The organism is Pantoea sp. (assembly GCF_028283705.1).
In the GTDB taxonomy this organism is placed as follows: Bacteria; Pseudomonadota; Gammaproteobacteria; order Enterobacterales; family Enterobacteriaceae; genus Pantoea.
In genome coordinates this window covers 1-57,351 of the sequence record NZ_JAPWKD010000017.1, presented here as the reverse complement: position 1 = coordinate 57,351, position 57,351 = coordinate 1, and the positions used below count along the sequence as shown (strand labels likewise).

Annotated in this window: 57 protein-coding genes, 1 pseudogene and 1 riboswitch; of the genes and pseudogenes, 17 read left to right on the top strand and 41 right to left on the bottom strand. The window is 53.4% G+C overall.

Annotation, left to right across the window (positions count from 1 at the left end; all coding sequences use genetic code 11):
• Positions 1–30: 30 nt before the first annotated feature.
• The 13 genes from PW844_RS15280 to sgrR form a co-directional block, all read right to left on the bottom strand.
• Positions 31–516, bottom strand: coding sequence for a cold-shock protein (locus tag PW844_RS15280; protein ID WP_299453375.1), 486 nt, complete (start codon positions 514–516; stop codon positions 31–33).
• Positions 517–860: 344 nt separating this feature from the next.
• Entirely contained in the window at positions 861–1,073 is a 213-nt protein-coding gene (cspA, locus tag PW844_RS15275; RefSeq protein ID WP_016495754.1) for an RNA chaperone/antiterminator CspA, read from the bottom strand.
• A gap of 283 nt (positions 1,074–1,356) precedes the next feature.
• Positions 1,357–2,355 carry a hypothetical protein gene (locus tag PW844_RS15270; RefSeq protein WP_299453372.1) on the bottom strand — a complete coding sequence of 333 codons (999 nt, stop codon included), beginning with the start codon at positions 2,353–2,355 and terminating at the stop codon, positions 1,357–1,359.
• Positions 2,356–2,554: 199 nt separating this feature from the next.
• Positions 2,555–2,800 (bottom strand): YmjA family protein, encoded by a 246-nt coding sequence (locus PW844_RS15265; RefSeq protein WP_299453370.1) that lies wholly within the window; start codon positions 2,798–2,800, stop codon positions 2,555–2,557.
• A 93-nt stretch (positions 2,801–2,893) separates the two neighbouring features.
• On the bottom strand, positions 2,894–3,655 hold the full coding sequence (locus PW844_RS15260; protein ID WP_299453368.1) for an SDR family NAD(P)-dependent oxidoreductase: 762 nt from the start codon (positions 3,653–3,655) through the stop codon (positions 2,894–2,896).
• Positions 3,652–4,617: an alcohol dehydrogenase catalytic domain-containing protein gene (locus tag PW844_RS15255; protein ID WP_299453366.1), complete on the bottom strand. Its 966-nt coding sequence runs from the start codon at positions 4,615–4,617 to the stop codon at positions 3,652–3,654. The genes PW844_RS15260 and PW844_RS15255 overlap by 4 nt, the downstream gene beginning before the upstream one ends.
• Before the next feature lies 1 nt (position 4,618).
• Positions 4,619–5,911 (bottom strand): hypothetical protein, encoded by a 1,293-nt coding sequence (locus PW844_RS15250; RefSeq protein WP_299453363.1) that lies wholly within the window; start codon positions 5,909–5,911, stop codon positions 4,619–4,621.
• The gene (hisD, locus tag PW844_RS15245; RefSeq protein ID WP_299453360.1) at positions 5,904–7,232 is read right to left on the bottom strand and encodes a histidinol dehydrogenase; all 1,329 of its coding nucleotides are present in this window, start codon (positions 7,230–7,232) and stop codon (positions 5,904–5,906) included. The genes PW844_RS15250 and hisD overlap by 8 nt, the downstream gene beginning before the upstream one ends.
• A gap of 14 nt (positions 7,233–7,246) precedes the next feature.
• Entirely contained in the window at positions 7,247–8,008 is a 762-nt protein-coding gene (locus tag PW844_RS15240; RefSeq protein WP_299453357.1) for an ABC transporter ATP-binding protein, read from the bottom strand.
• Complete coding sequence (locus PW844_RS15235; RefSeq protein ID WP_084879522.1) at positions 8,008–8,853, bottom strand: ABC transporter permease; 846 nt, start codon at positions 8,851–8,853, stop codon at positions 8,008–8,010. The genes PW844_RS15240 and PW844_RS15235 overlap by 1 nt, the downstream gene beginning before the upstream one ends.
• Positions 8,854–8,914: 61 nt before the next feature.
• The gene (locus PW844_RS15230; protein ID WP_299453354.1) at positions 8,915–9,901 is read right to left on the bottom strand and encodes an ABC transporter substrate-binding protein; all 987 of its coding nucleotides are present in this window, start codon (positions 9,899–9,901) and stop codon (positions 8,915–8,917) included.
• A gap of 239 nt (positions 9,902–10,140) precedes the next feature.
• Complete coding sequence (locus PW844_RS15225) at positions 10,141–10,449, bottom strand: hypothetical protein (protein ID WP_084879520.1); 309 nt, start codon at positions 10,447–10,449, stop codon at positions 10,141–10,143.
• A gap of 79 nt (positions 10,450–10,528) precedes the next feature.
• Positions 10,529–12,265, bottom strand: a complete 1,737-nt coding sequence (gene sgrR, locus PW844_RS15220) for an HTH-type transcriptional regulator SgrR (RefSeq protein WP_299453352.1) — start codon at positions 12,263–12,265, stop codon at positions 10,529–10,531.
• Between the two features lie 98 nt (positions 12,266–12,363).
• On the opposite strand from sgrR, the gene PW844_RS15215 reads away from it, so the two are divergent.
• The 4 genes from PW844_RS15215 to PW844_RS15200 all read left to right on the top strand — a co-directional run bounded on the left by PW844_RS15215 (position 12,364) and on the right by PW844_RS15200 (position 17,703).
• The gene (locus PW844_RS15215) at positions 12,364–13,185 is read left to right on the top strand and encodes a shikimate 5-dehydrogenase (RefSeq protein WP_299453351.1); all 822 of its coding nucleotides are present in this window, start codon (positions 12,364–12,366) and stop codon (positions 13,183–13,185) included.
• 373 nt (positions 13,186–13,558) lie between these two features.
• Positions 13,559–15,427: a beta-glucoside-specific PTS transporter subunit IIABC gene (locus tag PW844_RS15210; RefSeq protein ID WP_299453349.1), complete on the top strand. Its 1,869-nt coding sequence runs from the start codon at positions 13,559–13,561 to the stop codon at positions 15,425–15,427.
• On the top strand, positions 15,424–16,848 hold the full coding sequence (locus PW844_RS15205) for a glycoside hydrolase family 1 protein (protein ID WP_299453347.1): 1,425 nt from the start codon (positions 15,424–15,426) through the stop codon (positions 16,846–16,848). The genes PW844_RS15210 and PW844_RS15205 overlap by 4 nt, the downstream gene beginning before the upstream one ends.
• Positions 16,849–16,851: 3 nt before the next feature.
• A complete protein-coding gene (locus tag PW844_RS15200) occupies positions 16,852–17,703 on the top strand; it encodes a PRD domain-containing protein (RefSeq protein WP_299453345.1) in 852 nt (283 codons plus the stop codon).
• Between the two features lie 32 nt (positions 17,704–17,735).
• Here the strand turns inward: PW844_RS15200 and PW844_RS15195 are convergent, their stop codons facing one another.
• Positions 17,736–19,040, bottom strand: coding sequence for an MFS transporter (locus tag PW844_RS15195; RefSeq protein WP_299453341.1), 1,305 nt, complete (start codon positions 19,038–19,040; stop codon positions 17,736–17,738).
• 295 nt (positions 19,041–19,335) lie between these two features.
• Between PW844_RS15195 and fic the strand changes: the two genes are divergently transcribed.
• Entirely contained in the window at positions 19,336–20,412 is a 1,077-nt protein-coding gene (gene fic / locus PW844_RS15190) for a protein adenylyltransferase Fic (RefSeq protein ID WP_299453338.1), read from the top strand.
• 20 nt (positions 20,413–20,432) lie between these two features.
• On the opposite strand, the gene PW844_RS15185 is transcribed toward fic, so the two are convergent.
• Positions 20,433–22,877 (bottom strand): glycogen/starch/alpha-glucan phosphorylase, encoded by a 2,445-nt coding sequence (locus PW844_RS15185; protein WP_299453335.1) that lies wholly within the window; start codon positions 22,875–22,877, stop codon positions 20,433–20,435.
• Positions 22,878–23,269: 392 nt separating this feature from the next.
• Between PW844_RS15185 and PW844_RS15180 the strand changes: the two genes are divergently transcribed.
• Positions 23,270–23,482, top strand: coding sequence for a hypothetical protein (locus PW844_RS15180; protein WP_084879504.1), 213 nt, complete (start codon positions 23,270–23,272; stop codon positions 23,480–23,482).
• A gap of 192 nt (positions 23,483–23,674) precedes the next feature.
• Here PW844_RS15180 and PW844_RS15175 read toward each other — a convergent pair whose 3' ends face one another.
• The 11 genes from PW844_RS15175 to PW844_RS15125 form a co-directional block, all read right to left on the bottom strand.
• A complete protein-coding gene (locus PW844_RS15175) occupies positions 23,675–24,436 on the bottom strand; it encodes a hypothetical protein (protein ID WP_299453329.1) in 762 nt (253 codons plus the stop codon).
• A 316-nt stretch (positions 24,437–24,752) separates the two neighbouring features.
• On the bottom strand, positions 24,753–26,060 hold the full coding sequence (locus PW844_RS15170; RefSeq protein WP_299453326.1) for an ATP-binding protein: 1,308 nt from the start codon (positions 26,058–26,060) through the stop codon (positions 24,753–24,755).
• Positions 26,057–26,788: a response regulator gene (locus PW844_RS15165; RefSeq protein WP_299453323.1), complete on the bottom strand. Its 732-nt coding sequence runs from the start codon at positions 26,786–26,788 to the stop codon at positions 26,057–26,059. Before PW844_RS15165 ends, PW844_RS15170 begins: the two co-directional genes overlap by 4 nt.
• Positions 26,789–26,790: 2 nt before the next feature.
• Complete coding sequence (locus PW844_RS15160; RefSeq protein WP_299453320.1) at positions 26,791–29,940, bottom strand: efflux RND transporter permease subunit; 3,150 nt, start codon at positions 29,938–29,940, stop codon at positions 26,791–26,793.
• Entirely contained in the window at positions 29,933–30,988 is a 1,056-nt protein-coding gene (locus tag PW844_RS15155; protein ID WP_299453316.1) for an efflux RND transporter periplasmic adaptor subunit, read from the bottom strand. Before PW844_RS15155 ends, PW844_RS15160 begins: the two co-directional genes overlap by 8 nt.
• Positions 30,989–31,026: 38 nt before the next feature.
• Positions 31,027–31,281: an EF-hand domain-containing protein gene (locus PW844_RS15150; RefSeq protein WP_299453313.1), complete on the bottom strand. Its 255-nt coding sequence runs from the start codon at positions 31,279–31,281 to the stop codon at positions 31,027–31,029.
• Positions 31,282–31,431: 150 nt separating this feature from the next.
• Positions 31,432–32,124, bottom strand: a complete 693-nt coding sequence (locus tag PW844_RS15145; protein ID WP_299453311.1) for a 2,3-bisphosphoglycerate-dependent phosphoglycerate mutase — start codon at positions 32,122–32,124, stop codon at positions 31,432–31,434.
• Between the two features lie 43 nt (positions 32,125–32,167).
• Complete coding sequence (eno, locus tag PW844_RS15140) at positions 32,168–33,457, bottom strand: phosphopyruvate hydratase (protein WP_299453308.1); 1,290 nt, start codon at positions 33,455–33,457, stop codon at positions 32,168–32,170.
• Positions 33,458–33,473: 16 nt separating this feature from the next.
• Positions 33,474–33,899: a universal stress protein gene (locus PW844_RS15135; RefSeq protein WP_299453305.1), complete on the bottom strand. Its 426-nt coding sequence runs from the start codon at positions 33,897–33,899 to the stop codon at positions 33,474–33,476.
• 3 nt (positions 33,900–33,902) lie between these two features.
• Positions 33,903–34,805, bottom strand: a complete 903-nt coding sequence (locus PW844_RS15130) for a DHHA2 domain-containing protein (RefSeq protein WP_299453302.1) — start codon at positions 34,803–34,805, stop codon at positions 33,903–33,905.
• A 77-nt stretch (positions 34,806–34,882) separates the two neighbouring features.
• Positions 34,883–34,952: riboswitch (Fluoride riboswitch) on the bottom strand.
• Between the two features lie 86 nt (positions 34,953–35,038).
• Entirely contained in the window at positions 35,039–35,635 is a 597-nt protein-coding gene (locus PW844_RS15125) for a DUF2913 family protein (RefSeq protein ID WP_299453300.1), read from the bottom strand.
• Between the two features lie 673 nt (positions 35,636–36,308).
• Between PW844_RS15125 and PW844_RS15120 the strand changes: the two genes are divergently transcribed.
• On the top strand, positions 36,309–36,707 hold the full coding sequence (locus PW844_RS15120) for an H-NS family nucleoid-associated regulatory protein (protein WP_299453297.1): 399 nt from the start codon (positions 36,309–36,311) through the stop codon (positions 36,705–36,707).
• A gap of 57 nt (positions 36,708–36,764) precedes the next feature.
• Here the strand turns inward: PW844_RS15120 and trpA are convergent.
• Together trpA and PW844_RS15110 are read right to left on the bottom strand one after the other, a co-directional pair.
• A pseudogene (trpA, locus tag PW844_RS15115) lies at positions 36,765–37,335 on the bottom strand (tryptophan synthase subunit alpha).
• Positions 37,336–37,445: 110 nt separating this feature from the next.
• On the bottom strand, positions 37,446–38,357 hold the full coding sequence (locus tag PW844_RS15110; RefSeq protein ID WP_299453294.1) for a LysR family transcriptional regulator: 912 nt from the start codon (positions 38,355–38,357) through the stop codon (positions 37,446–37,448).
• Positions 38,358–38,472: 115 nt separating this feature from the next.
• Between PW844_RS15110 and PW844_RS15105 the strand changes: the two genes are divergently transcribed.
• Positions 38,473–38,916: an ester cyclase gene (locus tag PW844_RS15105; RefSeq protein WP_299453291.1), complete on the top strand. Its 444-nt coding sequence runs from the start codon at positions 38,473–38,475 to the stop codon at positions 38,914–38,916.
• 39 nt (positions 38,917–38,955) lie between these two features.
• Here PW844_RS15105 and PW844_RS15100 read toward each other — a convergent pair whose 3' ends face one another.
• Positions 38,956–40,107, bottom strand: coding sequence for a glycosyltransferase (locus PW844_RS15100; RefSeq protein ID WP_299453288.1), 1,152 nt, complete (start codon positions 40,105–40,107; stop codon positions 38,956–38,958).
• A 144-nt stretch (positions 40,108–40,251) separates the two neighbouring features.
• Between PW844_RS15100 and PW844_RS15095 the strand changes: the two genes are divergently transcribed.
• Entirely contained in the window at positions 40,252–40,593 is a 342-nt protein-coding gene (locus PW844_RS15095) for a cupin domain-containing protein (protein WP_299453285.1), read from the top strand.
• A gap of 68 nt (positions 40,594–40,661) precedes the next feature.
• On the opposite strand, the gene PW844_RS15090 is transcribed toward PW844_RS15095, so the two are convergent.
• From PW844_RS15090 to PW844_RS15080, 3 genes are all read right to left on the bottom strand, one after another.
• Positions 40,662–41,138, bottom strand: coding sequence for a hypothetical protein (locus PW844_RS15090; RefSeq protein ID WP_299453283.1), 477 nt, complete (start codon positions 41,136–41,138; stop codon positions 40,662–40,664).
• Positions 41,098–41,661: a hypothetical protein gene (locus tag PW844_RS15085; protein ID WP_299453281.1), complete on the bottom strand. Its 564-nt coding sequence runs from the start codon at positions 41,659–41,661 to the stop codon at positions 41,098–41,100. Before PW844_RS15085 ends, PW844_RS15090 begins: the two co-directional genes overlap by 41 nt.
• A gap of 130 nt (positions 41,662–41,791) precedes the next feature.
• On the bottom strand, positions 41,792–41,914 hold the full coding sequence (locus tag PW844_RS15080; RefSeq protein ID WP_299453279.1) for a hypothetical protein: 123 nt from the start codon (positions 41,912–41,914) through the stop codon (positions 41,792–41,794).
• A gap of 292 nt (positions 41,915–42,206) precedes the next feature.
• Here PW844_RS15080 and PW844_RS15075 point away from each other — a divergent pair, with 292 nt between their 5' ends.
• Positions 42,207–42,566, top strand: a complete 360-nt coding sequence (locus PW844_RS15075; protein ID WP_299453277.1) for a DUF6404 family protein — start codon at positions 42,207–42,209, stop codon at positions 42,564–42,566.
• 103 nt (positions 42,567–42,669) lie between these two features.
• Here the strand turns inward: PW844_RS15075 and PW844_RS15070 are convergent, their stop codons facing one another.
• Positions 42,670–43,371, bottom strand: a complete 702-nt coding sequence (locus PW844_RS15070; RefSeq protein ID WP_299453275.1) for an NAD(P)-binding domain-containing protein — start codon at positions 43,369–43,371, stop codon at positions 42,670–42,672.
• Between the two features lie 84 nt (positions 43,372–43,455).
• Positions 43,456–44,343: a LysR family transcriptional regulator gene (locus tag PW844_RS15065; RefSeq protein ID WP_299453273.1), complete on the bottom strand. Its 888-nt coding sequence runs from the start codon at positions 44,341–44,343 to the stop codon at positions 43,456–43,458.
• Between the two features lie 116 nt (positions 44,344–44,459).
• On the opposite strand from PW844_RS15065, the gene PW844_RS15060 reads away from it, so the two are divergent.
• Positions 44,460–45,386 carry an alpha/beta hydrolase gene (locus tag PW844_RS15060; protein WP_299453271.1) on the top strand — a complete coding sequence of 309 codons (927 nt, stop codon included), beginning with the start codon at positions 44,460–44,462 and terminating at the stop codon, positions 45,384–45,386.
• Positions 45,387–45,538: 152 nt separating this feature from the next.
• Here PW844_RS15060 and PW844_RS15055 read toward each other — a convergent pair whose 3' ends face one another.
• The gene (locus tag PW844_RS15055) at positions 45,539–45,799 is read right to left on the bottom strand and encodes a hypothetical protein (protein ID WP_299453268.1); all 261 of its coding nucleotides are present in this window, start codon (positions 45,797–45,799) and stop codon (positions 45,539–45,541) included.
• Positions 45,800–46,090: 291 nt separating this feature from the next.
• Between PW844_RS15055 and PW844_RS15050 the strand changes: the two genes are divergently transcribed.
• The gene (locus PW844_RS15050; RefSeq protein ID WP_299453266.1) at positions 46,091–46,933 is read left to right on the top strand and encodes an ABC transporter substrate-binding protein; all 843 of its coding nucleotides are present in this window, start codon (positions 46,091–46,093) and stop codon (positions 46,931–46,933) included.
• 168 nt (positions 46,934–47,101) lie between these two features.
• Positions 47,102–47,959 carry an alpha/beta hydrolase gene (locus PW844_RS15045; protein ID WP_299453263.1) on the top strand — a complete coding sequence of 286 codons (858 nt, stop codon included), beginning with the start codon at positions 47,102–47,104 and terminating at the stop codon, positions 47,957–47,959.
• 17 nt (positions 47,960–47,976) lie between these two features.
• Here the strand turns inward: PW844_RS15045 and flhA are convergent, their stop codons facing one another.
• From flhA to hypA, 6 genes are all read right to left on the bottom strand, one after another.
• Positions 47,977–50,061 carry a formate hydrogenlyase transcriptional activator FlhA gene (gene flhA / locus PW844_RS15040; RefSeq protein WP_299453261.1) on the bottom strand — a complete coding sequence of 695 codons (2,085 nt, stop codon included), beginning with the start codon at positions 50,059–50,061 and terminating at the stop codon, positions 47,977–47,979.
• Positions 50,062–50,170: 109 nt separating this feature from the next.
• A complete protein-coding gene (hypE, locus tag PW844_RS15035; protein ID WP_299453259.1) occupies positions 50,171–51,181 on the bottom strand; it encodes a hydrogenase expression/formation protein HypE in 1,011 nt (336 codons plus the stop codon).
• Positions 51,178–52,299 carry a hydrogenase formation protein HypD gene (hypD, locus tag PW844_RS15030; protein WP_299453258.1) on the bottom strand — a complete coding sequence of 374 codons (1,122 nt, stop codon included), beginning with the start codon at positions 52,297–52,299 and terminating at the stop codon, positions 51,178–51,180. Before hypD ends, hypE begins: the two co-directional genes overlap by 4 nt.
• Positions 52,299–52,559, bottom strand: a complete 261-nt coding sequence (locus PW844_RS15025) for a HypC/HybG/HupF family hydrogenase formation chaperone (protein ID WP_299453257.1) — start codon at positions 52,557–52,559, stop codon at positions 52,299–52,301. The genes hypD and PW844_RS15025 overlap by 1 nt, the downstream gene beginning before the upstream one ends.
• Complete coding sequence (gene hypB / locus PW844_RS15020; protein ID WP_299453256.1) at positions 52,550–53,413, bottom strand: hydrogenase nickel incorporation protein HypB; 864 nt, start codon at positions 53,411–53,413, stop codon at positions 52,550–52,552. Before hypB ends, PW844_RS15025 begins: the two co-directional genes overlap by 10 nt.
• The gene (gene hypA / locus PW844_RS15015; protein ID WP_299453254.1) at positions 53,406–53,768 is read right to left on the bottom strand and encodes a hydrogenase maturation nickel metallochaperone HypA; all 363 of its coding nucleotides are present in this window, start codon (positions 53,766–53,768) and stop codon (positions 53,406–53,408) included. The genes hypB and hypA overlap by 8 nt, the downstream gene beginning before the upstream one ends.
• A 207-nt stretch (positions 53,769–53,975) precedes the next feature.
• Here hypA and hycA point away from each other — a divergent pair, with 207 nt between their 5' ends.
• The 4 genes from hycA to PW844_RS14995 form a co-directional block, all read left to right on the top strand.
• Complete coding sequence (gene hycA, locus PW844_RS15010) at positions 53,976–54,428, top strand: formate hydrogenlyase regulator HycA (protein ID WP_299453252.1); 453 nt, start codon at positions 53,976–53,978, stop codon at positions 54,426–54,428.
• 88 nt (positions 54,429–54,516) lie between these two features.
• Positions 54,517–55,122 (top strand): 4Fe-4S dicluster domain-containing protein, encoded by a 606-nt coding sequence (locus tag PW844_RS15005; protein ID WP_299453251.1) that lies wholly within the window; start codon positions 54,517–54,519, stop codon positions 55,120–55,122.
• Positions 55,119–56,927 carry a formate hydrogenlyase subunit 3 gene (gene hycC / locus PW844_RS15000; protein ID WP_299453250.1) on the top strand — a complete coding sequence of 603 codons (1,809 nt, stop codon included), beginning with the start codon at positions 55,119–55,121 and terminating at the stop codon, positions 56,925–56,927. Before PW844_RS15005 ends, hycC begins: the two co-directional genes overlap by 4 nt.
• Positions 56,928–56,936: 9 nt before the next feature.
• Positions 56,937–57,351: NADH-quinone oxidoreductase subunit H (locus PW844_RS14995; RefSeq protein WP_299453249.1), on the top strand; the 415-nt coding region annotated here is incomplete at its 3' end.

Here is a 57,351-nt window from a genome sequence, read left to right as displayed (position 1 = left end):
CGCAGGATCCCGGCACAGGGGCGGGAAGAATTATTTCAGCTTGAGCATTTTTACCGTAGCTTCCACGTCAATCTCATCTTCCGAAAAAATTAACGTTGTTCCCTGGAAAGTGGTGATCGCCAGTTTTTTCTGTGAGCGCATTTCAGCGGGTTCAGCAGCTGATTTCGGTCTGATACTTTTCATCAGAATCCCCACAGACAACAACGCATTTTCCTTATCGATGCGGGTATCGGCAGGCACTTCTTCGCTGTAAACCAGGTAAGACTTGATCGACGTGAGCTTAATGCGCTCACCGGCAATAAAAATATATTTGCTTTCCGGTACGACTTTCACCGCATAGGCTGACAAGCCCTTGTTATTGGTGGTGGGTTCAAAAGTCACCGCTGCATTTTTCTTAATCAAATCAGGGTTGGCGACCTTAATCACATGAAAGTAACGGTTGTCACCGTTTTCATCTTTGATAAATCCAAAACCTTTATCCTGAAACCAGGTTGTGATCGTGCCTTTCATCGCCATTACCGCCTACTTAATTGTTTATCTACTCAGTTTTTGCAGCGCGCAGTGTAAAGCACAATGCCTGCACAAACCATGTCTTTGGGGTAAGTCTGGACGATAAATTTCTACTGTGCGAGTAAGAGGCCTACAGCTTCAGACCCGGGGCTGACTCAACAGCACTATCCCTGACCAGAGGGTCAGAGCGCTTCAGCGCCCCGCATCCAGACAGGAAAACCGGGCAGCTGTCTGAAATTTATGTAATAAAAAACCCGCACCAGGCGGGTTCATTTTACTATCAGAAGAGCTTAGCTGCTCAGACTATTGCCTTCATCGCTGTTGTAAGCATCACTGATAATTAGCGCGGCTTACAGCGCGGTGACGTTTCCGGCCGCAGGGCCTTTAGCGCCACTTTCGATGGTGAAGGAAACTTTCTGACCTTCATCAAGTGTTTTGTAGCTGTCACTCTGGATAGCAGAGAAATGTACAAATACATCTTTGCTACCATCGTCAGGAGTGATAAAGCCAAAACCTTTATCTGAGTTAAACCATTTTACTAAACCAGTCATTTTATTAGACATAGATACTTCCTTAATTTTATGAGCCACGAAAAGCGGCAGTAATGGCCTGCAATGAGAGAGTTACTTATTTGGCACTTAGGAGGAGGCTCATGAAGAAGGGTATCTTTGGATAACACTTGAACTGAGGACTGCTTTACTAAAACTGCTTTCATAAGGTCTGTATTCCAAACCGATGGCGTCATTAAGACATAGCAAAATGAATATAGCAATGTTTATTTTTTTATTTTAACCACTTAAACACCCAGATGGCTGTATGTTCGGCAGTTTCAGGCCGGATGCAACATTACACTTTATGCGCTGACACGTTGTGATGAAGAATGTTTGAGGTATTGCCTGGCTGGTCGTTTATTTTCTGATACTGAAGCACAACGTCGCTATTTCTCTGCGTTATCTGGCCGGTGACATTATCCGGCTCGATTGTCAGCAATGGTTGCCCGGTCGTTATCGCATCACCCGCTTTAGCAAAAACGGATTTTACCGTACCGGCAGAGAGTGTATAAACCACCCGCTGTGGCATGTTTTCATTTTGCTCAAGGTTCTCATCCACCTGCGCCAGCTGCCGCCGCAGTACATTAATTTTAACGGAAGTCGTCAGCGGTAACTGGAGCTGTTGATCATTCAATACGTTTAACTGCTGCCGGGTGCCATACTGCTGTTGCAGTAAAGATCGGTACTGACTCTCATAGCCCCATACAATCGACTGTTCCTGGGCAAACTGCAGTGTAGAAACGTATCCCTTTGCCAGCAAAGGTCGCCATTTGTTCACCAGATTCTGCGCCATGCTGATTTGCAATGACTCAATTTTGCTTTGTTCTGAAAGTTGTTCCAGTTGCCCGTTAAGCATTTCTTGCTGGAAGCGGTTGTCGCTGGCCTGCTGAAGGGCAAGCTGTTGGGTATGTTGAATGTCCTGCAACAGGCTACTCTGCTCTAGTTTTAATTGCTCGCTGACCAGTCGAGTCCCTTCCAGTGCCTGTCTGTTTTCGTTTGAGAACAGCACGAGGGGTGTTTTTAATGTGACATGCTCACCCAGGGTGACAGGGATCTGCTCGACAGTGCCGTCTGCTGAAGCGCTGACGGTAATTTGCTGGATCTGAGGCAGCGGTTTTGCCGTTGCTTTAAATAAATCAGGCTGATGGCTGTCGATAAAATAAATGAAGCTTACGGTGCCTATAACCACAGAGAACAGATTTCGTCGAAAAAAAACCACGGCGGGCGACACGGTTGCAGAACACTCATCACCGGAAGATTCGAGAGCATGTTTGCGAAAAAATGGTTTTTCCATTTTTTACCTTAGCTGAGTGCGTATATTTATTTGAGGCAACACGAGTTAAAATCACATTTCCCGGCACAGAGTTAAAACAGAAGTTCATTTCCAGTTGTTATTTTTTGCAAGGCAATTTCTATCTATTGCGTCTGCCCAGGCGCAACGTCCGCTTAGGGTCGTTAGCCAGAAGCGGACATGACAGTTTCAACAGAGGGAATTATTCATTGCCCCATTGATTGAGAAACTCTGCGATGTCATCAATACGCAGCGGATCGATACCCGCTTCGCTGGCCATCTCTCGCTGGGCATCTTCACTGATTTCTTCGTTATTGGTTAAACGGGTGATCAGCAGCTGAAAATAGCGCGCCAGCGCATCATGTTCGGACTCGCTTACCGGCTTGGCTGTTTCCGTCGCATACTCTTCTACGATGTCATAAAATTTCAGCGGTACTTCGTGGTTCATAAGTCATCCCCAGGGATTAAGGTCTGTGTCCGTTGCTACCTGCAACGTCTGGCCTGAATAATAACATCCTTATGCCCTTTGCACGCTCTCCCGTTAAATCGCCGCAAGATACCCGCCATCAACGTACAGAATCTGCCCGGTAATGTAGCGAGCGGCATCGGAACTAAGGAACACCACGCTACCGGCGAGGTCATCCAGTTCCCCGAAGCGTCCGAGGGGGATTTTTTGCTGCATGGCGTTACGCCATTGTTCATCCTGATAAAACACCTGCGTCATATCGGTTTCGAAATAGCCGGGTCCGATGCCGTTCACGCGGATGTTATGCCCTGCCCACTCGGTACTGAGGGTACGGGTCAATCCCACCAGTCCGGATTTGGAGCTGCCATAGGCAGCCGCGCCCGGTACGCCCACACAGCTGGTTAACGAGCAAAGATTGATAATCACCCCACCGCTACCGGATGCAGCCATCCCTTTTGCCGCCGCCTGAGCGCAGAAAAACGCCCCTTTCAGGTTGGTGCCGACAATGGTATCCCACAGCGCTTCATCGGCTTCAAGCGATGGACAAACCTGCTCGGTACCGGCGTTGTTGACCAGGATATCGATATTGCCGATAGAGGCGATCGCCTGCGCAATCGGCGGCGTTTGGGTGACATCCAGCAATAATCCGGTGACGTTGTCACTTTCCTCGTGCAATAAACTCACCGCCTGAGTCAGAGTGCTCTGCTGGCGTCCGGTAATGATCACACTGGCCCCGGCTTGCAGCAGAGCTTTGGCAAGCGCAAAACCGATACCGCGCGTTGCTCCGGTCACCAGCGCGCGTTTTCCCGCAAGAGAAAAGGTGGATAACACATTCATAGCTTGATCACCGTTTTGAGATAGTCAGATTTTCCCGCGAGCAGCGAAAGATAGGTATCAGGGACCTCATCAAGTGAAATCGGCGGGGCGACAAGCTTGCGCAGATCCTCAGCCAGTGCCGCCATAACCTGCAATGCTTCGTGCTGTTCATCGCGAAAAACGCTACAGCCGGTCAGTGAGATTTCGCGTTCAACCAGCGCGTTGAGATCCACGCCATCGGTATGATGAAAGATACCCACCAGCGCAATGCGTCCCCCGGAGCGGATGCCACCAATCAGCGCATTAAGCGCCGCAGGATGACCAGAGGCTTCAACCGCCAGCGCATATGCGCCTGGCGGGTCGAGTGTCACCACGGAGGAAATCAACTGATAGCGCTGCGGATTTGGTTCCAGCAGCTGTACCCGACATTTTCTCAACCGACTGAGCAGCAGTGCCGTCAGTCCCCCGATGGTGCCGCCCCCGGCGACGCATACGCGGTCCCCTTCCGCCGGCTTCAGTTGGTTAACCACCCGCAGGGCGACACCCAAAGGTTCGCACAGCACGGCGATATCGTCTGGCACATCATCCGGCACCGCCAGCAGGCTTTGTAAGGGCAGGATAGCTTCCTCAGCGAAACCACCATCGAACACTTCACCGACAAAACCTAACGACTCACAAAGGTTATTTTCCCCTGCCAGGCAGAATGCGCATTCGCCACACCAGACGCGGGAGTCCGCTACTACGCGCATCCCCACCCGTAAGGGGTCTGCCTCACCGTTGATGTCGCTGATCACGCCAAACAGTTCATGACCCGGTGTCACCGGTAAGCTGGCAAACCATTTACCGGTTTTGAAGTTATGCAAATCAGAGCCGCAAATCCCGGCGGAATGCACCTTAACCCTGGCCCAGCCGGAGGGTAAATCAGGCAATGTCGCCTGCTCTACCGTCACCGCTTCGATACCGTGCAGACGCACTGCTTTCATCTCAGTTCTCCGTCAGAAGGTCATCCAGCCATTGGCTGAAGTCGTCATCGCCACCGCAGCCCAGCATCATGGCAATGGAGAAACCGACGACTGAGCTGGTGGGATTATGATGACTCGCGGAACCGGCGCGCAGGTTCATCACCAGCGTCGGGCAGCAGAACAATGCCAGACGCATAATCTGTTGCCAGTTGGCAGGCAGCCAGCCTTGCTTCTTCAGCTCAGCCAGCAAAGGTTGCCAGTAAAGTTCCCCTTTGCTTTGCAGGAAGGCGGCACGAAGCGGTGACAGCTCCCAGTTATGATTCACCTCCAGCGTATCGCCATCACGTCGCACGCTGACCTGGTAACGCTGTGCCGCATCAGCCGGTTCATACAGCCAGCAGGGATGGGCAAAAATGTTGTGGAACGTCGCTTTGATCTCCGCCAGCAAAGCCGGAATGCTGCTCCCGGCGAAAGCGGGATCGAAACTAACCAGCTTCGGCTGCGGATGATGGGTTTCGTACCAGACATTGGCGTTATGCGCATCACCGTGTGCCACCACCACGCCGTGCCGGGCCAGCGCCGCAGGGGCCAGCACGCGGCCCGCCGCTAAGAACAGATCGCGCAGGCTTTGTTGATACGCCACCCCATTGACTCGCCAGTGCAGCCGACTCAGAGTCGGCCAGTCCAGCTGCATCTCTCCAAGGGTGAAGGTTTGATCGACATAAAAGCTGGCGACGCGCCCCCCCAGACCGACGTCGTGGCCGGGCGAGACCAGCCGATTCCAGAACAGCTGATGGATGGATTCGGCCTCCACCTCTGCACTGGTGCCCATGCGCAGCGTCGGCAGCGTATGGGCGATGATCGCCTGATCGGCACGACGCTGCGCCGCAACAATCGGCTCGATCTGCTGCCACGCTGCGGCGGTCTCAATCTCGCGACAGACATCCGCCAGCCGCTGATCATCACGCAGCGGATACAACAGGATTTGTCGTCCGGGTTCCCCGCAGGCGTAAGCGGGCACATCGACCTCAAAGCCATGATCACGTAACAGCTCGGCGCGGTAGTATTCCTGGATGGTCTGTTCTTCCCCTTCCTCATGGTGATATTTGAAAAACAACGTACGGCCATCCACCAGCGAGACACGGCCGTTCAGCGAGTTCAGGCTGTACTGGTCCCGGTTGATCTCAAGCGCGGCGGTGTTCACCCCGGTCACCTCGGCGATCAACTGACTGAGTTTTTCACGCGCCTGCTCCCACTGGCCTTGCTGCGTCAGGCGGCGGGCTTCCGCCGCTAACGGTGGGCGGGCTTCATCCATTTTTGCTCCCCTTCAGCAACGCCTGACGGATGTCGGAAACGGCCAGCGCATGTCCGGGGAAGCCTTCGTACTCGGCAAAGCGTTTGGCTTTCGGTGCCAGTTCCTGATAACCCCGGCTGGTAACATAGGCGATGGAAACACGCTTCATATAATCAAACACCGAAAGCGGGCCGTTGGTTTTAGCCGCGCTGTTGGTCGGCAGCACGGCATTCGGACCCAGAACAAAGTTACCCAACACAATCGGCGAATGCTCACCCAGTAAGATTTCACCGGCATTACGGATCTTCATCATCACATCCATCGGTTCATGTGCCAGCACCTCAAGGTGCTCCGGGGCATACTGGTTCACAAACTCGATAGCCGTGGCAAAATCTTTGGTCAGCACCACGCCACCGTGGGTGCCGCACAGCACCTGCTGCGAGAAACCGGCCCGTTGCGCGCCAATTTTGTCCCAGTAACCCGGTAACGCGGCAATGGCTTCTTCCGCCACACGACGGCTGGAGGTCACCAGATAGGCCGAGGAATCCGGGCCATGTTCCGACTCAATCAGCAGGTCGAGCGCCGCCAGCGCTCCATTCACCGAGTCATCCGCCAGAATCAGGCTTTCGCTCGGCCCTGCCGGGATGCCCGGATCGATCAAGCCCGATAACTGACGTTTCGCCGCTACCACCCATGGGCTGCCAGGGCCGACGATTTTCAGGCATTTCGGCACCGATGCCGTGCCGTAAGCCACCGCCGCCACCCCCTGCGCGCCGCCACATTTGTAGACATCTTTGATGCCTACCAGGCGTGCGGCAATCAAGGTTGCGTCATCGACTTTGCCGTCCGGTCCTGGTGGGGTGATCACTATCGGCAGCGGGACACCCGCCACCACCGCCGGAACCGTGGTCATGATCAGCACGCTGGGGAATGACCCTTTACCGCGCGGGACGTAGCAGGCCACCGCATCAATCGGCACATGGCGATCGCCAGCAAATGCCCCCGGACGCATCTCCTTCCACCACATTTCTTCCGGCTTTTGCGCTTCATGGAAGGCACGCACGTTTTCCACAGAGAAACGAATCGATTCAATCACATCCGCATCGACCCGGGCGAAAGCCTCTTCAAATTCCTGTTCCTCTGCTTTGATGGAAAAGGTCTCTGGCTGCACCCCGTCAAACTCTCGGGCAAAGCGAATCAGCGCCTGGTCGCCTTCGGTTCTCACCGCCTCAATGATCGGTTTTACTTTCTCGATGAAAAACGACAGGTCAGACTCGGTGCGCTTAAACAGATGATCGGGTAAGACATCAGCATCGGTCAGGTCATGAAATGTAACAGGCATATTGATTCCTTTTTTCAATGCACTAATGCGTGTTGTTGAATGCGATTCAGCACTTCATGCTGGAGTTCAAGAAATTCCGGGGTGCGGTTAACCCCTTCGAGGCGCGGACGTGGCAGCCCCACCGGGAAGGTGGAGTCGATATAGCCCTGGCCCATCACCACGATACGATCGGAGAGCCACACCGCCTCTTCAATGTCGTGGGTGACAAACATCACCGTCAGGCGGTGCTTTTCCCAGATTTCGATCAGCAACTGCTGCATCTGATGACGCGTCATGGCATCCAGCGCGCCAAAGGGTTCATCCATCAGCAGGATTTTGGGACGGTAAGACAAGGCACGGGCAATGGCGACGCGCTGTTTCATCCCACCGGAAAGTTCACCAGGCCAGCGGTCGGCCGCGTTGCCCAGTTTCACCAATTCGAGATGCTGCTGCGCGATGTCGCGACATTCTTTGGCCGGGGTGCCTGCGGCTTTTAACGCAAATTCGATGTTGCCGCGCGCGGTCAGCCACGGCAGCAGCGTGTAGGACTGAAACACCACGCCGCGATCGAGTCCCGGTCCTTCAATGGGTGCGCCATCCACCAGCACATCACCGCTGTCGAACTCTTCCAGACCGGCAGCGATAGAGAGCAAAGTACTTTTGCCGCAGCCCGAAGCTCCGACAATCGATACAAATTCGTTGTCGTTGAGCGTCAGGTCGATGCCATGCAGCACCCGGCGGCGGGTTTTGCCCATCGGAAAACTTTTTTCCAGTTTATTCAGCGTCAGCGTCGCCATCAGGAACCTCTCCGGTTGTAACGGAACAGCACACGCTCAGCCGCGCGCATGATTTGATCGGTGATAAGCCCGAGGAAACCGAGCAGCAGGATGTAGCCGATGATGGTGTCAGTCTGGAAATAACGCTGGGAAACCACAATGCGATAACCCAGACCGGAGGTAGAAGCCACCAGTTCGGCCAGCACCAGCCAGGTCCACGCCCAGCCGAGACTGATACGCAACGCATCCCAGATCGACGGTAACGCGGAAGGGATGACAATGCGCAGCAGGATACGGCGATCGGACAGGCCAAGGGTTCTGCCCAGCCCGACAAAATCCGTCGGCACACGTTTGATGGCATCGATCATCATCAGTACCTGCTGGAAAAAGGTACCTATCCAGATGACGAGGAACTTCTGAATATCGTCGGTACCGGTCCACAAAATGGTCAGCGGCACAAACGCCACCACCGGCATATAGCGGATAAAATCAACCAGCGGTTCGACAATCGCCTTGAACAACCCATAACAACCGGCCAGCACCCCAATCACTATCGCCATCACCGAGGAAATAGCGAAGGCGATAACCATGCGGTACAGGCTGCTGGCGATGTCGCTTTGTAACGTGCCGTTCTGCGCCAGAGTCACCATCTGATGCCAGACGCGCTCGATCCCCGGCAGGAATATAGGTTTTATCGTGCCAGTCGAGGTCGCCAGCCACCATGCCAGCAACAGCACTGCAAACACGGCGACAGAGATAATGAGAAATTGAGCTCGGGTTGGCTCTTTGCCGATGGTTAATAAATTCGAGCGCCGCCGTTTCTTTTTGGCCTGACGATTGACGCGCTGAACGTCGATAGAACTCATAATTCCTCCGTGTGGCAGGTCTTCTCCGCTGGCAGCACCGGCGGAGAAGTTTTAACCGCGCTTATTGCGCGTCGGCAAAGCTGGCATCGATGGTCTGCGCAGGCGTCACCGGCTGCGTAACGATACCTGCCGCAGTGGCGGCCTGAAGAATGTGCGGGAAGGTTTTGCTGGTGAAGTCATGTGACAACAGCGCTTTGTTGTCGCTCAGGGTGAAATACTTCACCCCATCAAACGCGGTGCCGAGGTCTTCCGGTGTCGCGCCGACCGCTTTGGAAATGATGGCTCGCCCTTCGCTCTGATTAGCGTTGTAGTAATCCAGCGCCTGGCCCCAGGTTTTAATCAGCGCTTTGATGGCATCCGGATGATCTTTGATAAAGTCATCGCGTACCACCAGCACATCGCTGATCAGACCGGGATCGGAAGAACCGCTGTAAATCATTTTCAGGCTGGGATCGCCTTTTTTTGCCACCGTGAGGTAGGGTTCATAGGTGACGGCCACCGGTACACGTCCGGCGATAATGGCGCTCCCGGCTGATGCAGCTGGCATCGGCACCGGTTTAATATCGCTGAAGGACAAGCCCGCTGAAGCCACGGCGCTGCGCAACAGAATGTCGCTGGTAGTGCCCTCTTCGTAGGCCACCTGCTTACCTTTGAGGTCTTTAATGCTGGTTATGCCGGAGCTTGCCAGAATCGCATCGGCGGTGTTGCTCTGGTCGAGCAGCAGCACAATTTTCACCGGCAGACCTGCCGAGATCATCCCCATCGCGGTATGAGTCGCGATGTTGGCGACGTCAATCTGCCCACTAGCCAGCGCGGCATTGATGTCTTTATCCTCGGCGAAATTGATGACCTCGACTTTCTTTAACCCTTCTTTCTCAAACAGGTTTTTGGCAGAGGCGATATGCCACTGACCATAACCCAGCCAGGGTTCGATCCCCATTTTCACCTGTTCCGTTTCAGCGGCGTAAACAGAGTGAACCGTAACTGACAGCATCCCTGCGCAAAAAACGGTGCTAAACGATCTTTTCAATGCATAGCGAGAAAGCATAACTATTTCCTTCAGTTGTCGTTATGGTTAGAAACCGGAGGTCATCCGGGCATGTATATACAAGAGAAATGCAAGAGCGATGCCAGGCGTTCAGTACCTGATATTCATTTAGTGCCCGAAGTGCTGCCCCAGTCTGGGGCGTGGTGCTGGTGCGTTGCACCAAAATATCGATAAGGAAAATATAGCTGCGCAATGTATTGCGCGATAAATCGCGCAGCTACAAATTTGTCGACGCCGGTTTATCTGCGGCCTTTGGTTACCGAAGCTGACCAGTTGAAATCACTGACTTCGCTTGCGGCCAGCGATTCAGGCTTTTTCTTGCGCACCGGTTTTTTCTTCGCTTTCTCCGCCAGCGCTTTCTCTTTGGCCTGCTTCACCGACATGATTTGCTGCCTGGCCTCGGCGGTGAATTCTTTTTCTTTCTTCGCGTCCGGCTCTCTTCCGGTGCGCTGGCGATACTTCTGCATCAATGCGTTGAATGCTTCATCAACCGCAAGCCGTTCATCTGCGTTGAATTGATCAATGGATATCATTTTTTTGTCATTCATAACTTCTCGTCCAATGGTGGAGGCACAGCTTCGAGTGTATCGCATTCCCGATGAACGGCCTGCGACAAGATCAGCATTCTCATGGTGGGTTTTCCGGTTCAATCCAGGTGGAGGTAAAGTCGAACCATCCCAGATTATTAAAATGCACGCCTCTGGCCTGTTCTGGCCCTTGCAGGCGCATCCAGTGATGGAATAATGGCTGTAACCAGCCGCGCTGGATAATGGTTTGCGCCAGTTGCTGCGAAGACAGCACGCCACTGCGCCATTGTTGTTGCCAGTTTTCGAACAACGCCTGGTCACCACCGGCAACCGAGCGGGTTAATAACGGCATCCCGGTGAGCCAGGCACCGACATTCCACGCTTCTGGCGCAGTGAAATTCACCGTTCCCAGCCACAAATCGAACGCCCCTTCACCTGCCGCCCAGGCTTCATAGCTTAATTCCGTCACCTCTAAGCTGACGCCGCTGGCCGCCAGGCGATGTTTAAATTCGGCCATCACCATCGGGAATTCCCAGTGCTGATGGTGGTAAGCCAGTCGCAAGCGCCGTGGCAGGGTCGAATCTTCCCACGGACTGACGCTTTCCCCGGCTTCAATATGATGCAACCAGCCCGGCAGGATGCTGGCCGCAGCCATCCATAGCGGACGAATTTCTGCCACGAAATTCTGAATAATTGCCTGCGGGTCGATCTGCTCGCGTATCCAGCGCCGGTGGGCCATGTTTTGCCATAATGGTGAGCGACTGTCGCACAGCAAAAAATACCCGCCGGTTTCCAGTTCAATTTCATCGGCAGAAGGGCGACCAACATGGCTGAGCGGGCTGGATACATAGGCCAGATCGCTCATGCTGGAACTCAGTAACGCCAGCGGCCCCTGGGAGGCATTTGATACCGGGTTATCCAGGCAGGTAATAATTTCTATTTCGTCCAGCAAACTGCGGAAACCAAAATAACCATCGAACGCCCGCAGTGTTAAATGCCACTCATTATTATCGGCAACCTTAAAGGGGCCGGTTCCAACGGGAAGTGCAGCAAAATTCTGCCGCTGCTGATGGTCCGCCGGTAATATCAGGGCCGCGACATCGGTCAGCAATTGCGGCAGCAATTCATCCGGCTGGTTCAGGGTAATGATCACGCTGAGATTCCCCTCAGCCTCAACCTTGCTGAAATGCGAAAACAACGGCAATCGGGCGCTGCGTAGCAGAGAAACCACCACATCTCTGCTGGTTAACGGCGTGCCATCATGGAACTGCACCCCGGGACGCAGGAAGAAGCGCCAGTGCCACGCATCCAGCCTGCGCCAGTGATGGGCTAAATCCTTCGCCACCTGGCCGCTGCTTTCATCAATGCGCGTCAGCCCGCTAAACACCTGTTTGATGATATGCACTTCAGAGCGTCGCAGCGCGGTTCCGGGATAAAGATTCGGCATCGAACGATAATAGGGAATGCGCAAGGTTTGTTGCTCATCGTCAATACGATGGCCGAGCCGACCACGCAGCAACGTCGCGAGGTGATGCTTCTCGTTACCTAATAACTTCAGCACGCCGCGCATATCATTGAGATCTAACAAGCGTTGCGCATTCGCCAGCATCAGTTGCTGCTGTGAATAATGCAGCACCAGTTTTGCCAGATGCCCGCGACCAGGGGTGGCCTCCCACGCCAGCCAGCCCTGGGATTGCATCTGAATGATCAGCGTGCGCATATGCCGCTTACTGCAAAAGAGCGCATCCGCCAGGGTTTGCAGTGTGGTCAGTGCCTCACGCTGCGGAAACAGTTCCAGTAGCTTCTGATAATGCCGTTCCAGCCGTTGTGTGCTCATAAAAGATGAACTCTGTGCAATAAAACACATCAGTTTTTCATTTCACCTTTTTAAAGCAATATTTCCGCGCAGGCAATCACACTGAAGGGAAAAATGTCATGACCAGAATGATCAATAAAGACACGAAAATTTGTATGTCTCTTGCCGCGCGGCCAACTAATTTCGGTACCCGCTTCCATAATTATTTGTACGATGCGCTGGAGCTGGATTATCTCTACAAAGCATTTACCACCCATGATCTTGCAGCGGCGATTGCCGGAGTGAAAGCGCTGGGGATCCGTGGTTGTGCAATTTCGATGCCCTTTAAGCAGGCATGTATTCCACTTATTGACGAACTGGATGAGTCCGCCCGGGTAATCAATGCGGTGAACACCATCGTGAATACCGAGGGTTATTTGAAGGGATATAATACCGATTATATTGCCATCACCACCCTGCTGAAGAAATATCAGGTTTCAAGCGACCTGACATTTGCGCTTAAAGGCAGTGGCGGGATGGCAAAAGCGGTTGCCTGTGCATTAAAAAATCTCGGATTTAAGCAGGGATATATTATTGCCAGAGATGAAGAAAGTGGCAAAGAACTGTCTGAGGCTTACCAGTATGAATATCGTCCCTCCATGGCTGGCCTGGCCCCGGCATTGCTGATCAATGCCACGCCGGTAGGCATGTCCGGCGGCCCTGATGCTGATACCCTGTCCTTTTCCGCCGATGAAGTGGGAACGGCTGAGATCGTTTTTGATGTGGTGGCGTTACCTGAACAAACCCCGCTGATTCGCTATGCACAGGAGAAACAGAAAACGGTGATTAGTGGTGCTGAAGTTTTCGCCATTCAGGCAGTGGAGCAATTTAATCTCTATACCGGGGTGCGTCCCTCAGACGAGCTTTTCAAAAAAGCGGCGGCGTATGCCCGTCAGATTTAACATTGTGTTTTAATCCCAACGATTTTCCTATTACCGACGACGATTGCCCGCGTTGATTTTCGGCGGCAATCGCCTCTGCAACCTGTTGCCCAGCCTTATTCATCATATTTTCCTATGTTATTGCGCGCTTTCAGCCGTTGGCCCGGGTGGTGAACGGTGGGAAATGATTGCGTTGCTTCACAGTTTTTATTATTAGTTATTGCCAATGTTGCGGGGCGTAAAGATACTCCTCCACGCAACAACCACATACGTTTTATTGCGGCGTGCTACTGCTTCGGCAGGCAAGACCAAAATGAAAATGTCAGCTCCGGTTATTTTTCCGGCGTGCATTTTTGTTTTGGTCTTTTTTTTTGCCTTAACGAAAGGGAAAACTATGAGTCATAACGAGTTAGCGGAAGAGATTTTACGGTTGGTGAAAGGGGGCGGGAATATCCGTACTCTGACTCATTGTGCCACCCGGCTGCGTATGGAATTTAACGACCGCGACGCGGTGGATAGCGCGCAGATCGAGAAGTTGCCGGGGGTAATCAGCGTCGTCGAACGCGGCGGTCAGTTCCAGATTGTGGTCGGCAACGATGTGCAGCGGGTGTTCCGCGTACTGGAAAAAGCCACCAGTGGCAACAAAGCGAAGGCGGTGCCGCAGGCCGACAAAGAGCGCAGCGGCATCGTTTCGCAGATTATTAGCGTTATCTCCACCACCTTCACCCCGGTGATCCCGGCGATTACCGGGGCCGGGATGATCAAGGCGCTGCTCGCCATCTGCAAACTGACCGGCGTGATGAACGAGAGCAGCCCGACCTGGCAGTTGCTTAACATCATCTCGGATGCGGCCTTTTTCTTCCTGCCGGTGCTGCTGGCGTATGGCGCGGCGCTGAAATTTGAATGTAACGCGATTCTGGCGATGACCATTGCCGGAGCGATGCTGCACCCGGAGATCGGCAAAATGATCGCCAGCGGCAAACCGGTGGACTTCCTTGGTCTGCCCTTCCAGCTGGCGGATTATGCCGGGTCGGTGCTGCCGATTATCCTTACCGTCTGGCTGATGTCGTGGATTGAGCGTTTTGCCGAACGCTTCTCCCCGTCGATTATCAAATTCTTTGTTAAGCCGATGATTATCCTGCTGGTGACCGCACCGCTGGCGCTGGTGGTGGTCGGTCCGCTCGGTATCTGGCTGAACGATGTGGTGGCTTCCGGCGCGGTGATTATCGATCGCCACGCCAGCTGGCTGATCCCGATGCTGATGGGTGGGCTACAACCGTTCCTGGTGATCACCGGCACCGCCTGGGCGATGACGCCGATTGCCACCGGGCAATTGAGCAAAAATGGTTTTGAGATGATTAACGGCCCGGGCATGCTGGCGTCCAACATCGCCCAAGGTGCGGCGACCCTGTGCGTCGCACTGAAAACCCGCAACAAAAACCTGCGTCAGCTCGCTTCCTCTGCCGGTTTCACTGCGTTATTGGGTATTACCGAGCCCTCGCTGTATGGTGTGACGCTGAAATTAAAACGTCCGCTGATCGCCGCGATGATCGGCGGCGGTTGTGCCGGTATCTACGCCGGGTTAAGTGGCCTGGTACGTTATGCCTTTGTCTCCCCAGGCCTGGCCGCCCTGCCCGCGTTTATCGGTGCCAACCCGATGAACATCGTGCATGCGCTGGTCACCTGTGCCATCGCTATTGTGGTCACCTTCGCCCTGACCTGGATACTGGGCTTTGAAGATATTCCCGAAGCGGATAATCAAACGCCAAAAGTGGTACCCGCGCCGGTTAACCTGAAGCCCGGGACTATCGTCAGCCCACTGCGTGGCGAGATGGTGGCGTTAAGCGAAGTAAATGATGATGTGTTCTCCAATGGCCTGCTCGGCCAGGGCGTGGCGATCCGCCCACAGGAAGGCGTCCTGCGCGCCCCGGTCAGCGGCACAGTGATGACCTTTCTCCCTTCCTGCCATGCCGTTGGCCTGATGAGTCACGATGGTATGGAAGTGCTGGTCCATATTGGTCTGGATACCGTCGCGCTGGGTGGTCAGCATTTCAGTTCATCTTTGCAGGTGGGTGATGAGGTGCAGGCGGGTGATGAGCTGGTTCGCTTCGATATGCAGGCGATTGCCGCCGCCGGTTATGACCTGATCACGCCAGTGGTGGTGATCAACAGCGATGAATTTGCCATCACTATTGCGGCGGATGCACCTGTTGATTTTGGTCAGCCGATTATGGAACTCAATCTCCGGGGGCAGGCCGCATGATTTATCAACAATCCTCCCCCTTTCCGACTGGCTTTCTTTGGGGTGCCTCGACTTCGGCTTATCAGGTCGAAGGGGCCTGGGACAGCGACGGTAAAGGCCCTTCGGTGGTCGATATGCTGAGCCATCCGGTTGGCAAAGCTGATTTCACCGTAGCCAGCGATCATTATCAGCAGATGGAAGCCGACGTGGCGTGGTTCGCGCAACTCGGCCTGAAAGCCTACCGCTTCTCGGTGGCCTGGTCGCGGGTCATCCCCGACGGCGATGGCGCAGTCAATCCAGCCGGGCTGGATTTCTACCGACGGCTGATCGCCACCCTGCGCGATCATGGCATTGAACCTATCGTCACCCTGTACCATTTCGACCTGCCGTGGGCGCTGGAGCAGCAAGGTGGCTGGCTGAATCGCCACACCATTGAAGCTTTTGTGCGTTATGCCGATTTGCTGTTCCGGGAATTAGGCGACCAGGTGCGTTACTGGCTGACCATCAACGAACAGAACACCATGATCCTGCATCCGGGCGCGATTGGCACGCCGCCCGGGCGCGCGCTGCCGGATAAAAAATCGCTCTACCAGCAGAGCCACCATATGCTGGTGGCCCAGGCCCAGGTGATGCAGCGTTGCCATGCACTGCTGCCGGGCGCGAAAATCGGCCCGGCGATCAACACCACCTCGATGTATGCCGCCACCTGCCGCCCGGAAGATGCTATTGCCGCGCATAACTGGGAAACCCTGCGCTGCTGGAGTTTCCTCGATGTCGCGGTGCACGGTCGCTACAACGCCCTTGCCCTGCGTTATTTGCAGGATCGCGGCCTGGCACCGCAGATGTTGCCGCAAGATGGTGAGTTGCTGGCCGCAGCGCGTCCTGATTTTGTCGCCATCAACTACTATTCCACCGCCACCATTGCCGCCAGTCGCGGGGATGCCTCGGACGTGGCACCGCGCGCGGGTGATCAGCAGATCATGCTGGGCGAGCCAGGCGTGTACCGGCCCGAGGAGAATCCGTATACCGCGAAAACGCCTTATGGCTGGGTCATCGACCCCATCGGCTTGCGTTTAACCCTGCGCAAAGTCTGCGAACGCTATAACCTGCCGGTGATGATCACTGAGAATGGCATTGGTGCGCCCGACACCCTGGCAGCGGATGGTACGGTGGATGATGGTTATCGTATTGATTTTCTGCGCCAGCATATTGAGCAGATCCAGCTGGCGCTGGCCGATGGCGTAGAGGTGATCGGTTACTTCCCGTGGTCGGCGATTGATGTGGTTAGCACCCATCAGGGCTATGCGAAACGCTACGGTTTCATTTATGTTAATCGCGACGAGCAGTCGCTGCATGATCTGCGGCGTATCCCTAAACGCAGTTTTGGCTGGTATCAACAGGTTATCGCCAGTAACGGACAACAATTACAGGACACCCGTTAGCAGATGAAGGTCATTAAAGTCCTGAACAACAGCCTGGTGCTGACCGAAGATAGCGATGGCAAGGAAGCCATCGTGATGGGTAAAGGCATTGGTTTCAGCAGCCGCGTCGGCGACATGATCCCACGGGAAAAAGTCGAGAAGCTGTTTATGGTGCAGGAAAACCTGCCGGGCGCGGAATATCTCAATGCTTTTGCCGCCATGCCGGAAGAGGTTTTCCAGATGACGGCGCTGGTGATGCAGATGGCGCAGCAGGGGCTGAGCAACCCGCTGCGTCCACAAATTTTCTTTACTCTGACCGATCACCTGATGTTTGCCGTGGAACGCAGCCGCAAAGGCATCATGCTGCAAAACCGCGTGTTGTTTGAGGTCCAGCGCTTCTGGCCGGCGGAGTTCACGCTGGCGCAGCAGGTGGTGACCCGGCTGAACAGTCAGTTCCGGCTCGAACTGCCACCCGAGGAAGCGGGTAATATCGCTTTTCATCTGGTGAATGGTCAGTCAGAACACAGTGATACCAGCCAGACGCTGCTGGCGATGCGTATGCTCAAAGATATCTTCAATATTATTCAGTACCATGCCTATATCACCATCGACACCGGTTCCCTCAACTACTCCCGCTTTCTGATCCATATGCAGTTTTTTATTCAGCGTATGTTTGCCGGGCAGCTGAACCACAGCCAGGGCAATGTGCTGCTGCCGCAGATCATTTTGCAGCATCCGCGTATGCATCGCTGCGCGCTGGCGATCAATGATTATGTGAAAAAGATGCTGGAAGTTGGGATGACAGATGATGAGCTGCTATGGCTGATCGTCCATCTGGTGCGGATTGCCGAGCCACCTGATGTATCTTCATCGTAAGTTATCAAACAGCGCGATAAATCGCGCCAGATTCACCTGGTGGCCTCGGCTTCAGTTGGTTCCTCTGCGGCATCATCGGTATTCACCATCGTTGCCTGAATAGCTTCCTCTTCCAGCACCGGGTTCAAGGCTGCGCCAATCGGTGACGTGGCGAGACTATCCGGCATCACCACATGCGGCAGTGGCACCTCGGTAGTGGGCACGGGCAGGACCTTAACCGGACGGTTCATCACCGCGATCAACAGCGCGCAGAACGTGAAAGACAGATACAGTACATGGCTGCCAAACGGCTGCATCAAGGCACCGACGGCCAGTGGTCCGATACTGGCCCCAATACCAAACGCCATCAGCAGACATGCGGTCAGTGACACGCGCCGTTCCGACATCACCTGGTCATTCGCCAGCGCCACCTGCAAAGGATAAAGCCCGAACTGCATCATGCTGATAAAAAACGCCATGCCGAGCAGCAGTTGAAACGGCAGATTGAGTGGCAGGCCCAACACCAACGCCGACACGCCGTACAACAGCGCGATAAAGAACAGTAGGCGCTGACGATCAAAACGGTCTGACAGCCAACTGAGCGGAAACTGCGCCACCAGCCCGGCGAAAATACTCAGGCTCATAAACAGACCGGTTTGTTCCGTGCTGAATCCCTGACTGCTGGCATACACTGGTGCCAGCCCGTAAAACGCACCGATCGCCATGCCACTGACCACCGTGGTGGCCAGCAGACGCGGGATGGTACGAAGAAAATAGCCCAGTTCCATCGGTGCAGGCGACATCGCTCTGGCGTTGGTGCGTGTCGTCAGGGCAATCGGCACCAGGCACAACGCAAAGCACAGTGCGACAATCAGCAGCGTGCTGATGCCAAAACCGCTTTGCATCGCCAGGATCACCTGCCCTCCACTCAGCCCCAGATAGGTCGCGACCATATACAGGCCAAAAATCATGCCACGCTGCGAGGATTCCGCCTGATCGTTGAGCCAGCTTTCCAGCACCATGTACTGGCACATCATGCATAAACCGATAATCAGGCGCAGAAAGACCCAAAGCGGAATCAGATCAGTCAGGCCATGCGCGATCACCGAGGCGGTGATGATACCGGCACAGGTGACATAGCTGCGGATGTGGCCGACGCGGGCAATCAGGTTGTGCCCGACTTTGCCCCCAATCACCAACCCGACATAGTTTGCCGCAGTGATCGCCCCGATCAGCGCGCCGTTGACCTGCTCATGCGCCAGGCGCAGGGAAACGTAGGTGGTCAGCAGACCGGAACCGAGCAACATTAACAGGGTGGTGGCATAGAGTGGCAAAAAGGCATTTATCACTTTTCTCATGTAACTCTCTGTAATGCTTGTACCGTCTAAGGGATCATTCTCCATCATCAGCACCGTTTGATGCTGTAGCCGGTAAGGATAGCTGATCAATACAGCCAGGCACGATGATTCGGAATTCTGGAGAATCTGTCGATGAAATCGGCTTTTTTAAACATATCACCGCAACATGTTTATGGCATCGACACGTTTTGGCGATATGTCGATAAAATCGTTTTTTTTAAACATATGGCCGTGACATGTTTATGGCATCGACATATTATGGCGATATGTCGATAAAATCGGTTTTCTTAAACATATGCGCTGGCAACCAGAAACGCCCTACAATGGGCTCCCTTTACTTCCACCCGACCTTGATCGCATTGAAACACGCGCAGTGCTCAAAGCGTGCATCAGTGCACGCGCGGCAATTGCAGAGCTGAAAACCGCCGGAGAATTGATTCCCGATCAGGGTTTACTGATCAATATCCTGCCAATCATGGAAGCGAAGGACTCTTCCCGCATCGAGAACATTGTGACAACCAGCGACCAGCTATTCCAGTTTGCGGACCGCGCCGAACATGCTGATCCCGCCACTAAGGAAGCACTACGCTATCGCAGCGCATTGTTTGAGGGCTATAGCCAGCTGGCAACGCATCCACTCTGTACCAACACCGCGATATCGATCTGTACCCGGTTACGCGCTGTTCAAACCGATATCCGCAGGACACCGGGTACGGTGTTGCGTGACCAGAACCATGATGTGGTTTACACGCCGCCCGTCGGTGAATCCGCCATTCGTGACTTGCTGGCAAACTGGGAACGTTTCATACACGCAGAAGATGACATCGATCCGCTGGTGAAAATGGCGATTTCCCACTACCAGTTCGAATGCATTCACCCCTTTCCCGACGGGAACGGGCGTACAGGCCGAATCCTGAATATCCTGTACCTGATCCAGACTGAATTACTGTCACTGCCGATCCTCTATCTTTCTCGTTTCATCCTTGAGAGACGTGATGATTACTACACCTTGCTACGCAGCGTGACCGCAGAGGGGAACTGGGAAGCATGGATCCTCTTTATGCTGGAAGCAGTGGAAAACACCGCACGATGGACAACAAAAAAAATCGCGATTGTACGCGCGCTATTGGCGGACGCGACTGATTATGTACGGGAAAAACTGCCTAAAATTTATACCCATGAATTACTTCAGGTGCTCTTTGCACAGCCATATTGCCGCATTGAAAACCTGGTTGAACACGGCGTCGCAAAACGTCAGACGGCATCATCCTATCTGAAGCAGTTGGTAGAAATCGGTGTGCTTGAAGAAATGAACGTCGGGCGTGAGAAGTTATATATCAACACCCGGTTGTTACAGGAGTTGAATCAGTAAAACTGCTCTGAAATGCGTCGCTACGTGCTGGGTATTTGCCAAATCTGCTGGCAATATTCGCCAATAGCGCGATCTGACGAAAAGATCCCGGAGTGGGCGCAATTGAGAATCGACATGCGTGTCCACAGGCGTTGGTCGTGCCAGGTTTCACTCACCCGCTGCTGGCACGCCGCGTAATCGGCATAGTCGGCCAGCACAAGGAAGGGATCGTAGTGCAGCAAACTGTCGAGCAACGGACGGAACAAGGCCGTATCCCCGCGGGAGAAACGCCCCTGCGCAATTTGCTCAAATGCATCGCGTAAATCCTCATTGGCCTGCACGTAATCAGCCGGACGATACTCCGCACGGTTCAATGTCTCAGTCTGCTGAGCCGTCATGCCAAACAGGAAAAAATTCTCCTCACCCACCTGCTGGCGTATTTCGACATTGGCCCCATCCAGCGTGCCGATGGTGATTGCGCCATTCATCATAAACTTCATGTTCCCAGTGCCCGAGGCTTCTTTGCCTGCAGTCGAAATCTGCTCCGACAGATCCGCCGCCGGATAGATAAGATGGCCATTCTTCACGTTAAAGTCGGGAAAGAACACCACCTTCAGACGCTCATTCATCGCCGGATCATTATTGACCACTTCGGCGATGCCAGTAATCAACCGGATGATCAGCTTCGCCATGCCATAGCCCGGAGCCGCCTTACCGCCAAAAATAAAACAACGTGGTGCGGTTTTGAGTTCAGGATGACGGCTTAAGCGCTGATACAGGCTAATAATATAGAGGGCATTCAGATGCTGGCGTTTGTACTCGTGGATGCGTTTCACCTGCACATCAAACAGCATATCGGGCGCAACGTCGATGCCGACCAGGTTGCTGATGCGTCCCGCCAGCGCCGATTTGTTGTGATGACGGATGGCGCGCCACGCCTGTTGCAGATCATCGTCATCGGCAAGTGTGGCCAACGCACTGAGTTGAGTCAGATCGTTTCTCCAGCCCGTGCCTATAGTTTCATCCAGCAGATTAGCCAGCCGCGGATTGCTCAGCATCAGAAAACGACGTGGAGTCACGCCGTTGGTGACATTCAGAAAACGCTGCGGATACATCGCGGCGAAGTCATGTAGGACCGTTTGCCTGAGCAGCTCTGAATGCAACGCCGCCACGCCATTGACGGCATGGCTGCCTACCGTAGCAAGATTGGCCATGCGCACCTTCTTCTCGCCATGTTCGTCAATTAATGACATACGCGCCACCCGCGCCACATCATCAGGAAACGCCTGGCGCACTTCTTCCAGGAAACGTCTGTTGATTTCGTAAATAATGTCGAGCAACCGTGGCAGCAAACTTTGCATCAGCGGCAGCCCCCAGGTTTCCAGCGCCTCGGGTAACAGCGTGTGGTTGGTGTAGGCGAAGGTGTGCTGAGTGATTGACCAGGCTTCGTCCCATGACAGCTGGCGTTCGTCGAGCAGCAGACGCATCAGTTCAGCCACGGCGATCGAGGGATGGGTATCGTTCAGCTGCGCGGCAAAGCGTTCGGCAAAATGTTCGACAGGCCGGTGACCAATATCCAGCAGGCGCAGCATGTCCTGAAGCGAACATGAAACAAAAAAGTATTGCTGGGCCAGGCGCAGCCGCTTACCGGCATCGGGTTCGTCATTGGGATAGAGCACTTTAGACAGCGTCTCTGAGACCACTTTTTCTTCCACTGCCTGGTAATAATCGCCCGCGTTAAAATCCTCGAAGTCAAAAGATTCCACCGCCTCGCTTTTCCACAGCCGCAGCAGATTACAGGTGTTGACACGATAACCCTGGATCGGCACATCATAGGCCACCCCTTTCACCTGGCGAGCCGGTATCCATTGCACTTGCAGCCGATTTTGTTCATCGGTCTGCATCCGGGTGTAACCGCCAAAGTTGACATAAAAGCTGATGTCAGGCCGGACAATTTCCCAGGGTGTGCCCATTTTCAACCACTTATCGGTACGCTCCACCTGCCAGCCATCCACGATATCCTGATCGAAGATGCCGAATTCGTAGCGAATACCATAGCCGATGGCCGGGACTTCCAGCGTCGCCAGTGAATCCAGATAGCATGCCGCCAGTCTGCCCAACCCCCCGTTGCCCAGCCCCGGTTCCTCCTCCAGCGCCAGCAATTCGTCAAGATCCTGCCCCAGCGCGTGCAGGGCCTGCCTGGCATCATCCTCAAGATCCAGGCTGAGCAGATTGCAACCCAGTTGTGGGCCAATAAGGAACTCTGCCGACAAATAACAGGCGACCTTAACGTTATGTTCTGCGTAGTTTTTAGTCGATGCCACCCAACTTTCCAGCATACGGTCTCTGACCGTAAACGAGAGCGCCATATACCAGTCCTGCGGCGTGGCAATATCCGGATAGCGTGCCTGGCGGCAAATCAGGTTGCGTACCACATCATGTTGAAATGCAGGACCGATGGCGGGAGCAGAAGATTTATCTTTCATATTGTGTTGCCTCGTGTTGGCGCTCACATCAGAAGCTGATGGTCGCCAGGCCTGAGCAGCAAAGTGATGCACAGGGAAAACGTTGGGTCATTTTCCAGGGTCTTTTAATCAAGTTAGCCAGCAACCCTGAGGGTGGCAAACGCAGCGAGAGGAAATAAAAGCCTGTTCCGGGAGACTCCGGATTTAACTGGCACGGTTTGCCTGGGTATTTGGATAGTTTTCTCTGCGACATTGTACTGTTCACATTCTATCAACACCTCCTTTCGGTAAATTTAGGGCGGATTCATTTTGGTTGAAAACACCTGCGACTGATGGCTCAGCGCATCGCTAAGTGCCGCCGGGCTTTTAATGAGTTCAGGTTAATCAAATGTTTTTACACAAAGGTGCAAACAATGAAAAAAGTTGTGTTTAATGCCCGCCCTAACCCACCGGGAATCGCCAAAGCGATATTTGCGGTGATGTCTGCTGAAGGCTGGGCTTTACAGGATGCCCAGATGGCGACTGAACCTGGCGTGATTGCTCACCTCGATGAGGTTACAGCGGAAAAACTGCGGAAAGCGATCGAGGATGCGGCGGGTGATAAAGTCAGGATTGAGGATGAATAACAGCAAAATCCCGGAAATTTCTTGAGCGTGATAAAAAATGCCCATAACGGATCAGATTATGGGCAAACAGGACTGGAATTCGAAGTTTGTTTTTTTCAATAAAACTTTTAAAATATGGCAGGCAATTTTACACAACAGGAATAATAACTGTCGATGATACTTATAAACCACCTTCGGTAGGAAATTTAATGTCTAACCATTAAGCCCAAACTCATGATGTAGCAGGGGACATAAATCAGCAAACTTTTTGCCTGCATTAATCTTTTCCTGAAGCAGGGTTCTGTCCGGTTGAGACGGAAACATCGTTGTCTCAATACCTTTATTTATTCCTTCTTTAACTTCTTCATAACCGATGCCGCCTGCTCCAAACGCCATGACTTCTCCTCCATATTTGTGTGCCGGATAAAGCATAGCCTGATATTCCTGGTCACCATCAGTCAATTTTGTCTGCCATGATCGTTTAGGATCAGGAACACGCACGATACCCACCTTAAAATCATCCCTATCCTGAAACAAATCCTGGTCGGAGGCTAATGCAGAAACAATACCAATGCATTTGATGTTGTTCTTAAGAAAAGCATCCCCAGCCACGACATCATAAACGCCGCCTATGCCAACGCTGGTTCCTCCGCATACCACAACTATCTGTTTATCCGGATTATCGCGCACGCATCCTTCCAGCTTTGATTTTATTGTTTCCTTTACGCCTGCAAAGTCTTCGTATTTCTGTCCGGAATAACCTATGAAGGTGACGCAATAAAGATCCTGAATGTTTTCATTCTCCCCTAACAATAAATTATCAATTTCATTTGTTGTTTCGCTCGGGGTAGGCAGACTACTTTCTAATAATTTAGCTGCATTTTGAGCGTAATATTTCTGTTTTTGAGATGATAAATCATTTGTGATTTGTGGAGCTAAAATGTTAACAGCAGGATTTAAAGATATGGTAGCCATATAGTATTACTCCTCCCAGGTTCAAATTAAATGAATGGTACATATGTGTTTGTTATCATAACAAGGCAGCTAACAGCTATTTAATAATTCATTTCCAGACGAAATCATAGCTTAAAAAGTGATTTTTTGATCGGGGTGGGATATATCATAAAGGAGAGGTAAATTTCATATTCAGAGGCCTGTTTATCTCTCAGAATAGTATGTCCGGTGGAGCGATGATGGGAGCAAGGAAAAAGGCAACCCGTATCACCCGCTGCCCTGTTAATTAAACACCTTGTGCGATCAATCATGCCACTACGGATCGAGACAAAGAGCGTTACACCAAAGGCAGCGTAACCCTCACCTCCAGCCCGCCGCCTGCCCGGCGGTTGACGCTGAGATCGCCGCCATGCTGCTGCGCAATCTGGCGCGCGATGGCAAGTCCCAGGCCGGAACCGTTATGCCGGGCGGCAGTACCTTTTCCACGATGGAAAGGCTTGGTAATCAACAATAATTCTTCCTCTGTCACGCCGGGACCGCGATCACGCACCGCAATGTTAGCGACATTCTGTTCCCGCCAGCTGGCAACCTCTAATCCTGTCAGTCCATATTTGGCGGCGTTTTGCATCAGGTTGGTCAGCAGGCGCATCACGCTGATCGGGCGGAACAGGAACACCGGCAGAGGGGCAAGGTTCAGGCTAAAGTTTTGTCCCAGTCCGGTAAAATCATGGGCCAGTTCGGTAATCATCTGATTGATGTCACCCGGCTGGGTCAGCTCAGCCGCGCTGCCACGGGCATAATCAATAAATTGCTGCAGAATGTTATCAACATCATCAAAATAACGACCAAAGTCATCCTGGGTAGATTTTCCCTGCCCGCTCATTGCCAGCGCCAGCCGTAGCTTGGTCAGTGGCGTGCGCAGGTCGTGAGAAATTCCGGCCAGCATCTGCGCCCGGGTATTCTCCATCTCGGCCAGACCAGCCAGCATGCGATTAAACGTCAGGCTTACTGTCATGATTTCAGTCGGCCCTTCCGGCGATAAGGGACGCGGCCATCCGCCCTTGCCGACGTCAGCGGCAGCCCGCGCCAGTGATGTCAGTGGGCGGTTGATACGCCGTTGCAGGCCATAAGCCGTCAGCAACGCCATCAGAGATAAAATCACTGACAGCAAAATGGCGCTAATCAGGCTGGTAAGATGATTCGAAGGCTCCACGGCCAGCGCAACCCAGTACGGCTGCCCGGCGATTTTCACCTCCACCCATAATTTTTTTTCCGGTGCCTGCTCCCAGCGCAGCTGAATTCCCGCAGGAAGTTGCTGATGCAGGCTATCAAGAAAAACTTTCAGATAATAACGACGATAGAATCCGGCCAGGCCCAGCGTAGGTATTTCTATCGAGTGTAGCGGTGGCTGAGCAACGCCCTGCACCGCCTGTACATAACGATCACGATCCGTAGCCGGTACCGTTGCCAGCAGCTTATCGAGCATCACGATCTGCGAGGCAATCAGCGAAGCGGCGTCGTTGACCCGGGGCTTCTGGATAAAAACCAGAAACACCGTCAGCGTGGTGAATTGCGTCAATGTTACCAGCAAGATCAACAGGACGCTGTTACGTGCCAGCAGGGAGCGGGGCCAGAATTTTTTCACGTTTCGCTATCTGCGATCAGCATGTAACCCATGCCCCAGACGGTCTTCAGCCAGCGAGGCTCGGAAGGTTGCATTTCAAGTTGCTGGCGCAGGCGTAAAATTTGCACATCGACGCTTCGATCCAGCGCTTCATACTCACGTCCTCTGGCACGGTTCAGCAGATTTTCGCGGCTGATTGGCCGGTTGGGTGTGGTGGCTAACGCAATCAGCAAATTCATTTCAGCAGAATTCAGCGTCATCAGCTGATCTTCGCGGTAAAGCGTTTGACGGGTGATATCCAGACGATAAGGGCCAAAACAGACTTCTCCCGAACCGTTAGGCGTTGCGCCACGTTGCAACTCCTGTCGCCGAAAGATCGCTTTAATACGAGCCACCAGCTCCTGCGGCAGAAAAGGTTTGGCAAGATAGTCATCAGCACCGGTTTCCAGACCAATCACCCGATCTATCGGGTCGCCGCGTGCGGTGAGCATCAGGATAGGCAGCGTATATTTCGCCGCGCGCAGACGGCGGCAAACGGACAGGCCATCTTCCGGTTCCATCATCAGATCCAGCACCAGCAAATCGAAAGGCTCACGTTGCAAATACCGGTCGAGTCGGGCGCTGTTTTCCGCCGTTCTGACCTCAAATCCCTGATCGCTCAAATAGCGTTGCAGCATGCTGCGCAGTTCATTTTCATCGTCCAGAACGAGGATTTTCTTCGCCTTATACTCGGTTTTCGCATCACTCATGGTCATTCACCCGATAAAGAGGGCTGATGAACAGGCTTGCGTCGCGCCTGCCACGCCTCTTGTGCACGTTGCAAAACGACATAAAAACAAGGGACTAACAGGATGGCAAGTAAAGTTGCTGACAACATCCCTGAAAAAACGGTAATCCCCAGTGATTTTCTGGCACTGGCGCTGGCACCGCTGGAAAAGAGCAGCGGCACTACGCCCAGGGAAAATGCCAGCGACGTCATGATAATCGGCCGGAAACGCGTTCTGGCCGCCGTTAGTGCCGCGTCAATGATGCTGCTCCCGGCCAGGCGCTGCTGGCGGGCATATTCGACAATCAGAATCGCATTTTTGGCGGCAAGCCCGGCCAGTAATAACACGCCAATCTGGGTATAAAGATTGTTAGCGATATTCAGCGCTAACAATGTGATCGCCGTACCTGATAAGGCAAGTGGGACACCAAGAATTACGCTGACAGGTAACCAGTAGCTTTCATATTGTGCCGCCAGCACCAGATAAACCAACAGCAGCGACATGGCGAAGGCAATATAAATGCGGTTTCCGGCCACTTTTTCCTGATACGACATATCGGTCCACGACAGGCCGATATCCGGCGGCAGGGTGGCTTTCGCCAGTGTCTCCATCGCCTGCATCGCAGCCCCGGTGCTGTAACCCGGCGCGGGCATTCCGGTGAGCGTGGCAGCCGGGTCGAGATTATATAAGGAAGCGACGGCTGGCCCCTGAGTCGGGGTGAAACTGACCAGTGTTGCCAGCGAAACTGGCTCACCGCTGGCATTTTTTACCGTCAGTGCAGAGATTTGCTGTTGCAGCAGACGCTGATCTGACTGCGCCTGCACATAAACTTTCACGCTATGGTTCTCGCGGGTGATTTGATTAACATAGCTGGCACCAAGATATTGTTGCATCGCATCAAAGGCATCACCGGGAGATACACCCATCGCTGCCGCGCGCGTTCTATCCAACGTGACATTGATCTGCGGCACATCGGCACGCAGCGTGCTGAACATGCGCGACACTTGCGGCAGTGCCATCGCCTGCCGGGCAAAATTATCACTCACCTGTTGCAGATGTCGGTAATCACGTTGCCCGTCATTCTCGCTCAGGATCATCTGCATACCGCCACCGTTACCGACGCCCTGAATCGGCGGCGGCACAATCACCAGCGCGTTGGCATCGGGAATACCCGCCAGCTGTTTATTCAGATTGAGATAGATTGAACGCAGATCCTGGTTTCTGCCACGCTGATTCCAGGGTTTCAGGGTGATGTAAATCAGCGCCGCGTTGGACAGGGACGCATTATTGTCGAGCGGTGACAGCCCGCCGATCACCACGACATGGTCTACCCCGGGCTGCTGATTCAGCAATCGTTCCACTCGCTGGGTAACGTTGGCGGTTTTTCCCAGCGAAACGGCGTCGGGCAGTTGCAGCGACACTAACAGATAACCCTGGTCTTCCAGCGGGATAAATCCGGTTGGAATTCTGAGGAAGGCGACTAACGCCAGCACGATCACCACCATGCCACTGATAAGCGCCGCTTTGCTGTGGCGGATTAAACGGCGAACAGTGTTGAGATAAACGTTCTCCAGCCAGGCGAAAACCTGATTGAACTTCCGGTAAATCCAGGGTTTGGTTCCCTGCTTCACCGGTCGCAGCCACTGTGCGCTCTGCACCGGTTTCAGCGTCAGCGCATTAAGCGCGCTAAGCCAGGTGGTCACGGCAATCACCAGCGCAAACTGACGATACATCTGGCCGCTGAGACCCGGTAAGAAACTGGCCGGGATATACACTGCCACCAGCACCAGCGTGATAGAAATGATGGGGGCCAGCAGCTGGCGCATGGCGCGCTGCGTCGCCTCGCGCGGCGCATATCCCTGCTCCATCTGATGACTCACGCCTTCGACCACCACGATCGCATCATCAACCACGATGCCGATCGCCAACACGATGGCAAACAACGTCAGCAGATTGATGGAAAAACCCATCAGGTAGATAGCCCCGAATGTGCCAATAATAGTGACCGGTACCGTGGTGGCGGGTACCAGCACCGCGCGCCAGTTCTGCAAAAATGCCACGATCACCAGTAACACCAGCAGCCCGGCAATCAACAAGGTGCTGTAGACGTCATCGACTGAACTCTTAATAAAGGTTGTGGTGTCGAACGGCAGTGAATAATGCATACCTGCCGGCAGTTGCGCAGACAATTTTTGCATCTCAGCGGCGACCGCAGCGCCAACGTCCAGCGCGTTGGCATCCGGTAACTGAGAAATGGCAATCCCCGCTGCAGGTTTCCCGTCCATGGTGAAAAACTGCGCATAACTCGATGAACCCAGCTCTGCATGGCCGACATCCTGTAAACGCACCAGCCTGCCGCCATCCTCGGTACTGCTTTTAATCACGATCTGATTGAACTGGCTGGCATCGGCCAGCAGGCCATTAACGTTGAGCGTCAGTTGCATCTGCTGGCCGTTGTTGACGGGCGGAGCGCCCAGCTGTCCGGCACTGACGCTGCGGTTTTGCGCTTTGATGGCGTTGATCACGTCATCCGGTACCAGACCATATTGCTGCATGCGCGCCGCATCCAGCCAGATGCGAATGCTGTAATTACCGGTGCCAAACACCGTGACATCCCCCACGCCAGGTATGCGCGCCAGCGAGTCGCGCAGATGATTGGTGGCGTAGTTGCTCAAAAACAATGTGTTTTGAGCCGGGTCGGTCGATTGCAGGCTATACAACTGCAAAATGGCCGTAGATCTTTTTCGCACCGTCACCCCCTGCTGCTGCACCGCATCCGGCAACTGGGAGAGCGCAGCCTGCACACGGTTTTGCACCAGGATCTGGGCCTGGTCGCTGTCGGTGCCGATGGCAAAGGTGATATTCAGGGTATAGGTACCATCATTGCCGGTGGTCGATTTCATATACAGCATGTGCTCGACACCATTCACCTGCTGTTCGATGGGGAACGCCACCTGATCCTGCAATGTCTGCGCATTGGCGCCGGGATAGTGCGTCACCACCTGCACCGTCGGCGGAGTGATGGGAGGATACTGCGTCACCGGTAATGCCCATAAAGCCACCGCGCCGAGGATCAGGATAATCAGCGACAACACATTGGCGAAAACCGGTCGGTCGAGAAAGAACTTAATCATGCTGGCTTTGCGCCTCGTTGCTGACGTTCACCTTTTTCCCCACTAAATCAGGCCGGGCAAAGGTCAGGACGCGTTGTGTGGCGTCATTTGCGCTGAGTAAAATGACATGCTCACCGCTGCCGGGAGCCGTTTTAACGCTAAGGCGGCTGACCGTGCCATCCGCAGAAACCGGGAAAACACTGTCGCCCTGTACCGCCGTGGCCGGTAGCTGCAGCTGGTTCACCGGCGCTGCCGCATGCAGCGTGACCTGGACAAACATCCCCGGCAGCAGATTAACGGGCGGCTGATGCAGGGTAGCACGCAGGGTGATATTGCCGCTGGCACTGTCGAGCTGGTTATCGACAAAGTCGATGGTGCTATGCAGCGGCTCACTCAGTCCGGGAATGGTGACATCCACCGGCTGCTGCCCGACAGCAGCGCTGCGTGCGGCGATAATGCCGAAACGCGTCGCGTCTGACTGATTCAGGCTGAAAGTGACATACAGCGGGTCGATTTTATTCAACGTGGCTAACAGGGTATTACCGCTGGTCCCCACCAGATTACCAACATCGACAGTGCGCCGCCCGATGCGTCCGGTAAAGGGGGCGGTAATACGCGTATAACCGAGATTAATTTGCGCGATATCCCGCTGCGCCAGCGCCTGATCTCTGGCGGTTTGCGCGTCCTGCAAGGCGGACAGGGAGATAACGTGTGACGGATAAAGAGCCAGGTCGCGGTCGGTTTCACGCTGGGCATTCACCAGCGCGGCCTGATCCGAATTAAGCTGTGCCTGTAAGGCAGCCGGGTCTAGCGTAAATAACACTTGTCCGGCCTGCACCAGGTCACCGTCTTTAAAATTGACCGATTGCAGCGTCGCTGCGACGCGCGCTGTAATCTGTACCTGCGCTGAAGCACTCAGTGTGCCGGTGACGGTGGTTGACGAGTCAAACGTGAGTTTTTGCGGCATGCTCACCGACACCGCAGGAACCGGCTGCGGGAGAGCATTTTGCTGGGGTTTACAACCCGCCAGTACACAGCCTGTCAGCAGCAGCCCAAACCGGCACGTCACACTCAGTGTCCTCATGGATAGCGCGTTCATCGGGTTGATTATTTTTTCGCAGCCATAAATGCACTGAGCTGCGAGAAGGTGATATAGCCTTTTTTCGCTGTATCTATTTCAGCAAAATGCTGAGCGACACGCGGCATACCCGCCTGCGCTTCTGCCAGCGTCAATTTGCCATCATGATTGGTATTTGCAGCATTGAAACGATCCTGTACTCGCTGCATAAATGCACCGGTCGGCGCTGCGCTGGCAGCACTGATAAAGACGAAACCTGCAACCAGCATCAGAAACTTTTTCATTTATTACCTCGATTTACCGTTAATGAGAGCGAAGGGGGAAAAGCACAACCTCACGGGAAAAAGGATATAGAAAAGCCAGGCAGGAAGGGTTTCTGAATTGTTCCAGACTTATGTCATCGCATGTCATGAAGCAACTGACCGGATGCCCGGTCAGGTCAGGACGCGCTGCGTAACCACGTTGGCGGCGCTGTCCATGGAGTAGACGATCGGCACCCCGGTTGGCACATGTAAGCGGGTAATCGCCTCGTCACTGAGTTTTTCGAGGAAGGTCATCAGCGCGCGGAGTGAATTGGCATGCGCCACAATTAACACTGTTTTACCGGCCCGTAACTCAGGCACCACCACCTGTTGCCAGTACGGAAGCACCCGATGCAGGGTCATGTACAAACTCTCTCCCGCAGGCAAGTCATGCAGGGCAATGTGTCGATAGCGGGGATCGGTCTTTAGCCTGGCGGGTGCCTCTTCATCCACCGGTGGAACGCCGTGCAACGTTCTGCGCCAGCGGAAGACATTCTCTTCACCCAATGTATCAACGGTTGCGGCTTTATTCAGTCCCTGCAACGCCCCGTAGTGTCGTTCATTAAGACGCCAGGTTTTGTCCACCGGCAACCATGCGCGATCCAGCTGATCCAGCACACGCCAGGAGGTATGGATGCAGCGGGTCATCACCGAACTGCAAACAAAGTCAGGCATCAGTGATGCTTTCCTGATTAGCGCGCCCGCCCGCTCAGCCTCCAGATACCCCTGTGGCGTCAGCGGCACGTCTGTCCAGCCGGTATAACGATTTTCAAGGTTCCACTGACTTTCGCCATGACGTAATAAAATAAGCGTCGATGTATGCATGCTTTATCCCATAAAGGGCCGGGCCGTGAAGCCCGGCCTGTAATCAGGCACGGCGGATAAACGCCCCCAGCCCGGCGTACTGAGCGTCCTGTCCAAGTTCCTGCTCGATACGCATCAGCTGATTATATTTTTCAACCCGCTCTCCCCGGCAAGGCGCGCCGGTTTTGAGATGTCCGGCCCGCAGCGCGACGGTCATATCCGCAATAAACGTATCGGTGGTTTCGCCACTTCGATGCGATATGAACGCCCCCCAGCCATGACGCTGGCACAGCGCAACGGCATCGAATGTCTCGCTCAACGTGCCTATCTGATTAAGCTTGATAAGTGCTGCGCTGGCGAGGTTTTCCTGAATCCCACGTTGGATGTATTTCACGTTGGTCACAAACAAATCATCGCCAACCAGTTCTGCCCGGCTTCCCAGCTGTTGATGGAGATATTTCCAGCCGCTCCAGTCATCCTCGGCCAGACCATCTTCCAGCAACACAATCGGAAATTGATCCAGCAGCTCGCTATAATACGCCGTCATTTCTCTGGCGCTCAGCGCGGCATTTTCCGTGCGCAGATGATATTGGCCGTCACGGTAAAACTCACTCGATGCCGGATCAATACAAATACTGATATCTTCACCGGGCTGGTAGCCCGCTTTCTCGATGGCCTGAACGATCAATGCCAGCGGCTCACGATTTGACGACACCGCAGGGGCAAAACCTCCCTCGTCACCTACTCCGACGGAAAGGTTTTTTTCCAGCAGCAACTGACGGAGGGCCTGATACACTTCACTGCCCTGACGCACCGCCTCCTTCAGACTCGCAGCCCCATGCGGGGCTATCATAAATTCCTGAAAGTCAGCGCCCTGCCCTCTGGCATGGACACCCCCGTTGATGATGTTCATGCAGGGAACCGGCAACAGATTAGCACGCAGCCCGCCCAGATAACGATACAGCGGCTGACGCGTGGCCAGCGCTGCCAGCCTGGCAACGGCCAGCGATGCGCCGAGAATGGCATTGGCCCCTAACCGGCTTTTGTTTTCTGTTCCGTCCAGTTCGAGCATGACGTTATCAATGACACGCTGTTCACGCACATCAATATCGGCTACTGCTGCACTGATCTCTTCGCAAACAGCCTGAACCGCATCCTGCACGCCTTTTCCACCATAACGCGTGTGCTCGCCGTCCCGTCGTTCGTGGGCTTCGCGAGTTCCGGTACTGGCCCCCGAAGGGACGGAGGCTCTGGCCATCAGCCCATCAGTGGTAAATGCCTCGACCTCAACGGTCGGATTACCGCGTGAATCGAGAATTTCACGCGCAGTCATTCTGTCGATGTTCAAATTCATGTTTCTCTCCTGCGGTTCAGCTACGGGTGTGCTTGATAAGTACATCGACCGTCAAATGGTTGATGTATTCCAGTGAGCGTGAGGCCAGTAACCCCATGAAACGATTGCGGTGTCCGGCAATCACCAGGTCAATACCTCGCTGTTTAATGCATTGATCCACATCCTCGAATCGGTTGATTGTCACCAGCTCGCAGGTATCAACCACCACCGGCGCAGCCTTAACCAGTTCACTCAACCATGATTTCGCCCTGATAATGTCTTGCGAAACCTTGTCATCCATGACGCTGTCGGATACGTAATTCATTTCGCGATAGTCTTCGCTGATATGTGCCAGCGTGATTTTCATTCCCGTCTGCTGTGCCAGCACAGCAGCATGATTCAGCAGCAATGCGCCATCCTGCTGGTCGTGAACCAGCACCAGCGCATGGGTATAAGATTTCATGCTTCACCCCCGGCTTTGTTCAAGGTGATGATGAAGCCAGGGCAACAGCTGTTTTTTCCTGCTGAGCATCCCGGGAAGTGAGCAGGGCCCGACATCTTTCAGTGCCCGACCGGCAAAATAGAGCGTGGAAAAATTGTCGGTGATATCTGTCACCATCAACACACCCAGCCCAGCCCCGGACTGTGTGACCTGATGCTGCAATTCCTCACAAAGCGCGGTAATCAGATGAGAAACCTGAGACTGGTTCATCACTTCGATCTGCGAAATGCGAACATCCGTACCCGCGATCACGAACGCTTTGAGGTCCTTCTCAAGCAGGTGCTGGGGTGACAGTCCGGCAAGGTCGGTTTTCGCGCTCAATAAATGACGACCGAAGGTTTTACGGTTGATGCCGGTTCGAACGCAGAGCTGGGTAACGGTGCAAATATCCTCTTCCGTCGTCGTTGGCGACTTCAGATTCACGGTGTCGCTGAGGATGGCCCCCAGCAGCAGAATGGCGTGTGATGAGGCCAGACTGTTACGATCGGCTTCATCCATCAGTAACCAGAGCACGGTAGCGCTGCTCCCTACCGGCTTTATCCACACTTCTGGCGGCAGCTGGGTGACCAAACCGCCGAGCCGGTGGTGATCGATAATGCCGATAACGTTGCTTTGAGCCAGATCGCCCGGCCCCTGAGCAGGCTCGGTGAAATCGACCAGCCAGACATCCTTACCTGCCAGGGGAAGCGTAAGTCGTTCCGGCAGGGGCAAGCCTGCTTCAGCGAAAATAAAACGCGTTTCCCGATTGGCCTCACCCGCACGCCAGGCGTGAGCGGGACGATGTTGCCGGTTTAACCAGTGAGCGGTAACCACTGCCGTACAGATGGCATCACTGTCAGGATTGATATGGCCTGTAACATGTATCAAAGGAGTATCCCCGCAGCAGGAAGTATGCGGGCTGGGTGAATTCTGATCAGCCTGACATACCTCTCAAGTCATTAAGAGTCATATCAGGCGTCATCAGCCCCGAACGGGGCGGTTGTGGGAAGGTGGAACGCCATCACCTTTGAGGCCAGTCTAGAACAGGTGAATTTATTTGTCAGCTGATTCGTTGGCTGTTGCGACAGAGTTCGCGGCTAACTACTGGATTGATAACATAATTATGAGTGGGTCATCAGCTGGAAGAGAAAAGGCGTTTGCGTTTCCTGGCAAACTTCGCTGCGCCAGCCGCTACGATGCAGTATTTTTTCCAGACCCGCAACATTGCCGGTTAGCCGTGCCATCAGTGGCGCAATCTGTCCACCGTCAGCATCGAAGGAAACGTCCAGTCCGGATCGTGACAGATATATCGCGTCGAGTTCGCCGTTGGTGACCACCGTATTACGCCCTGACCATTCTCTGTCGCTGAGCACCCGATAGACCCATTGCATTTGTTTTGCGGTTTCAATGGCGTAGGTCAGACGGAACAGGTCGTTCTGCTGGGACAATTCTCCCGTACAGGAGCGCCATAGATAATCGAGTTTGTGTCGCAGTTTTGCTGCGGGTCCAAATGCCCGGCCCTGTTTCAACAACCACTGGATATCACTGGCAACTTCACGGGGAAAACGATGTTGCTTCAGCGCAGTGGCCAGCCAGCGCGTCAGGAAAACATTTTCCTGTGATTCCGAGCTGACCAACCCATCATGTCTCGCCAGTTCAAGAGCGATCAGTGCGCACCATGCCAGATGCCCGGTTTTTTCGGTTAAGGATTGCGTCATCACCGCAACATCTCCTTGTAATCCATGATTATTCCGTTGAGAGTTAGTGAAGTACAACTCACCTAAAATGTAAATAGCTTGTATCTAATTTGTTGCTTTTGGGAAGTTCCCCCCCCCTGCAGATAGCAGGTTAAAAAGGGATCTTTGTTGCACCTGTCCATTATTTTCATTCTGGCATCAGGTTATCCTCCAGCATCATAATCGAGCTGCTTTGCATTTTATTTTCGGGCGGACCCGACGGCGCTAATAACCTGCCCCATGAACTTTTGGACACAACAAGTTAAGAAGGCGAGCACAAAACCGACCTGAAATTATCGTCAATATGCTGCCGAACTGAACTATAGTTCAACTCGCCCTAAAGGAAAGATGTATTTGCAATTACGTGATCGGATTTGAAACGTAGTAGAGAAGCGTAAGGATAAATTAAGAATTGTACCGATACCCCTGGCAAGTTTCTGAGTAAAATAAATAATTCATCATGGTGATGACAACATTTATCATAAAAAACCTCGTTGCCTCCCAAAAATAACCCCCGACATCATTATTTTTATAGTCAACGTTAAGTTTCCCCTTTTCCATAGTGACGCGTGAGTATATACTCATTTCACAGACTTATTTTAAATCTTAGATTCGTCATACTTTACTCGTTCAACGACACCGTTTGGAGATTTCCATGAGTGATTCACTTAAGGCGCTAAATAACATTCGTACACTGCGTGCGCAGGCACGTGAACTGGCTCTGGCCGATCTGGAAGAAATGCTTGAGAAGTTCAGCGTTGTTGTTTCAGAACGTCGTGAAGAAAGCCATGCGGAAGAAGCTGCTGTTCGTGAGAAAGCAGAGAAGCTGGCTAAATATCGTGAGTTGCTGCTGGAAGACGGTATCGACCCGACTGAATTACTGGGTTCCCTGCAGGGTGCAGGTAAACCACGTGCGAAACGTGCTCCGCGTCCGGCTAAGTATAAATATATTGAAGACGGTCAGGAAAAACACTGGACTGGCCAGGGTCGTACCCCTGCGGTCATTAAAGCTGCGATCGAAAGCGGTAAATCGCTGGATGACTTCCTGATTTAATCCTAAGGATTTTCAGTAAGTTAAAAACCACGCGGGGTTTCACACCGCGTGGTTTTTCTATTGGTTACGTGTTGCCTCTTTCATCGATCTCACAAAAGAATAGAGTTCAGTCAGCATCGCGTCTGGCGCATTAATGTTGCGTTCTATTATTTTTACTACCGCAGAACCTGATATAACACCTGCAATACCACTTTTCATCACTTCTCTGATTTGTGCTGGCATTGATATGCCAAAACCTAACATTGCTGGTAGGGCATTAAAGCGCCTGAGCGATTCAAGGATATGTGGCGAAGGCAGACCCGCCCTATTTTCAACGCTGATCACACCGGCACGTGAAAGCAGATAAGTATAACCTCCGCCCTATCCTGATACTTTTTCTAAGGTAGTCATGTCAGCATTAGGTGGAGCAAAGAATACTGTGGAAATGCCACAGCGCTCAGCGGCTTCACGAAACTCTTTTGATTCCTCAACCGGAACATCGCCAATCAACACAGAATCCACACCAGCCTGTGCACATCATAATTTCAAATGACAGCTCAGGATTGGGATCCCCAAGGGTGACATAGGGAACAAAAGCCCCTTCTTTATTCTGCTCCAGGCGATCAAACATAATTTTATAGCGATCCATCTACACACTCCTTTAAGGGTGAAAACCGGTTGCATCTTCGGAATATGAATCTGATATCGCAGCTTGTTTAAGTTTATGTGAAGGGAGCTTGCTTCCACAGCGGCGTGAACTTACATCAACTCTCTGGCTTGTTTACAAATCAGCTGCCTCAACCATTGTTGTGCTTTGCTGGCATCGGAGCGCCGGTGCCAAAGCAAATCAAACTGGATCTGCGGCATCTCAAGTGGAGGATTGAACATCAATACGTTTTCATTTTTTTCGCTGGCTAATGCACTGCGTTTTAACACTGTCGCAATAAACTGCGTTTGCTGGATCACCCCGATGACGGCGAACATGGAAGGCAATGTCAGGCGCAAATCTCTGGTCAGTCCCATCACCTTAAGGCGTTCATCTACCAGCCCATAATGATTACCTTCGGGCGAGACCAGGATATGGCCCGTGCTCAAATACGACGCCAGCGTCATCCCCTCGCGTGCCGCTTCACTATCCCGCTGGACCAGGGTGACAAACTCATCACGAATTAATGGCAGCGACAATATTCTGTTTTCAGATCTCGTCGGCGCGATGCCGATCACCAGGTCAATTTTGCCACTATCCAGCAGGGCAACAGATTCATCACGATCGATATATGACTGCACATGAATCGTCACCCCTGGCGCCTGCTGATTGACCGCTTTCATTATGCCGGGCAGTAACACCATCATCGGGTATTCCGACATTCCGAGCGTAAATGACATGCTTCTGTTGGCCGGAGAAAATTCATCCGGGGCCAACAGATGAGTCAGTTCATCCAGCGCTTTAGACACATGCAAACCGATTTCTTTTGCCCGCGCGGTCGGCAGCAGTCCTGAAGCGCTGCGAATAAAAAGCGGATCGGCAAAATGCGTGCGTAAACGGGAAAGCGCGGCACTCATGGCAGGCTGACTGACTGAAGCTTTGGTCGCGGCTCGGGTCACATTTTTCTCTTCCATCAACGCGGCAAAAGCCACCAGAAGATTCAGGTCAAGCCCCCTAAAATCCATAATTCGTATAATCCTCTATATCTACTATTTATTTTAATTATAGCGGGTGCGGATGTGATACTGACTGCGAAGTACAGATTAATCATAAAAAATCATCAGCCAGAGGAATGAAGCAATGTCAGGTAATCACGAGACCGTAAATCGTCTTATGGCCGAACGTCAGGCCGTTGAAAAACTTTATCAGGCTTTCAGCCTCCAGAATCCTGATTTGGTTGATGAGGCGGTCACACCAGAATGGGATGATATTCCTCTAGCCCCCGGGCAGACTGCGGGTCCTGCAGGGCTGAAGCCTATCATCAGGGAGTTTATCCATGCTTTCCCGGATGTTCAGATCATCATTCACGATCTGATCCAGGTTCCCGGTCAGATTGCAGTACGGGCGGAAATTACCGGAACACATCAAGGGACAATCATGGGGATTGAAGCTACCGGAAAATCGGTCAGTTTTCGACTGCATGAGTTCCATCAGCTTAATGGCGAGCGTATTACCACTACCTGGCATATGGAAGACTGGTTTGGGCTGTTTATGCAGCTAGGCCAGTTTCCGCCACGTGCGTAGTAAGGTTTAGCAGCGCGATTTATGGCGCTGCTTCATCGTTCAGATACTTGTGCGCCTGGATTTCAATTTTGATACCCACTTATAGGACTCAGCCTTACCATCAGCACCTCTCCTCCAGTCGCGTTCGAGTGGATCATTTAAAGGCGCAAAAAAGAAACTGCTGCCATCACTGATCCTGTAATGATAAGACTTTTCATTTTTATATTGTTCCCAGCCGAAAACATTCGCGGGGTGAGAATTTTTATGATCATTATGTCCAAATTGATCATCACAATGTGATGGACTTGCTGCTGGCCACCAGCCTTCTTTGTAAATATCTATTCCTGTGAGTGCGACAGAACCATAAATCCTTCCTCTGTTAGTCGTTCTTTTTATATCCCAAATATCCTTATTCCTGAATCTGTGCTTATCCGATTTAAACAGGTCACATTTAGAATAGAAATCGTCATTGGTCTTTCTCGGGGAAACTCTATAGTTTTTATCGATCTTCATCAATGCAGCCAAAATCGCCGGACTATTCTTTATCGCGGTGATGACTGGATTACCATACGTTAATATTCCACTTGTGTATTTTTTTAGAGGGTCATAGACCGGGCAGTGAAACTTTCTGGTCATACTGATATCCACGTCAAAGTATGTCCCACCATAGTGGTATAAAGCAACAAGACGCGTAACATCTGAAGCCGCCGCATGATTCGCAAAACTGCCGCCATGCTCCCTCGACCAGGCGGCATAAACACCTTGCGGGAATGCAGAGAAAAGTGGGCGCGGATCTTCTGTTATTAAGAAGCGTATTTCATCTTTTTTATCGCTAAAATTAAACGCAAGATAGCGATATTTAGCATCATCACCGTTAAGCATTTTCTCCAGGGTACGATTAATCGTGCCCGGACAGGTCGTCCAGATTTTAATCTCGAATTCAGGGTTAATCCTCCTGAAATTGAGGATATTAGCAAGATGAGCCCCCGGTGCACCGTTTCCTTCCCAGACAAAGTGGACTATTTCAGGTACTTTAATCGAACAGTCCATTTTCTCACTAACTTCATCAGAAACATTCGAACCCGGATGCGTTATTTCCGTATTATTTATCGAGATTATACTTTGCTGAGCATGAAAAGATGAGTCCACGCGGCATCGGTTAGAAAGAGATAAGTTTGATGCAGACGAAATAGCGTTTGTGACAGAAAGCATATTATCTCCTTAGATATGAATCATTATTCTTCATACTCGAATTACGGCCCTTCCTGGCAGGGATATTTTATTGCATAATAATGGCTAAAATCGTCTATTATCATCACATATTACGATAATGACCTATAGACAAAGAGAGCTAATATGATTTCAAAGGATAATGCCGAACATTATATCTGGGGTGATGGGTGCGATGGCTGGTACCTGCTTAAGCGGCAGGATATGCTGATTATTCACGAGAAAATGCCCGCCCATACTCAGGAAAAAAGGCATTATCATTCTGTTTCCAGACAGTTTTTCTTTGTGGTTAATGGCATCCTGACCATGGAACTTGAGGGTAAAAAGCAGGAAATTTCTGCCCTGCAGGGCATCGAAATTCCTCCCGAAGCAAAGCATCAGGCCAGAAATGACTCTGATTCAGCGGTGGAATTTATTGTCATTTCACACCCCACAACACGTGGAGATCGTTCCGATTTGCAAGGATGACAGTTCTGATCATAATGCCAGTGAGGCTACGCACGTAGCCTCACTGGCACCTTTTTCAACCAATATATTTAAAACCTGCAATACATAATATCCATCACTTCACCATTTTTCCGGATATATTCCCTATGGCTGGCAGCGAAATAATAACGATAGAGTTTTGCAACGCGCGCATTGGTGACATAGCCCAGCAATCCAACATAGTATTTTTGTGCCGGATAGTTTCTTTTCCACCATTTCATCAGGCTGATGCCTGTACAGGAGGATCCCGCCTGAGCACAAATGGGGCCAATTCTTAGCCAGTCTTCATCCTCAAGGTGTGCGTGGCTGACACCGACGTAACCCACGATGCGATGCTTATCCAGAGCGATGGCCGAACGTTGCTCACTTAACTGCTGTGTAAGATTTTCCACCTCAACCGGAGGCAATGAACCCCGGCTTTTCCCTGATTTCCCAGGCAAATCCATGCAGTAACTGTTAATCAGTTCATAAATATCAGTGACATCGTCAACTGTCGCCATGCGAAAAGACAGAGACTTGTTTTGCATTGGCTGGGACCTCCGTATCAGGCAAAGAAATACTGACTTCCCCTCCGGCGGCCAGAGTATTGACCTGGGCCAGACTTAATCCTTCAGCCTGCATCAGGAAGTTAACTATCACCCAATGCTGAGCCGCTTCCGCTGTAAAGTCGCCGAACATACGGTGATATTCAGTCAACCAAAGAACGAGTTCCTCTGCCATTAACTGACCAGATGTCGCGCTCATGTAATCATGGAAAGAACCACTCTGGTGATGAATAAAGTCCTTACCCGGCAGAATGCTACACAGCCCCGGATACAAACGTGTTTGCAGGATAAAAGCATGCCAGACGTTATCAACGTCCTGGCTCACTGGGACGAAAGCTTTTTTATTGATTGTCGAACAAATCCATAAAAATTTCAGACATTCATCAATCAATTCATGCCTTAGCATTTCCGTATAATCGGTGAGAAAGTCAAAAACGATATCAATATATTCTGGCGACATTAAGCCCCGAATGTCATTTGCACTCATCTTTGTTGTTTGTTGCATACCAGCCTCAGAGAATAATGATATCTATTCAGTTTATGCTACGCAGGAAAATATCCAGCCTGCCTTGATAAACCCCGGTAATAAAGCCATCTTTGACGATGGCTTTATGAGTTCTGCATCCTGAACAGACTCAGGCATGACCCCCGGCAAAACAACGCGCCATACAGCCCGCTGAAAGTGCCTGGATTTTTTCCATAGCGTCTTTAGTTTGCAGCATTTGAATAAGAGATACGGTGTTTAAGCGGATGGTCATTTTAAATATCCTTGTACTCATCATGGTGTTTTATCGTTTAGCCCACCACAGGCTGGCTTTTTTCCAGCCAGGGCCGACAACGAACCATGCTAGTTTCGGATTGCTCTGAGAAAAATAGTTAGCGACTAAAATCAGTGAATATTCAGAAACAGGAAAATTACCACACTCTCAGCGGGAGAGACTCTGGCTGGTTATCACTGACATTTTCTGAGGCCATCTGCTTGTCCGCAATGAAACAATTGATCATCAGAATATGATTGATATGTAAAGGTATAAATAACGGAGGTTATTCATGATAAAGGACGCAGAGTTCGTCAGGAAGAAAACAAGGGCAATTGAAATTATGGCGAGTAAAGGCATGTGGAGCAGTAACTATGCGCCTCCTTTGTACCGCCTTTTATGGAAAATGGGAGTGAACATTCCTCCACCACCGTTTACCTCTTTCCGGACAAATATGTTCATCTTCTCAATCATGTTTGGCCCTGTATGGGGATTGATGATGTGGGTAACCTTTTGGAAGAATGCCGGTAACGGCCTGCTCTCCGTGTTCTTAACCGCAATAATTGCCGGGCTACTGTTTGGTTTTTCCATGGCCGTATTCCACTACTGGCGAAAAGCGGTCAACAAACTGCCTGAATGGGAACAGCTTTAAGGCTGACTGGGTGCCCCCCTGTTTTCCCTCAATGGCCAGCAGAAATTCAGGCCAGGAGAAAAACCTGCCGGACGCTGATGCCGGCAGGTCAGTGTAGCGGTATTTACTGATGGATCGCATGTCTGACTTCATCAGCCGTCAGCGTCTGTAAAAACAGATCGCTGCCGGGCTGAAACAAGGTCGCGGTTGCCAGGTTGCCGGTCACCACCGGGGCGAACCCCGCCGCCTGCGTCAGTTGTGCTACCGTATCCAGCGCGTTCTTATCGTCACCGGCCAGCGGCACAGCGAGCGCCTCGCCTGTGCGATGTGCATCGGCGGCCAGGCTGGCAGCCGCCAGCGAATTGAATCCCCGCACCACCCTTGAACCGCTGAAAAGACGGGCACTGTAGACACCACTACCGGCCTGTAACGCCTGAGTGGCCACTTCACCATCCCTTTGCGGATAAGGATTGGCGACATCCAGCACCACTTTTCCCTGCAAAGGCTCAGCCAGACTTTTCGCCAGCGCCGGTAAGGCGCCATAAGGCACCGCCATCACCACCACGTCACCGAATTTTGCCGCCTGTAACGGGGTACCTGCCTGGGCATGCGATCCCAGCGAACTGACCAGCGACTGCAACTCCTGAGGGTGGCGAGAAGCAAAAAACACTGAATAACCGGCCTTTACCCACAGCCGCCCCAGCGTTCCCCCCATATCACCCGCACCAATAACCCCGATGCGCGGCAGGGACGCAGCCAAAACACTGGCGCTGCCCGCCAGCATCAGTAAAAAAGAACCAACCAGAACCTTCGCGAAGCGTGACATAGTGAATTCCTTAATGTGATGGACATCACAAAGTATACATAGAAATCCAGGTATCAACGCAACGCCAGTCAAACCAGTAAACACTCAGGATGGAAAGTGCATCACCAACATATCAATGAATTGCCGGACTTTTGCCGCCAAATGTTTGCGATGCGGGTATACCGCATTAATGGCGATGTCCCTGCCTGCCCAGGCGGGGAATAACCTGACCAGACGCTGATGATGCACATCGTCAGCCGCCAGAAATGAGGGCATCAGGGCGATCCCCATGCCCGCCACAGCAGCATCTTTTATCGCTTCCCCACTGTCGAAGCGCAGACGGCGATTGCCAACTATGGCAATCTCAGCACCCGCCTTCTCAGCCAGTTGCCAGACACCTGAGTCAGACTGAAGGCCATATATCAACCTCTGATGGGACCCAATTTCATGAATATTTTCTGGTGTCCCATGCTGTTGCAGATAAGCGGGTGACGCGTACATAAAATGCTGGCAGTGGGTAATGCGGCGGGCAACCATTAATGAATCGACGGGGAGATCCCCCATTCTGATACCCAGGTCGAAACCCTCTTCAACTAAGTCGATAATCCGGTCAGTAAAACTGATTTCAATTTCCAGTTCAGGCCATTTTTTCAGGAATTCATTCAGCAGCGGCAAAATCACGATGCGGCCAAACGCTGAGGTTACTGTGAGACGCAAAGTCCCTTTCGGTTCGGGATTATCCTGCCTGACGCTACTTTCAGCTTCATCAATATCCGCCAGGATCTGCACGCATCGTTCGTAAAAAAATTGTCCATCGGTGGTCAGTGACAAAGTACGGGTCGAGCGATGCAGCAAACGCGTGCCCAGATGCGTTTCCAGCCGGGACAGCGCCTTGCCCGCAGCTGACCGTGTCAAGCCCAACGCTTTCGCGGCCGCGACAAAACTTCCCATTTCGACGATCGCCACGAAGGTGCGCATGGTCCTGAGCTCCATGCCAGCACCCGCATGCGGCTCAGTGATGAATGTACGGATACCCATTGTAGAAACCTATTCCCTGACTGTTTGGTTAAATTACTTATAGAGAAAATTATTCACCAGGAGAGCGAGCAATGTTACCTGTTAATGCGCAAAAAGCGTTAGATGGCTGGAAAGAGGCAGCGATGCCGGTATTACTAAAAATGCAGGGTGCCAGAGATCAAAGTTGGCCAGAGGCGCGCGACAGCTATGTTGCGGCGCTGGAGCGCCTTTTCCCCGCACCGGCAGGCGTGACTTTTAGCCAGGCGGATTTAGACGGCATTGCGACCATGGTGGTCACGCCGGATAACGTGATTGAAGGCCGGACCCTGTTTTATATCCATGGCGGTGGCTATGTTCATGGCGGGATAAAAGCCTACCGTGGTCTGGCCGGGAACTATGCCAGGCAGCTACGGGCGCGGGTTTACGTCCCGGATTACCGCCAGGCACCAGAATATCCCTTCCCGACCCCGATTGAAGATACCTTCACGGCTTGGTGCGCATTGCTGGCAACCGGGGTGGATGCCAAATCGCTGGCGATTTCCGGCGATTCGGCAGGGGGGGCCATGCTGGTCACCATCATGCGCAAAGCACGCGATGCGCAGATCCCGTTGCCTGCCGCCGCTGTGGCTATTTCTCCCTGGGCTGATCTGACTCACAGTGGAGCATCAGCGCGCGTCAGAAATGGGCTCGATCCCTTATGCAGCACAGAATTTCTAAACCAGCTGGCAGGTATTTTTCTGGCAGGAGAATTACCCACCCATCCTGATGCCTCACCGATTTTTGCCGATGTCAGGGATCTGCCCCCCACGCTCATCCAGATAGGTGAAAATGAAGTGATGCTGAGTGGAGCAATCCGACTCGCCGCGCATCTTGGCGAAAATCGGGTCCGCAGTTCGCTTGAGGTCTGGTCCGGGATGTTCCATGTATGGCATTTGTTTGCCGGATTGCTTCCCGAAGCCGACCAGGCATTACGCAACGCGGTGAGATTCCTCGATGATGCGTTAACACCCGTCACCTGATCATGGTCTGTAACGGCGCGATTTATCGCGCTGTTTTTTATCTGCTTAAACCCGCGCGATAAATTGTGCCGCTACAGAATGTGCCAGATTTACCGGATGCTAATAAATGCAACCCGGCTGGATATATTGAATAACAAGCAAATGGTTTTTCATCACTCTTCCTCAATAAGTTCCCTGCCAGTCGCCGTCAGTCTGACTTCGTAATAACGCGACTTGTCAGTGGGATGAGTAATAAATTCAATCAGACCTGCCCGCATCAGCGGTGCCAGGCTACGACAGGTAATATCTTTTCTGTTGCAGGCCGAAATATCCCTTCTCATTTCCAGTCCTATCGCTCTATCGCCACGCAACTTGTGTTTCGTTCCGCTCTGTATACGACGTAAAGTAATAAGCTGCACTTCTGATAACGCCATTACCCCCTCCCGAGGTGAATAGTTAGATGCCGTTTTACGGATTTCCCCATTAATCCAGATCGTTCAGGATCTGGCTTCCATTAACTATTAAGGGTTACACATCCCGGTCATTATATCGAAAAGATTTCGTAAAGAAATTGTAAGCATGAATTAAATATGGAGGAGGACAAATTCATTAGTCACTGACCTTAATTTGATTTTTTCTATCAAAATCATAGATAAAAGTCCGTTGACCGGGATAGCCGGAACCTTTAGTGTCAGGATTCAAAATTACACCAGCCCGAGACAGAAATGACGAATTCTTTTCCATACCAAATTTCTCACGAATATGGCGAAACTTTTTTAACCAGTAAGCCCGTTCGTGTTGCCACCATTTCGACCGGGCAGACTGATAGTTGCGTCACTCTGGGGATCATTCCTGTTGGCACCACACAAGGCCATGGTACGGGGGTATTTGAACCCTATTTATCGCTTTATTATCCCCAGTACGCGCGTGGCTTAGGGACAATGCGCGACCTCGGTGAGCGTAAAGATCCCGATATTGAAGCAATAAAATCCGTCCATCCGGATCTTATCCTGCTGAACTCCGCCGGATTACAGCAGCCCGAGATTCTCACCGCCCTGCAAGCCATCGCCCCTGCGGTGGTGACAAAAGGCCGCGGCACCAACTGGCGCAGCGATTTTATTAAAGTGGCGGAAGCGTTGGGTCGTCTGCCGGAGGCCGACAGTTGGTTGCAATCCTGGGATCACGATTGCCTGCATACCCGCCCGGCAGCCACCTCCATCGCCTTTATTCAGTCCAATGGTATGCGGGTAAAACTCATGGGCCGCAACTCGTTCGTCGGTTTAATCGCGAATGACTTAGGACTGAGTTGGGGAGGCGGGGAAGATTTTGATAACGTTTCCCGCGTAATTGAGCCGCAAGACCTGGCAAGTATTGATGCCGACTGGATTATCTTTGGCGGGCAGAAAAACGGTTCCAGCCTGATCCGTTCCATGGCTGGCTGGGAGAATCTGCGCGCGGTGCAGGCAGGCCAGGCTGTAGAAGTTGACTACCAACCTTACTTTAATAACGCTGGCCCCACGGCAGCACGCATCATCCTGAACCAGTTGAGAGCGATTATCGGCGGATGAGTTGTTTTAATTTGCCGTGATTTTGTTGAAATTGAGAACCATTATCATTAAATTGTTTTACTTTCTGATCATCTTCACATTGGATAAGTGATTAATACCACGATGAAAAGTAAGTCTGACCGTTCTCAATTGGCCTCGCTGGTCAAAGGGAGTTTGTGCACCTGTTTCATGCTGCTAATCAGCGTCGGGACGGGTTACGCCCGCCCCGATATGACCGCGCTGGGGCCAAATATTGCCGATAAAGGGTCCGCTTTTTACCATTTCTCGGTGCGTACCTTTGATTCTGCCGACGACCAGCGGCACTACAAAGTTTGGACCGGAATCCCCAATAAAAGCCCGCCGAAAACGGGCTATCCCGTACTGTATATGCTGGATGGCAATGCGGTGATGGACCGGTTATCCGACAGCCTGCTGGAAAAAGCAGCAGAGGGTTCCCCGCCGGTGCTGGTGGTCATCGGTTACCAGACCACCTTGCCGTTTGATCTGAATGCGAGGGCTTACGACTACACGCCAGCGGCAACCAATAATAGCGGTGAACCGCGGCAGGATGGTCATGGCCGAAGCGGTGGCGGCAGTCCTGCCTTCCGCCATTTGCTGGAGGCGACCATCGCGCCTCAGGCCGAGCAGAATCTGCCCATCAACCCGTTAAAACGCGGCATCTGGGGCCATTCCTATGGCGGGTTATTTGTACTGGATACGTATCTCTCCTCGCCATTTTTCACATTCTATTATTCAGCCAGCCCTTCGCTGGGGCGGGATAATTTCCGGCTGCTTAATGAGATGACATCCGTCAGCAAAGACCGCTTCAGCCATAAACAGCTGGTACTGATGGAAGGCAACGGTGACAGCAGACAGGATCCCAACACCGGCCCATCGAATGTACTGCGTGCCGTGCGGGATACCGTATCCAGCCTGCGCGCCAGCGGCGTGACAGCGAGCTGGGCGCTGTTTCCCGGGCTGACACATGGCGCGATGTTCACGCCATCGTTTCAGTCAGCACTGTTACGCCTGTCTGAGGCACCCTGAGAGGCGTATTGGGACAGTTAAAAAACCTCCTTATTAATCCCTAACCGCTTCATCCGTGATAGCAGCGTGGTGCGCTTAATGCCCAGGCGTTGAGCCGCACCACGAGGGCCTGCCACCACGCCGTTGGTTTCTTTCAGCACCCGCATGATCAGCTGATACTCATCCTCCCCGGCGTGGTCTTCCGCCGCTGGCGTGACAGGCTCGCTGCCTTCCGCCCGTGGACGATAATCAATGTCCGGTAGCGAAAGATGCAGCACATTGCCTCGCGTCAGCAGCACCGCCCGTTCGATCACGTTTTCCAGCTCGCGCACATTACCGGGCCACTCCATGCGCCGCAGGGTACGCAGGGTCTCAGCCGGAATGCTGTCGATATTACGATTCATGCGACGGGCAATTTTAAAGGTCAGGGATTTCACCAGCAGCGGGATGTCCTCCGGACGTTCACGCAACGGTGGCAGCCGGATGGGAAAGACGTTGAGTCGGTAATAAAGGTCGTTACGAAACTCACGCTCAGACACCATTTGCTTCAAATCGCGGTTAGTGGCAGCGATCAGGCGCACATCGACTGTCAGTAATTTGTTACTACCGAGACGCTCAAACTCCTTTTCCTGCAATACACGCAACAGTTTGGGTTGTAATTCCAGCGGCATATCGCCCACTTCATCAAGAAACAGTGAGCTTTTATCCGCCAGTTCAAAGCGGCCAATGCGCTGGGTATTGGCACCGGTAAAAGCGCCGCGTTCGTGGCCGAACAAATCACTTTCCAGCAGCCCGGCGGGCATGGCGGCGCAGTTCATTTTCACCATGCGGTGCCGATTGCGTTCACTCTGATTATGGATAGCGCGCGCAATCAGTTCTTTACCGGTCCCGGTCTCGCCGAGGATCAGTACCGTACTGTCGCTGCGGGCCACCATTTCCACCTGCTTCAGCACATGGGTCATCACTTCGCTGCGACCAATAATTTCTCCGGACTCACCAGCTACATTATCGATCTGTTCAGTGATATACAGATCACGGCCCACCAGATTTTCTTTCAGCCGCTTGATTTCCTGCCAGGCCAGCGCATTATCCAGCGCGATGGCAATACGCTCAGCAATCTGTTGCAGCAACTGCAAATTGGCCGGTGTAAAGCCTCCTTCCCGACGTTGCGCCAGCTTCATCACACCCAACATGTTATCGCCAAATTTTAACGGCAGCAGGCAGAGCGTCCGAATCTGGTTGTGCCAGAGATCCTGAAGCAGGTGCTCAAACGAAGCGGCCTGTTCATCGCTGTAAAGGTTAAGCAGCAGCATCTCACCGCTGTTAAACACCTTCTCCGAAAGCGTCCCGGCTTCTGCCACTTCGCTTTGATCGTGTATCGGCGACGCTTCATCAACAAAATGGGTTGAGTGTATCGTCAGCCACGCTTTACGGCTGCTGCGCACCACAATCCCGACGGAATCGATGCCGAAGTGGCTGTGGATCTCGCGGGCGATTTCGCTAATCACCTCGTCAAGATCAAGCCTCGACAACACAGCGTTGGTCACTGCCACCAGTGTGCGAAAGGCATCCCGTTCGCGACTGAGTTGCAGCCGGTCATCATGGGTATCCTGCAGGCTCTGAATTTGCTGTACCACCAACCCGACCACCTGGGCCAGGGTATGCAGACGGGCCAGCTCTTTCTCACTCCAGCCACTATCGTTATCGCGAATAAATTCACAGCCGCCAAAAATATGCCCATCAGCCGCCAGTGGAAGCAGACAATAACGGCCAAAGCCATTGTAAGAATCAAGCCTGGCTACCTGTGGCCAGGTATCGCTAAACTCCGGCCAGGTGCACATCAGCGCCTCTGGCCGGGAAAGCAGACGCCGGACCGGACCCTGGGTCAGCTCCCTGATATCTTCGTGCTGCTGCTGTCTGTCAGCTTTATCCATGCCATAAAAACTCACCTGTTGATGCTGCGCATCAAAAAGCAACATATTCACGCGATCGGCTAATCCCGCCTGTTTAACCAGCTTAGTGAGGCGGCTGATCAGCGCGCCAGGATCCGGCTGTTGTAACAGCGTATGGGTGATCTCAAACAACCCTTGCTGTCCGAGATCGCTCATCGGGGTGTATGTCATTGTTGTCGTCCATTGAAAACCACCAGCAAAACTACGGGGCGGGGATATCGTCCACTATTTATCAAAATCAAAGTTTATTCAGTCTTCATTGGACAATTAATGGTTTAAGTCAACAAATGCGCGGCAAGGGTTCAGAATGCGGCAGATCCAAGACGCGTCTTATACCGTACAGGCCGCTCATTCTGACACCGGGTTGTTCTACAGCCTCACCGATGAGGGTAGCCTGGCGGCCTAAGGGGTGGCTTTGTAATGCCGCAAGAACCGCAGGAGCCGCCTCCCGCGCGGCGACAATCACCAGCTTACCTTCGTTGGCAAAATTCAGGGCGTCCAGCCCGAGCAACTCGCAAACGCCGCGCACTGCCGGTGTGATTGGCAGCTGGCTTTCGATGATTTCCATGCCGCAGCCACTGGCAGCAGCAAACTCATGCAGTACCGCATTTACGCCGCCGCGCGTGGCATCACGCAGCGCTTTCACCCCTTGCATCGCCACCAGCGGCGCAATCAGAGGCGTCAGAGCCGCGCAATCACTGTGTAAATCCCCGTCCAGCCCCAGCTGTTCACGTAAATTCAGGATGGTCGCACCGTGGTCACCCAGGGTACCGCTGACAATCAGAACATCACCCGCTGCAATCTGCGTGGCTCCCCAGTTCAGCCCGGCAGGGATGGCGCCGAGACCTGCGGTGTTAATAAATAATTTATCCGCCGCCCCACGTGGCACCACTTTGGTGTCGCCGGTGACGATGCTGACACCCGCGTCTTTCGCCGCCTGCGCCATGCTGGCGACCGTGCGTTCCAGTGTCGCCAGCGGTAACCCTTCTTCAAGGATAAAACCACAGGAAAGCCAGCGTGGTTGTGCACCGCTGACGGCAATGTCATTCACCGTGCCGCACACGGCAAGTTTGCCAATATCACCACCGGGGAAAAACAGCGGATCGATAACGTAGCTGTCAGTGGAAAACGCCAGACGATCGCCACAGGCCGTCAGTTCACCCAATTCAAGCCGGGCCTGGTCTTCCTGCTCCGTCAGCCACGGGTTATCAAAGACGCGAAGGAACAGGCTGGCGATAAGCTGCTGCATCGCCCGGCCACCACTGCCGTGGGCTAATTCAATGGATTTCATGCATTAATTTCCTGACTTCTGTACTGATACCAGGCTGCGCAGGCTCCCTCGGAAGAGACCATTAACGCGCCAAAAGCATTTTGTGGATTGCAGCCGCTGCCAAACATCGGGCACTGATGGGGTTTACAGCGTCCGGTCAGCACATCACCGCAGCGTGCACGCGGATCGTCGTACACTTGCTGCGGTTGAGGCCGGAAATGGGCCTCCGCATCAAACTGGCGATAAGGCTCCGTTATCCGCACGCCGGATTCCGCGATCACCCCTAACCCGCGCCACTCTGACTCACCCTGTAGGCAAAAAACCTCGCGCATGGCGCGCTGCGCCAGGGTATTTCCGGCATCCGGCACCACGCGTTTGTACTGATTTTCTACCTGGCTGTGACCCGCAATTTTTTGCTCTACCAGCATCAACACGCCCTGCAATAAATCCAGTGGCTCGAAACCCGCCACCACCAGCGGTCGGCCGAACTGATCAGCAATAAAATCGTAGGCGGCTGTACCGATCACCATGCTGACATGGCCTGGCGCCAGAAAAGCATCGATGCCGTTGTCTGGTTGAGAAAGCAGGCTACGCAACGTCGGGATCAGAGTGATGTGCTGACAAAAGAAGGTGAAGTTACTCACTCCCAGCGCTTTGGCCTGCTGCAACGTGATGGCGGTGGCGGGCATGGTGGTTTCAAAACCCAGGCCGAAAAACACCACCTTGCGCTGGGGGTTTTGCCGCGCCAGATGCAGGGCATCCATCGGCGAGTACACCACCCGCACATCCGCCCCACGCGCTTTGGCCTGCAACAGCGAACCGTTCTTACCTGGCACGCGCATCGCATCGCCAAAAGTGCAGAAAATCACCTCCGGGTGGCTGGCGATTTCGATGCAACTATCGATGCGTCCCATCGGCAATACGCAGACCGGGCAACCCGGCCCGTGAATAAACTCGATGTTCTTCGGCAACAACTGGTCGAGGCCAAAACGGAAAATGGCGTGGGTATGACCACCGCACACCTCCATCATGCGCAGTGGTCGCTGTTCGTTGTAGGCCAGCAGGGGTGCGCGTGTCTGCAACCGGTCAATCAGTTGCATCACCCTGGCAGGATCGCGGTATTCATCCACGTAACGCATCAGCCACGCTCCTCACCATAAAGCAATGCACCGACATCCGGTTCCACCGCAAACATGTTTTGCAGCGCGTCAAGCGTATCGCGGGCTTCGGCTTCGTCAATCACGCTCATGGCAAAACCGACGTGCACCAGTACCCACTGCCCCACGGCGGCATCACCCACCAGCGCCAGATTGACATCGCGCTGTACACCACAGACGTCCACTCTGGCGCTGCCATCAGCTTCGCGCGCCACAATTTGGCCGGGGATCCCTATGCACATCGTTCCGCCTCCAGCCAGTCGATCCACTCATCCATTCCGGCACCGCTGGTAGCGGAAAGGCAGATGATTTTTATGTCCGGATTCACCTCTCGGGCATACGCCAGGCACTTCGCCACGTCGAACTGCAAATAAGGCAGCAGGTCGATTTTATTCAGCAACATCAGCGACGCAGCTGCGAACATATATTTGTATTTCAGTGGCTTATCTTCACCTTCGGTGACTGAAAGGACCGCCACTTTGTGACGCTCTCCCAGATCAAAGCCTGCCGGACACACCAGGTTGCCGACGTTCTCAATAAACAGCACACCCTCCTCCGCCAGCGGCAGGCGCAGCATGGCATCGCGGATCATCTGAGCATCAAGATGGCAGCCTTTGCCGGTGTTGACCTGAATCGCAGGCGTACCGGTGGCGCGAATCCGCGCGGCATCGTTGACCGTCTGCTGATCCCCTTCAATCACGGCGCAGGAAACGCGCCCCTGCAAGCGCTTCAGTGTTTCAGTTAGCAGCGTGGTTTTACCAGAACCGGGGCTGGAGACCAGATTCAGCGCCAGCTGGTGTTGTGCCGCAAACTGCGCGCGGTTATAAGTCGCCAGCTGCTGGTTTTTATCCAGCACATCCAGTTCTATTTCCAGCATCCTGCGCTGGGTGATGCCCGGCGCGTGGGTGCCCGCCACGCCGTGGCCGTAATGCAGGTCGCCCTGTTGATCTTCCGTGGGGGCGAATTTCACGCCGGTGATTTGCTGCACCGGACGCCCAACCGGCGCAAATGGCGCGCTGCGAAACGCCGAATGCGGGTTGCGCTCGTCCCCTTCAATATACCGGTTGCCTTCGCCGCAACCGCAGGTACTACACATGGTTTATCTCCTGATCAATTTCCAGCCGCTTAATCTGCACACCATCGTCCGCCACGATACGCAGGTCACTACCCGCGCATTGCGGGCAGCGCCTGACTCGCTGAGTCAGTAAGGTGACGTATGCCTGACAGGCATGGCACCAGCACTCCGCTTCCTGCTGATGGAGATGCAGCTCGCAGCCTTCCGCCAATGTGCCGCGGCACGCCAGTTCAAAGCAGAACTCCATCGCGCTGGTCTCAACGCAGGAAAAAGCACCAACCTCAAGCCAGACACCGGTTACACGACGAGCGGCATGTTGTCGTGCGTGGCTCTCAATCAGTTCGACCGCACGCTGGCAAAGCGTTATTTCGTGCATGTACCACCTCCGGGGTTAACTGAGGCGGGTAATGCAAGGACGGTGCCAGGCAGAGCGTCACCCTGATGGCAAAGATGACGAAATGACACGTCACTTTCGGCGAATGCTGGCGGATTAAATATTATTAATCAATAAATACAATAAGTTAAAAACATGGCACGAAACATGCCTTATGGGGATATCAGCACAATACAGAGTGAAACAAAGATGGACATTAGGGAACTGAGTGAAAAAGCAGAATACATCGCCGACAAGCATCAACGTATGCAGGCCCAGTGGAAGCTATACGGCAATACCCTGACCCAGGGGATTACGCTGGCAAAAGCCAGGCTGTATCACACCGTGGCATCCAGCCCAAACGATGAACTGCGCTTCTTCCTGTTTGATCACTTCGTGATCCAAATCCGGCCTGCCAGGGGCTTCAACAGCCACAGCATTGAGTATCAGCTCGAACTGCCGCAGGGGGGAGGCAACATCATGATTGCCCGAGTAAATATGAATGAAGAAGGCCGCGTGGACGACCGCTTCAGCAATCGCGACCGTGACCAGGTGCTCGCCCACTACCTTGATCTGATCCGTCCGGTTTACGACAGCCTCTATCTCGCGGCACATGAAAACATTCCTGTGTCGATAGAACAGCTGCAACGCGCCGTTGTGTGAGTCACGCTGGGTGTCGAAAACTGTCGAAGCGGCAGGATATCGGCATGGTTTCGTCAAAAATGACGACATTCACCTGAGGAACCCGTTGGTGAACCGTTTTGTTATCGCTGATTCAAAATTATGTATTGGTTGCCATACCTGCGAAGCGGCCTGTGCCGAGGCACACCGCCTGCAGGGTTTGCAATCCATGCCACGCCTGAGAGTAATGCGTAACCGGGATGAGTCGGCACCGCAGCTATGCCGTCACTGCGAAGATGCGCCCTGCGCCGGTGTCTGTCCGGTAAATGCCATCACCCGGCAGGATGGCGCAGTACAGCTCAACGCCAACCTGTGCGTCAGTTGCAAACTGTGTGGCATTGCCTGCCCGTTTGGTGCCATAGAATTTTCCGGCAGCCGCCCGGTATCGATCCCCGCCAATGTCCATAGCGCCAAAGCCCCACCGGCACCGCCGGATCCGGCCAGCGTCAGTACGCTGCTGGACTGGGTGCCAGGTGTGCGGGCCGTGGCAGTGAAATGCGATCTGTGCAACTTCGATGAAAGTGGCCCCGCCTGTGTACGCACCTGTCCGACCAAAGCGTTACGTCTGGTCGATAACAGCGACATCGCCATCGCCAGTAAGCGCAAGCGCGAGTTAACCCTTGGGGTGACGCTCGGCGACCTGAGCCTGTTCAGCCAGCCAGAGGCAAGAAAATGAATGCATTGATTCTGATTCACTGGGCGTTGCCGGGATTGCTTACCAGCGCGTTGCTGGCAGGAATCACCGCGCCTGCGCGCCCGCTCAGCGGTTTTATTGCCGGGGCAGGCGGCGCAATAAGCTGCGCGCTGCTGCTGGCGGCGGGTATACAGGGGTTGACCGGGTTCAGCGGTAGCACCCTGCTCTGGCACTGGCAGCTACAGCTCAATGCTTTTAATGCAGTGTGGCTGGTGACGGTGGCCGCTTGTGGCCTGTTTATCTCGCTGTTTAACATCGCCTGGCACCAGCATCACTCCATCAAGGCCAACGGGTTGCTGGTCAACCTGATCCTTGCTGCCAGCGTGGCCGCCCTGGTGGCCGATAACTTCGCAACCCTGGTGCTGATGGCAGAAATCGTGTCACTGGCGGGCTACTTCCTCACTGGCTGTCGCCAGTCCGGGCAGCTATGGTTTGCCCTCGGGCGGCTCGGTACCCTGTTGCTGGTGCTGGCCTGCTTCCTGCTGTGGCAGCAATACGGCACCCTCAGCTTTAGCGAGTTACGCCTCGCGCTGCATGGCACGGCGGTTTCACCGCGGGTGCTGATTGCAGGCCTGCTCGGCTTTGGCCTGCTGGCGGGCATCATCCCGCTGCACGGCTGGGTGCCACTGGCACATGCCAATGCCCCGGCCCCGGCGGCGGCGCTGTTTTCTGCGGTGGTACTGAAGATTGGAGTGTACGGCATCATGCGTTTTTCGCTGCTCAGTGATGTTGTGCCGCTGTGGTGGGGCGTGCTGATTCTGGTGCTGGGGATGGTGACGGCGTTTATCGGCGGGCTGTATGCGCTGATGGAACATAACATCCAGCGCCTGCTGGCTTATCACTCGCTGGAAAATATCGGCATTATCCTGCTTGGGCTGGGTTGCGGTCTGACGGGGATGGCGCTTAACGAGCCCGTGTTGACGGCACTCGGCATGACCGGTGGCCTGTACCATCTGTTCAACCATAGCCTGTTTAAAACCACGCTGATGCTGGGATCGGGCGCAGTGTGGTATCGCACCGGTCATCTCGACATTGAAAAGCTGGGCGGGATTGGCAAACGGATGCCGCTGATTTCACTGGCGATGCTGACCGGTCTGATGGCGATGGCCGCGCTGCCGCCGCTGAACGGTTTTGCCGGGGAATGGGTGATTTATCAGGCTTTCTTCCACCTTGGCAGCCTGCCCCCCTTTATCGCTCGCCTGATTGGACCGCTGCTGGCCGTTGGGCTGGCGATTACCGGTGCGCTGGCAGTGATGTGTATGGCGAAAGTGTATGGCGTGACTTTTCTTGGCGCACCCCGCACCTCTCAGGCTGAGCATGCCAGCAACGCCCCCTGGCTGATGAATCTCTGCGTCGGTGTGCTGGCGCTGTGCTGCATTGTGGCCGGTGTCGCCGCTCCCTGGCTGTTGCCGCTGTTACAGCAGGCTGTTCCGCTGCCGCTGCAAACCGCACAAACCACCGTATCTCAACCGATGATCGCCCTGCTGCTGATCGCCACGCCGCTGCTGCCATTCATCCTGATGATCATCCTGCGTGGTGACCGCTTGCCAAACCGTTCACGCGGCGCAGCCTGGGTGTGCGGCTATGGTCACGAGCAGGCGATGGTGATCACCGCAACTGGATTTGCCCAGCCGGTAAAAGCCGCCTTTGCGCCGCTGCTGCGCCTGCGTCACACCCTGAACCCGGGTAGCTGGATGCCGGGCTGGCGCGGTGAGTGGCTGGCCGGATTCTTTCGCCGCCTGGCGTTTATTGAGCTGGCGATTTTGCTGGTCGCGGTCATTGCCTGAGGAGCTAACATGACGACGTTTTTATTTGCCCTGATCCAGGCTCTGGTGCTGTTTTTTGTCGCGCCGCTGTTGTCTGGTGTCACCCGCATGGCCCGAGCACGCCTGCATAATCGTCGGGGTCCTGGCGTGTTACAGGAATATCGCGATCTGCGCAAACTGCTGGGACGCCAGAGCGTAGCGCCTGCCGCCTCCGGCTGGGTATTCCGCCTGATGCCGCTGGTGATGGTCGGCGTGATGCTGACCATTGCCACCACGCTACCGGTGGTGACACTGGCCTCGCCACTGTCACCATTAGGTGACATTGTCACGTTAATCTATCTGTTCGCCATCGCCCGCTTCTTTTTTGCCATTGCCGGGTTAGATACCGGCAGCCCGTTTACCGGCATCGGTGCCAGCCGCGAAGCGATGCTCGGCGTGCTGGTGG

Coding starts and splice junctions, on each gene's coding strand:
- PW844_RS15280 (WP_299453375.1), bottom strand. CDS start 516: ATGGCGATGAAAGGCACGATCACAACCTGGTTTCAGGATAAAGGTTTT.
- cspA (WP_016495754.1), bottom strand. CDS start 1,073: ATGTCTAATAAAATGACTGGTTTAGTAAAATGGTTTAACTCAGATAAA.
- PW844_RS15270 (WP_299453372.1), bottom strand. CDS start 2,355: ATGGAAAAACCATTTTTTCGCAAACATGCTCTCGAATCTTCCGGTGAT.
- PW844_RS15265 (WP_299453370.1), bottom strand. CDS start 2,800: ATGAACCACGAAGTACCGCTGAAATTTTATGACATCGTAGAAGAGTAT.
- PW844_RS15260 (WP_299453368.1), bottom strand. CDS start 3,655: ATGAATGTGTTATCCACCTTTTCTCTTGCGGGAAAACGCGCGCTGGTG.
- PW844_RS15255 (WP_299453366.1), bottom strand. CDS start 4,617: ATGAAAGCAGTGCGTCTGCACGGTATCGAAGCGGTGACGGTAGAGCAG.
- PW844_RS15250 (WP_299453363.1), bottom strand. CDS start 5,911: ATGGATGAAGCCCGCCCACCGTTAGCGGCGGAAGCCCGCCGCCTGACG.
- hisD (WP_299453360.1), bottom strand. CDS start 7,232: ATGCCTGTTACATTTCATGACCTGACCGATGCTGATGTCTTACCCGAT.
- PW844_RS15240 (WP_299453357.1), bottom strand. CDS start 8,008: ATGGCGACGCTGACGCTGAATAAACTGGAAAAAAGTTTTCCGATGGGC.
- PW844_RS15235 (WP_084879522.1), bottom strand. CDS start 8,853: ATGAGTTCTATCGACGTTCAGCGCGTCAATCGTCAGGCCAAAAAGAAA.
- PW844_RS15230 (WP_299453354.1), bottom strand. CDS start 9,901: ATGCTTTCTCGCTATGCATTGAAAAGATCGTTTAGCACCGTTTTTTGC.
- PW844_RS15225 (WP_084879520.1), bottom strand. CDS start 10,449: ATGAATGACAAAAAAATGATATCCATTGATCAATTCAACGCAGATGAA.
- sgrR (WP_299453352.1), bottom strand. CDS start 12,265: ATGAGCACACAACGGCTGGAACGGCATTATCAGAAGCTACTGGAACTG.
- PW844_RS15215 (WP_299453351.1), top strand. CDS start 12,364: ATGACCAGAATGATCAATAAAGACACGAAAATTTGTATGTCTCTTGCC.
- PW844_RS15210 (WP_299453349.1), top strand. CDS start 13,559: ATGAGTCATAACGAGTTAGCGGAAGAGATTTTACGGTTGGTGAAAGGG.
- PW844_RS15205 (WP_299453347.1), top strand. CDS start 15,424: ATGATTTATCAACAATCCTCCCCCTTTCCGACTGGCTTTCTTTGGGGT.
- PW844_RS15200 (WP_299453345.1), top strand. CDS start 16,852: ATGAAGGTCATTAAAGTCCTGAACAACAGCCTGGTGCTGACCGAAGAT.
- PW844_RS15195 (WP_299453341.1), bottom strand. CDS start 19,040: ATGAGAAAAGTGATAAATGCCTTTTTGCCACTCTATGCCACCACCCTG.
- fic (WP_299453338.1), top strand. CDS start 19,336: ATGCGCTGGCAACCAGAAACGCCCTACAATGGGCTCCCTTTACTTCCA.
- PW844_RS15185 (WP_299453335.1), bottom strand. CDS start 22,877: ATGAAAGATAAATCTTCTGCTCCCGCCATCGGTCCTGCATTTCAACAT.
- PW844_RS15180 (WP_084879504.1), top strand. CDS start 23,270: ATGAAAAAAGTTGTGTTTAATGCCCGCCCTAACCCACCGGGAATCGCC.
- PW844_RS15175 (WP_299453329.1), bottom strand. CDS start 24,436: ATGGCTACCATATCTTTAAATCCTGCTGTTAACATTTTAGCTCCACAA.
- PW844_RS15165 (WP_299453323.1), bottom strand. CDS start 26,788: ATGAGTGATGCGAAAACCGAGTATAAGGCGAAGAAAATCCTCGTTCTG.
- PW844_RS15160 (WP_299453320.1), bottom strand. CDS start 29,940: ATGATTAAGTTCTTTCTCGACCGACCGGTTTTCGCCAATGTGTTGTCG.
- PW844_RS15150 (WP_299453313.1), bottom strand. CDS start 31,281: ATGAAAAAGTTTCTGATGCTGGTTGCAGGTTTCGTCTTTATCAGTGCT.
- PW844_RS15145 (WP_299453311.1), bottom strand. CDS start 32,124: ATGCATACATCGACGCTTATTTTATTACGTCATGGCGAAAGTCAGTGG.
- eno (WP_299453308.1), bottom strand. CDS start 33,457: ATGAATTTGAACATCGACAGAATGACTGCGCGTGAAATTCTCGATTCA.
- PW844_RS15135 (WP_299453305.1), bottom strand. CDS start 33,899: ATGAAATCTTATACCCATGCGCTGGTGCTGGTTCACGACCAGCAGGAT.
- PW844_RS15125 (WP_299453300.1), bottom strand. CDS start 35,635: ATGACGCAATCCTTAACCGAAAAAACCGGGCATCTGGCATGGTGCGCA.
- PW844_RS15120 (WP_299453297.1), top strand. CDS start 36,309: ATGAGTGATTCACTTAAGGCGCTAAATAACATTCGTACACTGCGTGCG.
- PW844_RS15110 (WP_299453294.1), bottom strand. CDS start 38,357: ATGGATTTTAGGGGGCTTGACCTGAATCTTCTGGTGGCTTTTGCCGCG.
- PW844_RS15105 (WP_299453291.1), top strand. CDS start 38,473: ATGTCAGGTAATCACGAGACCGTAAATCGTCTTATGGCCGAACGTCAG.
- PW844_RS15100 (WP_299453288.1), bottom strand. CDS start 40,107: ATGCTTTCTGTCACAAACGCTATTTCGTCTGCATCAAACTTATCTCTT.
- PW844_RS15095 (WP_299453285.1), top strand. CDS start 40,252: ATGATTTCAAAGGATAATGCCGAACATTATATCTGGGGTGATGGGTGC.
- PW844_RS15090 (WP_299453283.1), bottom strand. CDS start 41,138: ATGCAAAACAAGTCTCTGTCTTTTCGCATGGCGACAGTTGACGATGTC.
- PW844_RS15085 (WP_299453281.1), bottom strand. CDS start 41,661: ATGCAACAAACAACAAAGATGAGTGCAAATGACATTCGGGGCTTAATG.
- PW844_RS15080 (WP_299453279.1), bottom strand. CDS start 41,914: ATGACCATCCGCTTAAACACCGTATCTCTTATTCAAATGCTGCAAACT.
- PW844_RS15075 (WP_299453277.1), top strand. CDS start 42,207: ATGATAAAGGACGCAGAGTTCGTCAGGAAGAAAACAAGGGCAATTGAA.
- PW844_RS15070 (WP_299453275.1), bottom strand. CDS start 43,371: ATGTCACGCTTCGCGAAGGTTCTGGTTGGTTCTTTTTTACTGATGCTG.
- PW844_RS15065 (WP_299453273.1), bottom strand. CDS start 44,343: ATGGAGCTCAGGACCATGCGCACCTTCGTGGCGATCGTCGAAATGGGA.
- PW844_RS15060 (WP_299453271.1), top strand. CDS start 44,460: ATGTTACCTGTTAATGCGCAAAAAGCGTTAGATGGCTGGAAAGAGGCA.
- PW844_RS15055 (WP_299453268.1), bottom strand. CDS start 45,799: ATGGCGTTATCAGAAGTGCAGCTTATTACTTTACGTCGTATACAGAGC.
- PW844_RS15050 (WP_299453266.1), top strand. CDS start 46,091: ATGACGAATTCTTTTCCATACCAAATTTCTCACGAATATGGCGAAACT.
- PW844_RS15045 (WP_299453263.1), top strand. CDS start 47,102: ATGCTGCTAATCAGCGTCGGGACGGGTTACGCCCGCCCCGATATGACC.
- flhA (WP_299453261.1), bottom strand. CDS start 50,061: ATGACATACACCCCGATGAGCGATCTCGGACAGCAAGGGTTGTTTGAG.
- hypE (WP_299453259.1), bottom strand. CDS start 51,181: ATGAAATCCATTGAATTAGCCCACGGCAGTGGTGGCCGGGCGATGCAG.
- hypD (WP_299453258.1), bottom strand. CDS start 52,299: ATGCGTTACGTGGATGAATACCGCGATCCTGCCAGGGTGATGCAACTG.
- PW844_RS15025 (WP_299453257.1), bottom strand. CDS start 52,559: ATGTGCATAGGGATCCCCGGCCAAATTGTGGCGCGCGAAGCTGATGGC.
- hypB (WP_299453256.1), bottom strand. CDS start 53,413: ATGTGTAGTACCTGCGGTTGCGGCGAAGGCAACCGGTATATTGAAGGG.
- hypA (WP_299453254.1), bottom strand. CDS start 53,768: ATGCACGAAATAACGCTTTGCCAGCGTGCGGTCGAACTGATTGAGAGC.
- hycA (WP_299453252.1), top strand. CDS start 53,976: ATGGACATTAGGGAACTGAGTGAAAAAGCAGAATACATCGCCGACAAG.
- hycC (WP_299453250.1), top strand. CDS start 55,119: ATGAATGCATTGATTCTGATTCACTGGGCGTTGCCGGGATTGCTTACC.